This window comes from Oceanihabitans sediminis (assembly GCF_003337215.1).
Classification (GTDB): domain Bacteria; phylum Bacteroidota; class Bacteroidia; order Flavobacteriales; family Flavobacteriaceae; genus Oceanihabitans; species Oceanihabitans sediminis.
In genome coordinates this window covers 461371-519041 of sequence record NZ_QPIG01000001.1, presented here as the reverse complement: position 1 = coordinate 519041, position 57671 = coordinate 461371, and the positions used below count along the sequence as shown (strand labels likewise).

Annotated in this window: 57 protein-coding genes and 1 riboswitch (2 of these 58 only partly in view); of the genes, 10 read left to right on the top strand and 47 right to left on the bottom strand. The window is 33.1% G+C overall.

From position 1 onward, the window contains the following. From DU428_RS02300 to DU428_RS02285, 4 genes are all read right to left on the bottom strand, one after another. On the bottom strand, window positions 1-247 hold the 5' portion of the coding sequence (locus DU428_RS02300) for a DUF6557 family protein (protein WP_113965713.1). Its footprint begins 161 nt before the window's first position; the window shows 247 of its 408 coding nt (coding positions 1-247); it begins with the start codon at window positions 245-247; the stop codon falls past the left edge of the window. 20 nt (window positions 248-267) lie between these two features. After that, window positions 268-708 carry a hypothetical protein gene (locus DU428_RS02295; RefSeq protein WP_113965712.1) on the bottom strand — a complete coding sequence of 147 codons (441 nt, stop codon included), beginning with the start codon at window positions 706-708 and terminating at the stop codon, window positions 268-270. 27 nt (window positions 709-735) lie between these two features. Beyond that, on the bottom strand, window positions 736-1449 hold the full coding sequence (locus DU428_RS13505) for a 5' nucleotidase, NT5C type (protein ID WP_243633435.1): 714 nt from the start codon (window positions 1447-1449) through the stop codon (window positions 736-738). Between the two features lie 234 nt (window positions 1450-1683). Continuing rightward, window positions 1684-2034, bottom strand: coding sequence for a hypothetical protein (locus DU428_RS02285; RefSeq protein WP_113965711.1), 351 nt, complete (start codon window positions 2032-2034; stop codon window positions 1684-1686). Between the two features lie 209 nt (window positions 2035-2243). Beyond that, a riboswitch (SAM-I-IV-variant riboswitch) is annotated at window positions 2244-2341 on the bottom strand. A 200-nt stretch (window positions 2342-2541) separates the two neighbouring features. On the opposite strand from DU428_RS02285, the gene DU428_RS02280 reads away from it, so the two are divergent. Beyond that, window positions 2542-3477 carry a metallophosphoesterase gene (locus DU428_RS02280; protein WP_113965710.1) on the top strand — a complete coding sequence of 312 codons (936 nt, stop codon included), beginning with the start codon at window positions 2542-2544 and terminating at the stop codon, window positions 3475-3477. Between the two features lie 121 nt (window positions 3478-3598). Here the strand turns inward: DU428_RS02280 and DU428_RS02275 are convergent, their stop codons facing one another. Further along, complete coding sequence (locus tag DU428_RS02275) at window positions 3599-5638, bottom strand: response regulator (protein WP_113965709.1); 2040 nt, start codon at window positions 5636-5638, stop codon at window positions 3599-3601. A gap of 229 nt (window positions 5639-5867) precedes the next feature. On the opposite strand from DU428_RS02275, the gene DU428_RS02270 reads away from it, so the two are divergent. Then, entirely contained in the window at window positions 5868-6209 is a 342-nt protein-coding gene (locus DU428_RS02270; protein WP_113965708.1) for a cupin domain-containing protein, read from the top strand. A 78-nt stretch (window positions 6210-6287) separates the two neighbouring features. Here the strand turns inward: DU428_RS02270 and DU428_RS02265 are convergent, their stop codons facing one another. Then, entirely contained in the window at window positions 6288-7883 is a 1596-nt protein-coding gene (locus DU428_RS02265; RefSeq protein ID WP_072348037.1) for an FMN-binding glutamate synthase family protein, read from the bottom strand. Between the two features lie 496 nt (window positions 7884-8379). On the opposite strand from DU428_RS02265, the gene DU428_RS02260 reads away from it, so the two are divergent. Continuing rightward, entirely contained in the window at window positions 8380-9834 is a 1455-nt protein-coding gene (locus DU428_RS02260) for a sodium:solute symporter family protein (RefSeq protein ID WP_072348039.1), read from the top strand. Window positions 9835-9965: 131 nt separating this feature from the next. Here DU428_RS02260 and DU428_RS02255 read toward each other — a convergent pair whose 3' ends face one another. From DU428_RS02255 to DU428_RS02100, 32 genes are all read right to left on the bottom strand, one after another. Then, window positions 9966-11255 (bottom strand): phenylacetate--CoA ligase family protein, encoded by a 1290-nt coding sequence (locus DU428_RS02255; RefSeq protein WP_113965707.1) that lies wholly within the window; start codon window positions 11253-11255, stop codon window positions 9966-9968. Continuing rightward, on the bottom strand, window positions 11252-12931 hold the full coding sequence (locus tag DU428_RS02250) for a C45 family autoproteolytic acyltransferase/hydolase (protein WP_072348042.1): 1680 nt from the start codon (window positions 12929-12931) through the stop codon (window positions 11252-11254). Before DU428_RS02250 ends, DU428_RS02255 begins: the two co-directional genes overlap by 4 nt. Next, complete coding sequence (locus tag DU428_RS02245) at window positions 12932-13807, bottom strand: cupin-like domain-containing protein (RefSeq protein WP_113965706.1); 876 nt, start codon at window positions 13805-13807, stop codon at window positions 12932-12934. A gap of 14 nt (window positions 13808-13821) precedes the next feature. Further along, window positions 13822-15360, bottom strand: a complete 1539-nt coding sequence (locus DU428_RS02240; protein ID WP_113965705.1) for a phytoene desaturase family protein — start codon at window positions 15358-15360, stop codon at window positions 13822-13824. A 4-nt stretch (window positions 15361-15364) separates the two neighbouring features. Continuing rightward, the gene (locus tag DU428_RS02235) at window positions 15365-19042 is read right to left on the bottom strand and encodes an MMPL family transporter (RefSeq protein ID WP_113965894.1); all 3678 of its coding nucleotides are present in this window, start codon (window positions 19040-19042) and stop codon (window positions 15365-15367) included. Further along, window positions 19035-20231: a DUF2062 domain-containing protein gene (locus tag DU428_RS02230; RefSeq protein WP_072348048.1), complete on the bottom strand. Its 1197-nt coding sequence runs from the start codon at window positions 20229-20231 to the stop codon at window positions 19035-19037. The genes DU428_RS02235 and DU428_RS02230 overlap by 8 nt, the downstream gene beginning before the upstream one ends. 18 nt (window positions 20232-20249) lie before the next feature. After that, window positions 20250-20747, bottom strand: a complete 498-nt coding sequence (locus DU428_RS02225) for a hypothetical protein (RefSeq protein ID WP_072348050.1) — start codon at window positions 20745-20747, stop codon at window positions 20250-20252. Between the two features lie 7 nt (window positions 20748-20754). Next, window positions 20755-21120 carry a hotdog family protein gene (locus DU428_RS02220; RefSeq protein ID WP_072348052.1) on the bottom strand — a complete coding sequence of 122 codons (366 nt, stop codon included), beginning with the start codon at window positions 21118-21120 and terminating at the stop codon, window positions 20755-20757. Window positions 21121-21123: 3 nt separating this feature from the next. Next, on the bottom strand, window positions 21124-21744 hold the full coding sequence (locus tag DU428_RS02215) for a porin family protein (protein WP_072348054.1): 621 nt from the start codon (window positions 21742-21744) through the stop codon (window positions 21124-21126). Further along, entirely contained in the window at window positions 21741-22346 is a 606-nt protein-coding gene (locus tag DU428_RS02210; RefSeq protein ID WP_072348056.1) for a hypothetical protein, read from the bottom strand. The genes DU428_RS02215 and DU428_RS02210 overlap by 4 nt, the downstream gene beginning before the upstream one ends. Further along, window positions 22327-22944 carry a LolA family protein gene (locus DU428_RS02205; RefSeq protein ID WP_072348058.1) on the bottom strand — a complete coding sequence of 206 codons (618 nt, stop codon included), beginning with the start codon at window positions 22942-22944 and terminating at the stop codon, window positions 22327-22329. Before DU428_RS02205 ends, DU428_RS02210 begins: the two co-directional genes overlap by 20 nt. Then, a complete protein-coding gene (locus DU428_RS02200; RefSeq protein WP_072348060.1) occupies window positions 22937-23713 on the bottom strand; it encodes a polysaccharide deacetylase family protein in 777 nt (258 codons plus the stop codon). The genes DU428_RS02205 and DU428_RS02200 overlap by 8 nt, the downstream gene beginning before the upstream one ends. Beyond that, on the bottom strand, window positions 23707-24768 hold the full coding sequence (locus DU428_RS02195) for a beta-ketoacyl synthase N-terminal-like domain-containing protein (RefSeq protein ID WP_113965892.1): 1062 nt from the start codon (window positions 24766-24768) through the stop codon (window positions 23707-23709). Before DU428_RS02195 ends, DU428_RS02200 begins: the two co-directional genes overlap by 7 nt. Window positions 24769-24770: 2 nt before the next feature. Beyond that, window positions 24771-25973, bottom strand: coding sequence for a beta-ketoacyl-[acyl-carrier-protein] synthase family protein (locus tag DU428_RS02190; protein WP_113965704.1), 1203 nt, complete (start codon window positions 25971-25973; stop codon window positions 24771-24773). A gap of 28 nt (window positions 25974-26001) precedes the next feature. Continuing rightward, on the bottom strand, window positions 26002-26259 hold the full coding sequence (locus DU428_RS02185) for a phosphopantetheine-binding protein (RefSeq protein WP_072348066.1): 258 nt from the start codon (window positions 26257-26259) through the stop codon (window positions 26002-26004). 1 nt (window position 26260) lies between these two features. After that, window positions 26261-26881: a 3-oxoacyl-ACP synthase gene (locus tag DU428_RS02180; RefSeq protein ID WP_113965703.1), complete on the bottom strand. Its 621-nt coding sequence runs from the start codon at window positions 26879-26881 to the stop codon at window positions 26261-26263. Between the two features lie 3 nt (window positions 26882-26884). After that, window positions 26885-27946 (bottom strand): methyltransferase, encoded by a 1062-nt coding sequence (locus DU428_RS02175; RefSeq protein WP_113965702.1) that lies wholly within the window; start codon window positions 27944-27946, stop codon window positions 26885-26887. Window positions 27947-27949: 3 nt separating this feature from the next. After that, window positions 27950-29095 (bottom strand): beta-ketoacyl-[acyl-carrier-protein] synthase family protein, encoded by a 1146-nt coding sequence (locus DU428_RS02170; protein WP_113965701.1) that lies wholly within the window; start codon window positions 29093-29095, stop codon window positions 27950-27952. Beyond that, on the bottom strand, window positions 29088-29540 hold the full coding sequence (locus tag DU428_RS02165; protein WP_113965700.1) for an acyl-CoA thioesterase: 453 nt from the start codon (window positions 29538-29540) through the stop codon (window positions 29088-29090). Before DU428_RS02165 ends, DU428_RS02170 begins: the two co-directional genes overlap by 8 nt. Beyond that, window positions 29518-30783, bottom strand: a complete 1266-nt coding sequence (locus DU428_RS02160) for an ABC transporter permease (RefSeq protein WP_072348073.1) — start codon at window positions 30781-30783, stop codon at window positions 29518-29520. Before DU428_RS02160 ends, DU428_RS02165 begins: the two co-directional genes overlap by 23 nt. Further along, entirely contained in the window at window positions 30776-31519 is a 744-nt protein-coding gene (locus DU428_RS02155) for an ABC transporter ATP-binding protein (RefSeq protein WP_072348075.1), read from the bottom strand. The genes DU428_RS02160 and DU428_RS02155 overlap by 8 nt, the downstream gene beginning before the upstream one ends. A 2-nt stretch (window positions 31520-31521) precedes the next feature. After that, entirely contained in the window at window positions 31522-32517 is a 996-nt protein-coding gene (locus tag DU428_RS02150; RefSeq protein WP_072348077.1) for a BtrH N-terminal domain-containing protein, read from the bottom strand. Then, window positions 32507-32914 carry a hypothetical protein gene (locus DU428_RS02145; protein WP_072348079.1) on the bottom strand — a complete coding sequence of 136 codons (408 nt, stop codon included), beginning with the start codon at window positions 32912-32914 and terminating at the stop codon, window positions 32507-32509. The genes DU428_RS02150 and DU428_RS02145 overlap by 11 nt, the downstream gene beginning before the upstream one ends. A gap of 8 nt (window positions 32915-32922) precedes the next feature. After that, window positions 32923-33384: an ABC transporter permease gene (locus DU428_RS02140; protein ID WP_072348081.1), complete on the bottom strand. Its 462-nt coding sequence runs from the start codon at window positions 33382-33384 to the stop codon at window positions 32923-32925. Further along, a complete protein-coding gene (locus DU428_RS02135; protein ID WP_072348083.1) occupies window positions 33384-33806 on the bottom strand; it encodes a hypothetical protein in 423 nt (140 codons plus the stop codon). The genes DU428_RS02140 and DU428_RS02135 overlap by 1 nt, the downstream gene beginning before the upstream one ends. Then, window positions 33807-34940 carry a beta-ketoacyl-ACP synthase III gene (locus DU428_RS02130; protein ID WP_072348085.1) on the bottom strand — a complete coding sequence of 378 codons (1134 nt, stop codon included), beginning with the start codon at window positions 34938-34940 and terminating at the stop codon, window positions 33807-33809. A gap of 9 nt (window positions 34941-34949) precedes the next feature. Beyond that, a complete protein-coding gene (locus DU428_RS02125; RefSeq protein ID WP_072348087.1) occupies window positions 34950-35873 on the bottom strand; it encodes an NADPH-dependent FMN reductase family protein in 924 nt (307 codons plus the stop codon). Window positions 35874-35973: 100 nt separating this feature from the next. Further along, window positions 35974-36870, bottom strand: a complete 897-nt coding sequence (locus tag DU428_RS02120; RefSeq protein WP_113965699.1) for an LpxL/LpxP family acyltransferase — start codon at window positions 36868-36870, stop codon at window positions 35974-35976. Window positions 36871-36891: 21 nt separating this feature from the next. After that, window positions 36892-37134, bottom strand: coding sequence for an acyl carrier protein (locus DU428_RS02115; protein WP_072348091.1), 243 nt, complete (start codon window positions 37132-37134; stop codon window positions 36892-36894). 6 nt (window positions 37135-37140) lie between these two features. Further along, window positions 37141-38358 (bottom strand): beta-ketoacyl-[acyl-carrier-protein] synthase family protein, encoded by a 1218-nt coding sequence (locus DU428_RS02110; RefSeq protein WP_113965698.1) that lies wholly within the window; start codon window positions 38356-38358, stop codon window positions 37141-37143. 18 nt (window positions 38359-38376) lie between these two features. Then, on the bottom strand, window positions 38377-39108 hold the full coding sequence (fabG, locus tag DU428_RS02105) for a 3-oxoacyl-ACP reductase FabG (RefSeq protein WP_113965697.1): 732 nt from the start codon (window positions 39106-39108) through the stop codon (window positions 38377-38379). Between the two features lie 84 nt (window positions 39109-39192). Further along, entirely contained in the window at window positions 39193-40728 is a 1536-nt protein-coding gene (locus DU428_RS02100) for an HAL/PAL/TAL family ammonia-lyase (protein WP_113965696.1), read from the bottom strand. Window positions 40729-40839: 111 nt separating this feature from the next. Here DU428_RS02100 and DU428_RS02095 point away from each other — a divergent pair, with 111 nt between their 5' ends. Further along, entirely contained in the window at window positions 40840-42090 is a 1251-nt protein-coding gene (locus tag DU428_RS02095) for an NAD(P)/FAD-dependent oxidoreductase (RefSeq protein ID WP_113965695.1), read from the top strand. Window positions 42091-42119: 29 nt separating this feature from the next. Here the strand turns inward: DU428_RS02095 and DU428_RS02090 are convergent, their stop codons facing one another. Both DU428_RS02090 and DU428_RS02085 read right to left on the bottom strand, forming a co-directional pair. Next, complete coding sequence (locus DU428_RS02090) at window positions 42120-42725, bottom strand: hypothetical protein (RefSeq protein WP_072348100.1); 606 nt, start codon at window positions 42723-42725, stop codon at window positions 42120-42122. A 52-nt stretch (window positions 42726-42777) separates the two neighbouring features. After that, window positions 42778-43728, bottom strand: coding sequence for an NAD-dependent epimerase/dehydratase family protein (locus DU428_RS02085; RefSeq protein WP_113965694.1), 951 nt, complete (start codon window positions 43726-43728; stop codon window positions 42778-42780). A 145-nt stretch (window positions 43729-43873) separates the two neighbouring features. Here DU428_RS02085 and DU428_RS02080 point away from each other — a divergent pair, with 145 nt between their 5' ends. From DU428_RS02080 to DU428_RS02065, 4 genes are all read left to right on the top strand, one after another. Continuing rightward, entirely contained in the window at window positions 43874-44386 is a 513-nt protein-coding gene (locus DU428_RS02080; protein WP_072348104.1) for a hypothetical protein, read from the top strand. A 4-nt stretch (window positions 44387-44390) separates the two neighbouring features. Further along, window positions 44391-44924 carry a nuclear transport factor 2 family protein gene (locus DU428_RS02075; RefSeq protein ID WP_072348886.1) on the top strand — a complete coding sequence of 178 codons (534 nt, stop codon included), beginning with the start codon at window positions 44391-44393 and terminating at the stop codon, window positions 44922-44924. 115 nt (window positions 44925-45039) lie between these two features. Further along, entirely contained in the window at window positions 45040-47133 is a 2094-nt protein-coding gene (locus DU428_RS02070) for a M13 family metallopeptidase (RefSeq protein ID WP_113965693.1), read from the top strand. Window positions 47134-47487: 354 nt separating this feature from the next. Further along, on the top strand, window positions 47488-49122 hold the full coding sequence (locus DU428_RS02065) for a GEVED domain-containing protein (protein ID WP_165839138.1): 1635 nt from the start codon (window positions 47488-47490) through the stop codon (window positions 49120-49122). Between the two features lie 66 nt (window positions 49123-49188). Here the strand turns inward: DU428_RS02065 and DU428_RS02060 are convergent, their stop codons facing one another. Both DU428_RS02060 and DU428_RS02055 read right to left on the bottom strand, forming a co-directional pair. Next, the gene (locus tag DU428_RS02060; RefSeq protein WP_072348110.1) at window positions 49189-49893 is read right to left on the bottom strand and encodes a hypothetical protein; all 705 of its coding nucleotides are present in this window, start codon (window positions 49891-49893) and stop codon (window positions 49189-49191) included. Window positions 49894-49954: 61 nt separating this feature from the next. After that, complete coding sequence (locus tag DU428_RS02055) at window positions 49955-52267, bottom strand: M28 family peptidase (protein WP_113965691.1); 2313 nt, start codon at window positions 52265-52267, stop codon at window positions 49955-49957. Window positions 52268-52378: 111 nt separating this feature from the next. Between DU428_RS02055 and DU428_RS02050 the strand changes: the two genes are divergently transcribed. Next, window positions 52379-52843: a CBS domain-containing protein gene (locus tag DU428_RS02050; RefSeq protein WP_072348888.1), complete on the top strand. Its 465-nt coding sequence runs from the start codon at window positions 52379-52381 to the stop codon at window positions 52841-52843. Window positions 52844-53035: 192 nt separating this feature from the next. On the opposite strand, the gene DU428_RS02045 is transcribed toward DU428_RS02050, so the two are convergent. Genes DU428_RS02045 through DU428_RS02035 form a run of 3 tightly spaced genes read right to left on the bottom strand, consistent with a single transcriptional unit; the run spans window position 53036 to window position 55033 of the window. After that, the gene (locus DU428_RS02045; RefSeq protein WP_072348115.1) at window positions 53036-54151 is read right to left on the bottom strand and encodes a DUF2891 domain-containing protein; all 1116 of its coding nucleotides are present in this window, start codon (window positions 54149-54151) and stop codon (window positions 53036-53038) included. Between the two features lie 2 nt (window positions 54152-54153). Beyond that, the gene (locus DU428_RS02040) at window positions 54154-54501 is read right to left on the bottom strand and encodes a hypothetical protein (RefSeq protein ID WP_072348117.1); all 348 of its coding nucleotides are present in this window, start codon (window positions 54499-54501) and stop codon (window positions 54154-54156) included. Continuing rightward, window positions 54470-55033, bottom strand: coding sequence for a GNAT family N-acetyltransferase (locus tag DU428_RS02035; RefSeq protein ID WP_113965690.1), 564 nt, complete (start codon window positions 55031-55033; stop codon window positions 54470-54472). The genes DU428_RS02040 and DU428_RS02035 overlap by 32 nt, the downstream gene beginning before the upstream one ends. 151 nt (window positions 55034-55184) lie before the next feature. Here DU428_RS02035 and DU428_RS02030 point away from each other — a divergent pair, with 151 nt between their 5' ends. Beyond that, window positions 55185-55517: a single-stranded DNA-binding protein gene (locus tag DU428_RS02030; RefSeq protein ID WP_113965689.1), complete on the top strand. Its 333-nt coding sequence runs from the start codon at window positions 55185-55187 to the stop codon at window positions 55515-55517. 224 nt (window positions 55518-55741) lie between these two features. Here DU428_RS02030 and DU428_RS02025 read toward each other — a convergent pair whose 3' ends face one another. Continuing rightward, on the bottom strand, window positions 55742-56653 hold the full coding sequence (locus DU428_RS02025) for a DMT family transporter (RefSeq protein ID WP_072348123.1): 912 nt from the start codon (window positions 56651-56653) through the stop codon (window positions 55742-55744). Between the two features lie 104 nt (window positions 56654-56757). Continuing rightward, window positions 56758-57671: the final stretch of a Tex family protein gene (locus DU428_RS02020; protein WP_113965688.1), read on the bottom strand. It continues 1204 nt past the right edge of the window; only the last 914 of its 2118 coding nucleotides appear in the window; the start codon falls outside the window, past its right edge — the gene reads right to left on this strand; its stop codon occupies window positions 56758-56760.

Below are 57671 nucleotides of genomic sequence, written 5' to 3'. Positions count from 1 at the left end.
GCGGATAAGTTTCTTCTTTGGTTTTTGGATGTTTATGCAGACCGGAAACCTCAAAGTAGTCATCATCTTCATCCGTTTCTTTTGTAATTATAATGGCGAAATTAGTTTCTTCAGGCTGCATCTTTTTTAATCTTTCAAAAACCATTTCATAGCCTTTTATATTTTCTTCGGCTTCAGGATAGATTTCTAAAAACTTAGCAGATACTTTTTTCCATGTATGGTTTTGTACGAGTTCTTTTAAGGTCATAGTTTCTTGGGTTTTAATGATTAATTTATAAGTATCAATAATTCCTCAGGCTTTTGTAAATAATAGTCTATAGGCATAAGTGTTTTTGTTTTGCTTTTAAGGCGAATGAGCTCTGTGATAAATGCATTTTCATCAGACAATGAGGTGCAGGTCAAATAGCTTATAGAGTTCATGCCATTTTCCTTGAAATGAGCTATATGGGAATTATTTTTATTGATTTTATGAATGAAGTAGTCTATACTGTTTTCATTAAATAAACTTCGGATTTCTTTATAGCGATCTAGTAAGGATTCTAGTTTTCTATTTGTCGATTCTTGAGCTTGCTTAAAATACCAAGATTGACTATCTGCGTTTGCAAGTTTTCGATTTAAGGTGGCATATTCCATTAGTATAGATGCAAGTGTTGATTCGCTTTTCTTCTTTAGAATGATATTTTCAATATTTTTAAGGCTTACTTTCATATTTTATTTTGAATTCTTTAAAGTGAACTAGTGAGCTAGGTTTTTCATATAAGAAATTACAGCTTTCCAGTCGAGGAAACCTTTTCCTTCTGCAGCGAAGTGAATATGTTTACCTGTAAAGTTACCGGCTCCATTTGCTGTTCTGTCATCTATAAGGAAATCTCCTTTTGCTAAGTTTTTATGATGTGAAAGTATTAACCTTTTGTAAGCCGCGTCAGGTAAATGTTTTTTCACCCAATAAAGCTTATCTGTCCAAGCCGTTGGATTGTCCCAAGGCGCAGTAGATAAGATATAGGTGTCAAAGTGCTCACATAACCACCTATATCCCTCAATAGCGCCTTCATTGGGCTCCATTAAAGAGAAGATTCCAGGAACGTCGTCCAAATGCCCTTCATATTTCACTTTGTCTTCTTCTGAAATTCTATCAATACCCGATTGAAAATTCACCAACACGTTATCCATGTCAACAAATACAGTTTGTTTTGCATTTCTACGCTTTAATTCTAAGAGTTCTTGGTAGTTTTTACTCTGTCTAACTACTTCTTCACAGAATTCAAAAGAAGTGTTGTCTTGTGCGTATCCTGAATTTCCTAAAGGATTAACCCCAAAAGCTTCCCTCTTTTTATTAACTCTCGTGGTGTAATCTTGATTCATTGGGTTTTTTCCCCTTGCTCTATCTTTATGATCTGAAATAGAGTCTAACATAAAGTCTGTTTCTTCATCAAATAAAATTCTATGCAATTCCTTGACTTGGGTTTTGAAATCTGTAGGACTTTGTTGAAATTTTCGTAATTTTTCAATTTCCCTATCAGTTAAGAATTCTTAATAATTGTGGATGATTTTTCCGATGGTTAGTATTTTCATAGTTAGTGGGTTTAAAGGTTTGTTGGTCTTATTTTAATTGTAAGCTCCTGGATAGGATATACCTCCATCTACGAAATAGGAGTTTTTAAAATCTGAATAAATGAAATCAAATTAAAGATCACTATGCTTAGGTGAATTTCTTATTATCGCTTCACAGAATTTTTTTGAACTGTCACCTGTGCTATAGCCATTTTTTGTTAGCGGACTAACACCTAAAGCTATACGTTTCTTATTCATTTCGTCGGTATATTCTTGATTCATTGGGTTTTTCCCTTTTGCTCTTTCAGACTTGTCCCAACTAGAGTCGTACATCCAATCGGTTTCTTCTCCAAATAATAATTCTTGAAGTTTTGAAGCATTTGTACGACCACTTACATAAAAGTCAAATACTTTTACATAAGTAGAATCTCGCAGTAAGTGTCTGTGTTCATTTAATAAATCGTTGAAAGTTAAATTAGTCATAGTTATGTAGGTTTAAATTAATTCATGGTTTATGCGTATGCGATATAGCTAGACCACAAGGGATCTATACAAGCACAGGCTTCATTTGAGAGCGTTTCACAACAGAAAGCTAGCTGTTCTTGTTAGAACTTAGGGTTTCTGAACATACGGCTCATTATGTTTATTAGTTTATAATAAACACGTTGTAATAAAATCAGTAAGAAATTGGGATGTTGACATACTTTTCCTAAAAGTTAGGCTCATTGTTTTTAGCACCTTCGCCTGCTAGGGCAGGTTGCTATCACCTCTGTGATTCTTAATGAGAGTTCTCAATATAAGAAATAAATTTTAAAAGTCCTACTTTTTTGTAAGAAAATTCGTTTTAAATGTGTTTTTTAGGGATGCTTTATGCCGATTTGTTTAGAACTTATAAATATTGAAATCAAAGAGTAAGTTCCTTTGTAATTTTTCTACTGGATGTTTATATTCATCCTTTATAAACGAAAACTAACAACCTAAAAATAAAAAATGATTGATTTAATTGGAGATATTCATGGCCATGCAGATGAGCTAGAAATGTTACTTAAAAAGTTAGGATATACTAAGGAATACAAGTTTTATTCCCACCCAAATCCTGATAGGAAAGTATTATTTGTGGGCGATTATATTGATAGGGGACCAAAAAACAGAGAAACTTTAGAAATTGTAAAGCAAATGGTAGATAATGGAACTGCCATAGCCCTAATGGGTAACCATGAATATAACGCGCTTTGTTTTCATTTGAAAGATGCCAACGGAGAGTATTTAAGAGAACATTCAGAAAAAAACATCCAACAACATATCAAAACAATAGAACATTTTAAAGACAGGCCAAAGGAATTTAAAATGTATTTAGAGTGGTTTAAAACCTTGCCTTTGTTTTATGAAACAGAAACTTTTAGAGCCGTTCATGCTTGTTGGGATTATAATAGTATTGATTATCTCAAAAAGAATCTCGAAAACAACAAGCTTACAGATGCTTTTATTCGTGAATCGGAAACTGAAAAAGGAGCATTGTACAGAGCGATTGAAAATACCTTAAAAGGAAAAGAAATTACAATTCGAGGTGAGGGATTCTTAGATAAGTACAAGCATCGTCGGAATGAAATGCGATTTAAATGGTGGGAAGACTTAAAGAATAAGACCTATAAGGAAATGAGTGTTCAGGAAATTAAAAATCTTCCAAACATAAAAATTGATTCAACATCCATAAAAGATAATAACTATTACAAAAAGGATGATAAGATGGTCTTTTTTGGTCACTATTGGTTGGAATTCAAAGATGGTGAAGAGCCAGCTGTATTTAGGGATAATATTTGTTGTTTAGATTATAGTGTGGCTAAAGAAGGGCATTTAGTAGCTTATACTTTTGATGACGAATTAACTTTAGATAATAAAAATTTTACTTATGTAAAGAATACTTAATAACTTAAGTGAATATGGAGCTCTGCTTCCTCTAATAGGAGTGGAGCGTTTTTTAAATTAAGGTTGCTTTTAAAGAACCTAACTGTTTTCTAATCTTCTTATATTAGACTTTATTCTTAACTCAATCCAATTTTTCAGAAAAGTATTTTGTTAATACCTGGTGTAGTTTATCTTTAGATAGAGGTTTGGTTAAATAGTCATTCATTCCTATTTCTAGAGATCTGCTAATTGCATTTTTTGTAACATCTGCAGATAAACCTAGTATTAAAACTTCTTTATTTTCCTTTCTAATTATTTGGGTAGCTTCAAAACCATCCATAATAGGCATATGAATGTCCATTAATATTAAGTGGTAGCTATTGTTTTTTACTTGCTCAATGGCTTCGACACCATTTAAAGCTTTATCAGATTTAACTCCAAGTTGTTTTAACATTTCTGCTAAAACTAAAATATTCACCTTGTTGTCATCTACGATTAAAACGTTCAGGTTGTTAAAATAAATATCTTTATGCTCTAAGGTTTTATTTACTTCAGATTTAGAAAGTGTAAAAGGTATTTCAACAATAAACTCTGCTCCTTGATGTAGTTTACTTTCTACAGAAATAGTTCCGCCCATAAGCTGCACAAGTTGATTACTTATAGAAAGTCCTAATCCACTACCTTTATGTTTTTTCTTTAAGCCTACATCTATTTGTGTAAACCTTTCAAAAATGCTTGTTAAATTAGCTTTATGAATACCTAGGCCAGTATCTTTGATTCTAATTTTAACGTATAATTTATCGTTAAAGACTCTTTCTTCATATTTAATTTTAGCACCTCCCCTATTTGTAAATTTTAAGGCGTTTTTAATGAGGTTTATAAGCACTTGGTTGTATTTTCCTTCATCACCTACAACCATATTGTTAGACTTGCTTATGAACTCTAAGTCTAAGTCTAGGTTCTTTTGCTTGAATTTGTTTTCGTATTGGCTAACGGTAGAAGCTATTTCTTCTGAAGGGTTAAATACTTGATTAAACAGCTGGATTTTTCCAGATTCAATTTCATCTATTTCTAATACATTGTTTACTAGTGATAATAAGTTTTTTGATGACCTATCCATTAATTTTAAATATGTTTTGTTAATCTCTACGTCTTTAGAGTTTTTTAGAATTTGAATGAATCCAAGTATAGCGTTTAATGGTGTGCGTATCTCATGACTCATATTGGCTAAAAAAACTGTTTTTGCCTCGGAAGCTTTTTCGGCTTTTTTTCTTTCTTTAGTCAGTTTCTTATTGGATTTCTTTAACCTTCTTAATACTTTAATAACTCTAAGGCTTTCCGTTTTTGCTTTTAAATAAAAATAGATTAAGAGGCTTAATAAAGTTGACAAAGAAACACCAAATATGAGCATATTTATTATAGACTCATCATTGTTTTTGGCAAAGGATGCTGGTGTTGGACTTATTTTTAATGTCCATTGTTGTTTGTCTAATTTATCAATTGTAAAGTTTTTCGAGAATGAAGATTCATTATCTAGTACATCATGTAAACTTGCGTTATGGCTATAAAATAAAGTGCCATTTTCATCTTTAATCTCAATAGTATAATCAACCAAGTTTTTGGTGATTTCATCAAGATTGTTTTTAAAGTCCATTCCAGCGGTAATTGTACCTTGAAATCGATTATTATAATATACAGGGACATCAACTAAAAAAGCATTCCCACCTTGTGTGAGTGCTGCCCATGGAGTAATATTTGTAGAACCCTCCTCTTTATGTTTTAACCATTCCCCAATCCGATAATCAAACTTAGAAATGTCAAGACCTATTGCAGCTTCATTTCCTTTTATTGGATTGACTCTTCTTATGATCATAGTGCTATCAATCCACTCAATAAACTTAAAAGATTTATCCTGTTTTAGAATGATCTTTGCTTCGTGATCCCAGTACTCAAAGTTTCTTCCATCACTTACTTCTAAACGATATTTTAAGTTTTCTAAAACTTGAATATCGTATTTAATTATGCCATTAATTTCTTGAATTAAATTTCGTGCAGAATCTTCTATTTGGTTAGTTAATTCAAATCTACGTTCATGGTTATATCTATTCCAAATAAATAGAACAATTAGATTGAGAAAAATAAATGCACCAAGGGCAATAAAAAACTCCTTTCTTTTAATCATTAGGGATGCAAGGGTTTGTATAATCCTTTTAAAAACTCTAAAAAAGATTGTATTACCCTAAGTTAACATTTTTTTATTTAATGAAGAATAGATTTAAAATATCTTTTAAAGAATTTAAGTTGTATATTTTATAGTATCAACTTTATCTTCTCGAAAAACTAATGGATTCTATTTGAGAATTTCTTATTTTAGGTAATTAACAAAAGAAAATTAACTTAAAACATATATTATGAAAGTAGCATCACTAGTAACTAGTTTAGAGTATAATGAAACAAGGCCTGCTGTGCAGGTTTTAATGGAAACAGATAGTAGTAAAGAGATTCGAATTGCCTTTAAAAAAGGACAGATTATGAAAGAACATAAAACACCTTTTCCTATTGTGGTTGAAATTTTTGAGGGTGCTATAGATTTTGGTGTGCATGATACTATTTACAATCTGAAGAAAGGAGATTTAGTTGCTCTAGATGGTAATGTGCCTCACAACTTAAAGGCTATTGATAATAGTATAGTTCGCTTAAGTCTTTATACACTAGATTCTGTAAAACGCGTGGAAGGTGTTGCAAAACAATAATAAACGAGTATAATTTAAAAAGCCTGCTTCTTAATTTTAAAGAAGCAGGCTTTTTTATATCCTTTAATCAAGAATAGATTATGGGTGTATTCCCCAGCGTGTTTTATCTGCGTATGCGAAGTCTAATTTATACTTTTCAGGGATATCTCCTTTTAACATTGCTCCATCTTTAATAGATGGGAAAAGTTCTTCGTAAGTAATCATATCGTTTAAAGAAACACGTCTGTAAATATGAGAACGAGTTAAGTTTCTTGTTTCATCTACACCAGTAGCACCTAGAAGCTCTACAAAGTTCTTAATTGTTTTTTCGTGGTAGTTTGCTACACGAGTTTTCTTATCCTCAGGAACCAATCCAACAGTTAATTTAGGATCTTGCGTTGTAATTCCTACAGGACATTTGTTTGTGTTACAAAGTAAAGCTTGTATACAACCTATAGCCATTTTCATTCCACGTGCTTGATAACATCCGTCAGCTCCTAATGCAATAGCACGAGCAATATGGAATGCCGAAGTAATTTTACCAGAAGCAATTAATTTAATGTGCTTTCGTATTCCCATTCCGTTAAGAATGTTATGCACAAAGTCTAATCCGTCAATTAACGGAGCACCAACGTAGTTGCTAAACTCTGGTGGTGCAGCTCCAGTTCCTCCTTCACCACCATCTACAGCGATAAAGTCAGGGTAAATATCTAATTCAACCATTGCTTGGCAAATAGAAATGAACTCACTCTTATAACCAATACAAAGTTTAAAACCAACTGGTTTTCCTCCAGATAAGTCTCTTAATTTCTGAATAAACTTCACCATTTCTAATGGTGTGTTAAAAGCTGAATGATATGGAGGTGAAACAACTTTTACGTGTGGTTTTATATGTCTGATTTTTGCAATTTCTTCAGAGTTTTTCTCTGCAGGAAGAATTCCTCCGTGTCCAGGTTTAGCTCCTTGAGAAATTTTAAGCTCAATCATTTTAACATTAGGATGCTGCGCTTTTTCAGCAAAAAGCTCCTGGTTAAATTCCCCTTCTTCTGTACGACATCCAAAGTAACCTGTTCCAATTTGCCAGATTAAATCCCCGCCATGTTTTAAATGATAGTGACTTAAACCACCTTCTCCTGTATTGTGAGCAAAGTTTCCAATTTTAGCACCTGCGTTTAAAGCTTCTACAGCGTTAGAACTTAATGCTCCAAAACTCATTGCAGAAATATTTAAAATACTCGCAGAATAAGGTTGTTTACAATCCTTATTACCAATCATTATACGTGGATCGTTATTGAGTGTATTGAAAGCTTTAGGTGCTATAGAATGGCAAATCCACTCGTAGCCTTCCGCATATAAATCTAATTGTGTTCCAAAAGGAATAGTATCACGAACGCCTTTTGCTCTTTGGTAAACAGTTGAGCGGTCAACACGATTAAATGGACGACCATCAATATCAGACTCAATAAAATACTGGTATAATTTAGGGCGAAGTTCTTCCAATACATAACGTAAACGACCTACCACAGGGTAGTTACGCATGATGGTGTGTCGCGTTTGGGTTACATCGTAATATCCAACTATTGTTAAAAATAATACGATTGCAAAAATCACATACCAAAAAGGACTTAAGTAAAATCCTAATGCAAATGTTATCAAGAGTGCAATCGTTGATATAATATAAAAGTTAGTTCTCATAATCGAATTTTAATGATTCAAAGTTATATTTCAAAATTAGAATTATAGCTATCTTATAAATTAGTATTGATTTTAGAATATCTGCAAAATTAGTAAATATAAAAATGAAATTGACAAATTTTAACCTTGCTTTATTGAGAATTTCATTTTATTCACTATATGTGTTATTTAATAAAGAAACTTGTTCTAAATAGTGGCTTTGTGTCGAATATTTTTTGAAAACAAAGCTTTTTATAAACAAACTCATAATAAGGATTTTGCTTTAGAAATATAATATATTTAAAATGCTTAATACATGATAATAAGACTATTATGTGTGTGTTTCTTATGAGGGTATTGTTGTTGAAATAACATTTTCTTGTTGAAAAAGTATAGTGAAAGATATATTTGAATACAATTTGAAAAGTCTTAACTTTTTGAAGGATTTTTAAAAAAGGAGGGATGTATTAAGAAAATCTTAGATTTGTAATTCTTAATCCAGATCGAAACACTATCTATGCACAGAACTACTCTAACCATTAGCTTATTGGCAATTTATGTTATTGCTATTATTGCAATTGGCTTATGGAATAGCAAAAACGATAATAGCGAAGATTATTTTTTAGCTTCTAGAAAGTTACCCGCTTGGTTATTGGCAATTACCTTTATAGCATCTTGGTGGGGTGGAGGTTCTGCAATTGATTTGGTAGATCATGCTCATAAAAACGGATTGAGTTCCTTTTGGATTTATGGTGTTCCTGTTTTGATTGCCACTGCCTTAATGTATATGTTTTCTAAAGGTATCCGGAATATTGGAACCATTTCACAGCCAGAATTAATGCGGGAGAGATATAATAATACAGTAGCTTTATTACTTACTGTCTTCATCATCATTTTTATGGTAATTGCTTCGGCAGTACAGGTTATTGTTATTGGTAGGTTCTTTCATGCTTATTTTGATATAGGTTATGCGAATGCTGCCATTTTAGGAACCCTAATTGTATTAGCTTATTCTATGTTTGGTGGTTTCAAGGGAGTCGTTCTAACAGATTTACTGCAATTTGTGTTTTTCCTATTTACAGGAATTTTCTTGTTTTATCTGAGCTATTCGCAGTCTGGCGGTATGGAGTTTGTAAAAATAAATGCAATAGAAAATGGTAAAGAAGGCTACTCTTCTTTCTTTTCAAATGTAGCGGATAATTTAGCCTATGTTATAACTTTTGGAACTTCTTGGATGATACAGGCTAATATTTGGCAACGTATTTCGGCAGCAAAAAAAGGATCGGATGCTAAAAAAATGATGCTCATTAGTTTTCTTGCGTTTATACCATTGTACTTTATGGTAACTTATACAGGAATGTTTTCTTCTGTACTTTACGAAACGGTTCCAGAAACAGGAATTATACCAGATATGGTAAGTAAATTAAGCAGTCCTATTTTAAGTGCTATTCTTTTTGTTGGGCTATGTTCCGCAATTATGTCTACTATGGATTCACTAATAAACACAGGGGCTATGTCTTTAACGGTAGATGTGTTTCAGAAATATATAAAACCAAATGCCAAACCAAAAGTGGGTGTTTTTGTAGCTAGAGTTTCAACTGTTGTTATGGCTGCCATTGCACTTTTTATAGCTTTAAGAATTCAATCGGTGCTTACTATTTCTTGGATAGCTTCCGACTTTCTTACTAGTGGTGCTTTTGTTCCGTTGGTAATGGGTTTTCTTTGGGCTCGAGGTACTTCAAAAGCTGCAACGGTTTCCATGTTGTTCGGTTTGCTGTTTGCAAGTTATAATCTTAATGTAGCTTTGGGTGCAGATCTTCCTGTTGCTTGGGAAATCGCTTCCGCCAAACAGGCTATCATTGGTATTGCTATTTCTTTTATTCTTTATGTATCGGTTAGCTTCCTAACCCCAATAGATACAGAGAAAAGCCGAAAGTTTATTCGTAAGGCTAATGTTTTTGGGAAATATTAATTCTCTAGCGTTGTACTCGCCATCTACAATAATGGTTTTAATCATTTTTTTAATCTATGAAGTATAAAATTAAGGTTATCTATTGAGTTATTTATAGGGAGGTATTTAAATTAAACGTTGCGATCTTAGAATTATACGCGCTTATCTATTACAAGAATAGGTTTTCGGCTCATTTTAGGAAATTGTAACTTTTGAATTTCCTTTTTATCATGAAATTCTATTTTTGGAGCTACACGAAGTTTCGCTCTAAAGTGATCTTTTATATTTTGTAACAACTTTTCGGAAGTAGCTTTAGCAGCTATTTTTATTAAAATTTCGTCTGTACCAATTTCGTTATGTGAAATTTCAATAATATAACTATCCACTTCATTAAAGTCGTTTAAGATATTATTCATTGCAGGAGGATACAAAGTCGTTCCTTTGTATTTTATCATCTGCTTTTTTCTTCCAACTACAGGACCTAGTCTTAGCGTGTTTCTGCCACAAGAACAAGCTTCTTTATGTGCAGAAACCATATCGCCAGTTTTAAAGCGAAGCAAAGGCATTCCTTCAACACCAAGGGTGCTAATGGTTAGCTCGCCAACTTCACCAGGAGCAACCGGATTGTCTTTTTCATCAAGTATTTCAACAATAATTAATTCTGGATGATGATGCCCTCCTTGTTGCTGTTCGCATTCTGTAAAGGCGGTGTTCATTTCGGTGGAAGCGTAAGTAGAATATAATTCTATATTCCATTTTGCTTTTATTTTTTGCGATAAGCTGTTTAAAGAGAAATCCTGTTCTCGTAAAGGTTCGCCTATACAAATAGCTCCTTTTACACCCGAATTATTTAAGTCGATATCATGCTGTTCTGCATGTTCTATTAGTTTTAATAAGAATGAAGGAACTGCAATTAAGTAACTTGGTTTGAATTTTAAAATAGAATCCCATTGCAACTCCGGAATTCCAGCGCCAACACGAATAATTCCTGCACCTAGTTTTCTTACTCCAAGAAAATAAGCCAAACCAGCCATAAAACGTCTGTCTATGGTGGTCATAAGTTGTAAAACATCTTCTTTGTTAACGCCAGCACAAGCAAATGAAATAGCTTCATTATAAGCTAAACGTTCTAAGTCGTTATCTGTTAAAGCAAAAGTAACAGGGTCTCCTAAAGTTCCAGAAGTAGTTACATAATCTATAATTTTACTTTTTGGAACACATAAAAAATCATCGTTGTATTGTTGTAACTGATCTTTTGTTGTGGTTGGAATCTTCGTTAAATCCTCCAACGTTTTAATAGAATGAACGTCAATATTATTTTCTGAAAAGACAGTTTTGTAATACGCAGAATTTTCGTTTAAATACGCTAATAATTCTACTAACTTTCCTTCTTGAAAAGCTTTTATTTCTAGGGTGGATGCTTGCTCTATTTTAGGAATCATATATTTAATTTCCTTCTTAATTTCTTGATATACTTTTCCAGGTTTTCTTGGTCTGGAATAGTTGTGACTTCTTTTGTTATGGCTGTTTCAAACGCTTTTAAAGCTGCTGTGTAATAGCCTTTTTCGTAATAATATTTTCCAACAAGATAATATACTTTCCAGTATTCTGGATTTAATTTTTGTATTTCAGAAAGTTTTTTGGGACTAAGATGTTGGTCTTTTCTTGTTGCCTCTTGAAGCTTTTTGCTTAGGACTCGGTATTGTTCGTAGTTTTTATAAACTTCCGTAAACTGAAAATCATCTGCTTCAATGGTTAATTCTGGTTTGTAAAGTTTTTTATCGGAAGAAGGTGTTTCATTGAAAATTTCTTCTAAATCATAAGCAACAAAAGCTCCTAATTGATACGGATTGGAAGATACCCAAACTAGAAGTTCTTCTGGTTTAAAAACCACTCCGTGATGTGCTAAAAGTTGGTTTAAAGCTTTTTCGTTTCCGTAACCAATAGCTTTGTCTTGCAAGCCTTCTTTGTTTCTTAAAATCTCTACAGCTCCTTTAACCGTTAATTTTTCAGAAGTATTTAGAAGCTCCTCCATGCGCTCATAACGGTATTGCGAATGGCTTTCTGCTTTGTGTTTTATATTGTTTTTGTCTTCCGCGTAAGCGTCGCTTTGAAAATGATTAGAGCATACAAGTTGGTTAGAATTAGCAACTTCATAAACACCAAAGTTTTTCGGCGAAACCTCAATCGTGATTGCTTTTTTGTCTTTTGCACTTCCAACAAAAATAGATTCGGATACAAAAACCTGTCGCTTTTTTGCAATGGCAATAGCCTCGTCAATTGTTGAAGCGTACTGCAAAATTTCGCGGGTAAGAACAGAGATGGGCGTTTTGGCAATCCACGGAATTTTAGATTTCCCTGCATTGATTGTAACGGTTAATCCGTGCTCATTCATTCCAGAAACTACCCCAATCATTCCTGCCCAAGTAACCGACATAAATTTATGTCCTTGTGTGGGGTTTACAAAGGATATAATTTTATTCTTAGCAAAAGCATCTCCTGCATAAAAGTCAAAATTCCTACCGATAATTAGTTGTCCGTCTTCAGTTTTATCACCCCAAGCAGCAAATGAGGAACAGCCTACCAACATTAGGTCTTGCATGGCGTGACCAATATCATGCGCGCCATGTAAATACAAAACCCTCAAATAGTTTTCTGCTATATGATCGTATTTGTTAGAGGCGTATTTTGAAAGTCCTAAAATTTCTGCTTTGTATTCTTCAGGAACATGTAGGTACATTTTTCTGTTGTAAAAGGCTAGAAACTTTCGGAGGATATATTGCTTGAATTTAGAAGGAACTAATTCATTCACTTTCCCTAATAAAGCATGTTCTTGTATTTTGAATAAATCTTGTGTTAGTAGTCCAGCATTTAATCCCAATTGGTATGGATCTCCTTCCAAATACAACTCGTAAGTACCGAATTTGTTTTTAGTAAAATAGTTGTTTTTGGTTGTAAAAGTAGAGTCGTTAATCTGTATTTTTTCTGAAACGGAAGCATCGTAAATACTTACATCTGGAAAATCTTTAATTGATTTTGATACACCACAGGAACTTAGTGCTTGAAGTAGCGCAAGGGAATAAAATATTTTTTTAAATACAGAAAAAGAAAGCTTCATTTATTTTAGTTTCTCAAGGTTTTTGTGAGTGTTTTTAATAGCTTTTCGGTTTTTATAATCTAACCATTTCTGACCTCTAAGTTTACGCATCAGGTTTTCAAAATGACGCATAAAAAATACATTATACATCATGTTTAAAGCTGTTTTAGGGTTTTTGCTAAAAGCTCTTAATGTCATAGAAAAACCCCCGTCAAGATATTCTACAAAATGCCAATATCCACTCGGCATATACAGTGCGTCGCCATGTTTCATTTCTACTTGAATTCCTTCGGCATATTTCAGGGCTGGGAATTTTTTGAAATCTGGATTTGCCATATCTATTTCTTCTAAATTGTGCACGGTAAAAGGAATTCTGTATAAATATTTTGTTTGTTCGGGTGAAAATAAAGTGATTCGTTTTGTTCCGTGAAAATGAAAATGTACCAGGTCTGCTAAATCCATATCATAGTGGGCTAAAACCTGAGAACCTTTGCTTCCGAAGAATAAAACAGGTAATCGTTTAAAGAATTTTAAACCAATATTTGGGTATTTGAAATCCTGACTTAAAACTGGCATTTTCTTCATGATGTCATAAAAGAAAATTCGTAAATCTGTTGGTTGGGTTTTTAATATTTCGATATAATCATACAGCTTCATTTCTGTAGCTGGTTCGGCAGATTTTTGTTTGCCTTTGGTTGCTTCGTTATTATATAAAGGCACTATTTGATCTCCTGCAAGCGATTGTATATAGTCTAGATTCCACTTTTCAAAAGCATCCCATTCTTTGGTTAGATTTTCTATTAGCACAGGTCGCTGGGGCTTATAATAGTTATTTATAAAATCCTCTTTGCTGATATCTTTTACACGTTCAATATTTGATAACTTAAATTGTCCCATAGCTTACGGTTTTGCTAAACTTCGTGTTTATTAGACTCTAAAATTTTATCTAGTAAATAATCTTTTCCAAGAATTTCTGAACAGGTATTTATAGCACTTATGGTTACTCCTAAAATACCGTGCATATTTAAACTTTGACCCGTAAGAAATAAATTTTTGATTTTAGTTCTTGGGGAAAGTAGCGAATGTAAAGGCTTGTTTACATCTTTTACATAAGCGTACATTGCCCCTCTATCGCTTCCTATATAATCTCTGTAGGATAATGGCGTTGAGGTGTAGTAAGCTTCGATGCAATCTCTTATGTTTGGGAATTTTTTTTCTATTTCGTCAATAAGAATTTCTGCCTTTTCTTTTTTGAATTGCTCGTAGGTTTGTCCTCGTTCATTTTTATTTACGATGGTGTTATGCGTGTCTTCCCATGGCAGTAACTCGTCGTAATTCATGTAGGTCATTACAGAAATGGTTTCACCATATTCCGCTGTATTATCTTTTATTCCCATTGAAAGCATATAGCCTTCTGGCCAGCTTTCTTGCGAGTAATGGAGAGAATCCCAAATTTTAGTTTCATCTTTAAAATGGTAAAAGTTTTTGTTTTGATATTTGAAACTGTTCGGTTTTAAAACAATATAAAGGCTGAAGGCCGCAATGGTGCTTTCAATTTTTTCAATTCTGTTGGTATAAGATTTTTTGAATTTATCTTCTCCAACCATTTTGATGGTAAGCTTCGGTTCGATATTAGAAATGAATAAATCTCCTTTAACTTCTACGCCGTTTGTGGTACTTACCGAAGTGATTTTACCATCTTCATAATTAAATTTCGAAACTTCATGACGTTTAAAAGCGTCTCCGCCATGTTCTCTCACTCTTTTAAGGAGTGTTTTAGTTAACTGACTCCCTCCATTTACAACTCGGTAGGCGCTTTGTATATAAGAGTTGGTGGATAAAGCATGAACATAAAAAGGAGTTCGGTTTTTATCACCTGCATATAAATAATTGGTTCCTGCTAATACCGCTTGTAGTTTTTTGTTGTTGGTAAAAGAGTTTATATAATCTTTTGCTGGAAGCTCAAAAATCTCTGCATCATCGTAATATGGCTTTCCTTTTTCAAGAGAATATAATGGGAATTTTTTACAGGTTTCCTGAAGTTGTTTGCTGTACATTTTGATGCCCTTCTCTTCTTCAGGAAAATCTTCTAAAAGGTTTTCTACAAAATTATCATGTCCTTGGGCATGTCTGTATTCTTTTGGGTCTCCATCAAACGAAATGATATCAAAACCATCTTCATCCATTTTATGTAGTTTGATTCCTTGAAGAATATCTAGGTATTTAAAGTATTGATGCAGATTTTGCCCTTCGCTTAGTCCGCCAATATAATGCACACCGGTATCAAAAATTGTTTTATTACGAACAAAGGTTTGTAAGTTTCCGCCAAATTGATTGTTTTTTTCAAGCACACAAACCTGCATACCTTCTTTAGCAAGAATGATTGCAGAAACCAAGCCGGCAAGACCACTACCTACTATTACCACATCGTAATGTTCTTTGTACTTCAAGGTTTTATTTTTTTAAGATGATACTTGATTTATTTTCTGCTGAAATATTAAAACCTAAATTCCTCAAGGTTTCTGAATATAAATTTCGGCTTTCTTTTAATAATACAAAAAGATTTGCTGTTTTTGCTAAGTCTTCTAATTGATTTTGTTTTATTTCATGGCTATTAATAATTACAACCGAAGCATTGTTTTCTAAACTTTCTTCTAAAGAATTAAGGATTGAAATTTTATAATTTGTATTTGTAATATAGCTGTTACGAACAATTATTCTGATGTTTTGATCTTCAATAAAAGAATGTATTTTTCTGTCAGGTCCATCTAAAGCTAATAAGAAATCTAGCTGTCCTGCATCTTTAGAAATATGTAAAATGCTAGCTTTTTTATCAATAGTATCCAGTATTTGTTTATAGTCAGAAGCATTATTTTTTAAGTCTTGTTTCACCTGTTGGTATAAATCGTCTCCTTTGTATCTATAATCTTCTAAAACAATTCTATGGAAGTAGGTGGCGTCTTCTATTTCCTGACGTAGCACTTCAAATTTCTTTTTAAAGTGCGCACTTATAGCTTTGGTTTTTTCTCTAGAAGTTGTTCCGAAAGCAGTGTCTTCAGAGGAAATTCTATCTAATATTTTTACAGTGATGCTTCCGTTTTTAATAATAAAACTTCCTTTTGGTAGCACTTCAGAATTTCCATGAATAAGAACAGGAATAATATCAAGTTGTAGTTTTTCTGCTAAATAAAAAGCGCCTTTATGGAAACGCTTTATTTTATTGGTGTACGAGCGAGTTCCCTCTGGGAAGGCTATTAAAGAATATCCTTGATCTACCTTGGTTTGCAAGTGAGAAACACCATTGTCAATGCCATTAGAAACAGGGTAAAAGCCAGCAAGTTTTACTGCTTTTCCAAAAATAGGGGAGTTATACACCCAATCGTTAACCAGAAAAATAATTTTAGGATGCAGCATGCCAATTGCAAGTATATCTAAAAAGGAAGTATGGTTTGCAATAATAATCCCTTGCTTTTCGAAGTTTTCTTTCGGGAGATTGATGATTCGTTTTTTAACAAAGGGATTGGTGTATAATACAGATTTCATAAACGTAGAAAGTACTTTATGAAATCCTAACATTTTCCTTTTTTTTGAAATAGGAAGAATGGGAATTAAAACCACACTTAGTAAAGACATTATAAAACCGCCGATGCCGTAATACCCAAAGGACAAAACAGAATGTAATAACAAACGAAGGCTAATAGGTCTTTTTGTTTTGCTGCCAATAAATAAATTAAAAAGTAAAGGCTGAATACTAAACGATATAAATAAAGCAGAAAAGATCCCGATGATAGAAACCAATGAAATAGAATGCAAAGCAGGATGCTTGGCAAAAATTAAAACTCCAACGCCTAAAATAGTTGTAATAACTGAAAGAATGATAGAAGTTTTGTGCGTAGGAAGTGCTTTTTCTCCCGTTCTATATTCCTGCAATAAACCGTTGGTTATAAAGATGCAGTAATCAATACCCAATCCGAAAATAAATGTAGAGATTATGATATTGAAAATATTAAACGGAATACCCAATAAGCCCATAGTACCAATGGTTAAAAACCAGGTAAGCGCAATCGGAATGGCTGTAACTAAGGTTAAAGAGAGACTTTTGTAAAAAAGTAATAGGAGTATTAAAACAACTACAGACGAGTATAAAACCAAACGATTAAAGTCTGTTTTTAGGTTTCCTAAAAAGGTTTCGTTCATGTGTTTTCTATCTACAATAATGGTTTGTTTTTCCTCTTTAAATGCATTTACTAAATCTTCGGTGTTTTCATCTTGGACTTTCACCAAGGTAGTAATTGTAGAAAAAGCATCTTTTGTTGTGATATAATCTGCTGTTGAAACAATTTTTAATTCCTCAAAATCACTAATGGTTAGTGGTTTAAAATCACTTTCTAATAAAGAATAAAAATGATGGAAAGTAGAAGGTTTAAATCCTAGAGTATTTCCGCTTTCTATGAAGTTTTGTTGGGTGTTTTGTATGGTTTCTGAAGTCCAAAAATGCTTCCAGCTATTTATTTTATTTGTTTGAAGTTCTTTAGACTGAACCAAAGAGCCAATGGAACTAAATTCGATGACTTTATTTTCTTTTTGAAGCTTTTGTAGTTTTGATAAAATAGCATCGTTTACTTTAAGTGCTTCGTTTTCTGAATTTCCGTAAGCAGCTATATACACCGATTTTGAAGAAATATTTGTAAGTGCATCTAGTCTTTCTTGGGCTTGCATTAAAGCTTTTGGTTCAAAATTCAGCTTGGCTAAATCCTTATTGAAAGTTACTTTGTTGTAAGTAAATGTACTAATGGTTAAAAGTACTCCTAGCAAGATTAAAGCCCATTTGTTTTTGTGTAATGCATAGGCTGCAATTCGATCTATGATGTTTTTTTTACTGCTAAGTTCTACTTTAGTATGGTACACCTGCGGAATAAAAATAAGAGCAAATACCGAAGAACTTAAGACGCTTATTGCTGCAAAGATTCCTAAGTCTTGTAACGCTTGTGACTCTATAAAAAGCAGACATAAAAAGGCTAATGCCGTAGTTAAGCTACTCATTAAAATAGGTTTGGTAATTTCTTTATACAGCATTTTTACATTGTTATTACTGCGAATATGCGTGAGAATATGCAAAGCATAATCTAGGGTGACACCTAAAAGAACCGAGCCTATTCCTAAAGAAATTGCAGAAATTTTTCCACGTATTAAAACCAATAAAGCAACTGCTAAAAGTGCTGCTAAAACAGTGGGAGTGAATAAAATTAATGGAACAATTAGCTTTTTGTAGAATAAAATAAGAATCAATAATAAAACCGTAACAGCAATACCTACGGTTAGCTGAATATCTTTTTTTATTTGCTTGGCATTTGCAACAGCAATAAGTGTTCCGCCAAAATATTCTACTTCTACTTTCCTGTTAAATTTTGTGTTAAGTAGCTCTTGTAATGCGTATAAATTAGCTGCGAAATATGCGTTTTTATCTGTTTCGCTTGAGGCGTACTTCGGACTAATAAAAAGCAAGACATTGTTTTTATCTTTACTAATCAAAAAACCATTTTGAAGTGTAAAGTCGTCCCCAAAACTTAGCCCTTGTAATTTCTTTAAAGCTATGAATGATAAGCCTAAAGGATCTTTTAAAATGGTTACTTTTGCAACAAAACCAGAAGGAGATATCAAGGTTTTGTAATTGGCGTTTGTAATGGCCTGAATGCTATCTTTATTTAACTTGTTCTGTATTTTTTGATAATCAGATGCATCTAAAAACAACGGTAAATTATTATAAACAAAGTTCAAGGTGTTCATGACATCCTCGTCTGCAACTTGCCCTTGAATATGCTTTATATATGCTTCGGAAGTTGAAGAAATACTATCTAAAAATTCTGAAGCAAATTCTGTTAAATCCTCGGTGCTTCCGTTTTCTTTTCGCTGAATATTTACAATGATTTTATCGGCAAAATTAACTTGTTTTAGTACTTTTTGTACTTCGGAAGATTTTTCGCTTTGCGGAATAAGTTTTGTAATATCTTCCTCAAATTCCATTTTAGAAGCAAGGAAAAACAAAGCTGTTATAGCTGCTATAGCAACAGCAATACTTATTCGTTTTTTGGAAGCTATGCCTTGGTATATTTTAAAAAACAGCCTATCCATTTTGAAGAGATATTTTCTTTTTATCAAAAATACTGAAGAATATAAAGCTAATAAACCCAAGTACAATAGCAGAAACAAGGGCTAGTGTGAAACTTCCTATAATATATGTTTTTAGGTGATCTGTAATTTCAAATCCGCTTTTAAACATATCTAAAGTATAGTTATAATCTACTCCTAAAATCATTTGCCCGACTTTAGAACTGGCATACAAAACAAGCGGAATAAAAGGAGGTAGGCTTACATTTGAAAACGCAAATGCAATTACTTTGTTTAAACGCAATAGTATAGCTAACGAAATTACTAACAAGGTGTGGAATCCCCACAAAGGTGAAAGCCCAATAAAAACTCCTAGAGAAAGGGAAAGTGCTTTTTTTGTTGCAGAATCGTTGCTACCTAAAAAGTCTTCAATAAAGAATCTCTTAATTCCTTTTTTTTTTAATTTTCTATAAAGGTCTCTCGGCTTTATATAGAACGCAAGTATGATAACTAAAACAGTATTTAAAATGCTAATTCTTGTAAAATCCTTGAAAGGCCTAAAATGAGAAACACGTTCACTTTCATCATACAATACTTGGATTGGAACGTTTTTAACCTCAACATCATTCCATGCAGCCCTTACAATTGCTTCAATTTCAAACTCAAATTTCTTGGTGTAAAAGTTTAGTTTTTCTAAAGGTTTTAAAGGGTATAATCTAAATCCAGATTGCGTGTCTGTGAGTTTAATTCCGGTTTCAAACCAAAACCAAAAATTAGAAAACTTATTACCAAAACTACTTTTCCCAGGAACCGATTCATGGCTCATGTTTCTTGCTCCTATAAGCAATAGGTTTTTGTTTTTAGCTTGTTCTAAAGCTTCTATAAAAACAGGAATATCCTCTGGAAAATGTTGTCCGTCAGAATCTATTGTAATGGCATAATCATAAGCTAAAGATCTAGCTTTTTTAAATCCTAGCCGTAAAGCGTTTCCTTTTCCGGTGTTTTTTTCAATAGGAATATGTGTAAGATGCGGGTAGTTTTCTAGGATTTTAGAGGTGCTATCTGTAGAGCCATCATTAATAATAATAATGTTTTCAGTGAACTGTAAAACACCATCAACCACACGTTTTAGGGTGCGTTCGTTATTGTATGTTGGTATTAACACACAAATTTTTAAGGCGTTTATTTTGTTGACTAATAGCTCGTTATTCACTTAAAAAGTGTTTTCTATTTATGAGCCTAAAACTAATGATTTTTCTTCATCTGTAAAGGCTTTAGACTGTAAAATATAGTCTTTTATATGATTTCTTAAGGATGAAGGTTGTATGTTTTTAAAATGCTCTAAAATAAAAAGCTTGTCCTCGGTAATATTACTTTTGTATTTTAAAATCTTAGGTGTGTTTTCTTGAATTCCTAAACGAATAAAACGTGCTTCAATATTGTTTGGGTCTTTTTCTATGGCATACTCTAACAAGGTAACTCCTTCAATAAAACCTTCTTTTTTAGATTTTAAAGTCTTTGTGTGCTTGGCAGCTAGAGCTATAACTGCACCTTTGTATGCAATAAACTCTGTTTTATCTTCTTTGTTTATTTTTTCTAAAGAAGCGTGAAGAGCTTCGGTTTTAGTTTTGTCTTGTACCGCTTCTTTGTAAGCAATTCTTAAACTGTTCAAATCTAAAGATTGAATAGTAATAAAAAAAGCAGCAATAAGCACAAAAATAGATTTCATAAGTATTTTATTTTTCTATAAAATTACTTGTCAATTTTAATGCCACAGTTTCGTTGAAAGTGGTAGTGTTTTTGACTTTATAACCTGTTTCGGTTTCTCTTATATCTAGAGTTAATACTAAGTCTGGCGTTTTCTCAGGATTTATAATTGCCATAAATTTAATATTGCTAGATGTCTGCATCATTAATTTTTTATCAACAATCTGTTCTGTCAACTCTTTAATAATTTGCATCATACAAACTCCGGGAGTCACAGGGTTTCCTGGGAAATGCCCCTTAAAAATATCGTGCTCTTTGTTTATAGTAATATTAGCAGTAGCCAAGTTTTTGTCTACCTCTAGATTGTTTATTTTGTAAAAGTCTTTTAACTGCATGGTTTATTTTCTAAAGTCGAATTTATAAGCCACTCCAAGTTGAAGTACACCATTTAAATAGTTTTTATCGTATTCGGTATTTTCGCTTCCAAAGGTAGTTAAGCCATCATCTAAATCGATAATCCCTTGTTTGTATCTTGCTTCGATAGCCAGTCCGAATGGAAATTCATAACCAACACCTCCAAAAAAGGAGAAGTCTATTGGAGTAGAGTCTCCAAAATCATCCTTTAAAAGGATATCAATGGTTGGTCCTACAATAAAGTGGACCCCTAAATCTTTTACAATAAAGAATTTATTTGCAATACCGATAGATAGATAATCTAAGTTTAAATCGGAAGTGCCATTTTCGTTTATAATTACATCTCCTTGGTAATTATCTAAACTGTAGTTTTTTACTTTAGCTCCTTGGTTGGAGTAGGTGGTTTCTACCTGAAGTTCATAAAAACTAGCTAGGTCTAAATTAACAAACAGTCCTGCATGAAAGCCTGTTTTAGAAGAAGTTCCTTCCATATCACTAATATTAGACTTATTTATACCTGCTTTTATTCCCGGGCTCACGGTTACCTGAGCAATTGCAATGCTACTTGTTACCAATAAGGCTAAACTTAATAGGGCTTTTTTCATTCTGTTATGGATTTAAGATTGATTTTCAACTTAATATTAGTGTGTACAATCTCTATGTGTTCTGCAATATTATCATTTATTTCTGTAAACAGAAACCTTACTTTTTCTTTTCTACTATTAGCTCTTATAACTTTGGTTAGTTTCGGAGTTTCAAAATAGTAATAGTTTTTATTAGCAAGAGTTGTTTTTTTTACTGTTTGGTTGTTGGAAGTAAAAGCTTCTTGTGTTTTTAAGTTTTTGGTAACTAAAACTTGAAAATCTTTTTTTAGAACTTGGATCAGTATTTTTCTGTCAAGTTCCTCCAGGATGTAGTTTACTTTGAAGTTGTCTTTTTCAAAAAGAAAATCAAATAATTTGTTTCCCATTTCTGTAGTGAAAACAATTCTATGTTTCTGTTCGCCAGTTTTTTTAATAATTAGCAAACCACCGAAGCTATTGTTGTATACTTCTATATTCGCTTTATAAACGTAATCCTTATTTGTGTTAGAAAAATACGGATTGTTTATATCACCTGTTATAGCAGTATTTTGAAAGTTGTTTTTTTTAGGGAATGAAGCACAGCTTACTACCAAAAAACAAATGCTAATTAGTAAATACCGCATTGTCTATTGTTTGGTTTAGAACTTTGTTTGTGAAAACAATCTTGGTGTAATCTTGTGAGGGTTCTATCATTTTTACTTCCACCACGTCTCCTTTTTCATTGAAAAGGATATGGAATGCTTCTATGTATTTAGAAAATTTTTTCTCTTTTGGAAAGAAATAAACCAAGCTGTTTGCTTCTTTTTTGAAGTATTCTATTCGGAATTCTGTTTCATCAAACATATCGCCTTTTACGCTATTGATGATAAGTTCGTTTAACTGTTTAAACATCTTGTTACTACCAATATCTACATTGCTTTTGTTTCCTTCGTCATTAATAAACAGTGTTTGATCTTTAAATAAAACCGAATATTTAAAAGGCTTTACATATTCCCATTTTAATAAGTTAGGAGATTTAAAGGCGAGTTTTCCCGAAGTCTCAATAGCATTATCTAAAAAATCCAGGTGTTTATATTGTATAAAATCACTAGAAATGGTTTGTGTTGCAGAAGCTAAAGCTTTCACCTTTGTTTTTAAAGCATCTGCTTCCGTACTACTCATTTTTGTTTGTGCTTGCGTAGCGAAAACCATGAAAAATAATAGGTAAAATATCTTAGGCATATGCTTTTATATTAAATAGAGAATCGATTGTTACCGATTCTAATTTTTCTTCTTGTAAAAATAACAATAACTGTTCCAAAACAGCAATGCTTTTGTCGCTAGTATCGTGCAGTAAAATAATATCCCCTTTTTTTAAGTTTTTAGTTACTCGTTTAAAAACGGTTTCTTCTTTTAGCTTTGTGGTGTCTAAGGAGCGTTTATTCCACCCTACCGATTGAAGTCCAGTGATTTTTAAAGCACGATTAATATTTGGATTTGTTACTCCGAATGCCGGACGATAAAGCTTAACTTCTAATCCGCTGTGTTTTTTTATTATTTGGTTAGTTTGCTCTAATTCTGAAGTAACTTTTTTTGTAGAAAAGAAACCAAAACTATTGCTATGGGAGTAGGTGTGATTTGCAACGGTATGTCCTTCTGCAATAATGCTTTTGAAAATTTCCGGATGCATTTCTATATGTTTGCCAATACAAAAAAAGGTAGCCTTGGCATGGTGTTTTTTTAAAAGAGCTAAAACTTTTGGAGTGTATTCCGGGTTCGGACCATCATCAAAGGTAATTGCAATGTAGTTTTTATTTGTCTTAGGATTAAAATTTAATGAGTTGAAATGATAATTCCAACCAATAAATGCTGAGCCAGCCATTGTGATTAGAAGCCAACCAACAGCTAAGAATATCAACCATAAAACCGAAAAACTAAAAATGTTATAAGTAAATAGCAAACCTAATAGAATAAGGCCTGAAATAATATTTACAGATTTAAAATTTAGCATTTTTTAAGTAAAGTGAAACTGTGATTTTCTCCACGATACTGGTTGTATAATAGAACTGTTTTGTAAGTAGCTATCGTTTTTTGGTTAAGCTTTGCAACCTCTGGCAAAGATTGTATTTTTAAAACTTTTGAAGCTAACCAAAAGGCAAACGAAGATGCGGTATGAAACTCCCCACACAAATGTTTATAATAAGCTTGTTGCGTATTGTTGAACTCTTTTGAAAGATTATTGTAATACCCGTCAAATTCTATATCGCCATTATTACCAAGCACTAAAAGGTCTATATCCTCGACTTTTAAATTATTTTCCTTTAGAAATAGCTTGAATTCTTGTAGAACTTCTTCTTCGGCTAAAGTATTAAACATTTTTACTGAAGCGAGTTCTGCATAACAAGTATCTTTCTTTTCATTAGAAAGCACAAAGAAATTTGCTCCTTCACCATAAACAGCACCAGTTGTATTAGATACTAATAATTCTGAAGATTTTACAGCTTCCGCTTTAATGTGATTGATTAGTTTGTTGATTTTTGTGGTATGATCTCCTAATTCATCCACTCCGCCAATTAGTATGTTTTTTTCTTCGTTTAATTCTAACTGAAGCTTTGCATCAAACAGAGCAGATTCAAACGAATTACTAGCATGTACATAGGTGAAGTTATAGCCTTTACATTGTAATTCTAATGCAATCTGTCCTCCAACGGTATTGTGGGTGGATTGAATGAATGAAGTAGGGGTTAAGTATTGTTCGTCGTTATCTATGATAGCACTTACAAACTTTTCAGAATCGCGTACACATCCCATTCCTGTTCCAGTAATAACGGCATCTACGCTTTCTAGTCCTGCGTCATGTAAAGCAATTTTTGATGCTACAACACCCATTTTTATTCCTTTTGCCATACGTCTTGCAGCAGCAGGTGGGATATAGTCTTTGTAAACTGGATTGATAACGTTGATTACATTAGCTTCATAATCTTCAATTTCTTCTAAAAAGTAATCTTTTTCAAATGTTTTTTGAGCAGAAATAGAAGCAACACTTTGTATATAAACTTTCTTCATCATTATTGTTCTTTTGAAAATATAACAGTGGAACAATTTCCTCCAAAACCAAAGGAATTAGACATAACAGTTTGTAATGCTTTTTCTTTAAGTTCTAGTTGTGGCTTGATACGGAACTCCTTCATTGGAGTTTTAAAATTTAGATTCGGGTAAATAACATTGTTTTGTAATGCTAATACAGAATAGACAGCTTCAATAGCACCAGCGGCCGCTAATGTGTGTCCGGTATAGGCTTTTGTTGAACTGAAATCCGGAACTTCTTCTCCAAATATTCTTATGATAGCTCTTCCTTCTGAAAGATCATTGTTTCCGGTAGCAGTTCCGTGTGCATTAATATAATCTATGTCTTTTGGCGTGTAATTGGCAACATCTAAAGCTTTTTGCATGGCAAGTGTTGCTCCATCTCCATTTTCGGAAGAAGCGGTTTGGTGGTATGCATCGTTGGCATTTCCATAGCCTTTTACATAAGCGAGTACTTTTTTGTTTTCAGCTTGAACCACTTTATCCGATTCTAAAACTAGAAAGGCAGCTGCTTCTCCTAAGTTTAGTCCTTTTCGATTTTCGTCAAAGGGAGTGTTGTAGGTATCAGATAAAATCATCAAGGTTTTAAATCCGTTGATGGTAAACTTTGAAAGACAATCTGCTCCTCCTACAACTACACGGTCTAGCTTTCCCGCTTTTATTAAACGAGCTCCAAGCATAATGGCATTTGCAGCCGAAGAGCATGCGGTACTTATGGTTGTAACTAAACTTTTTTCAATACCTAATTGACTTGCAATTTTTTGAGTAGAATCTCCTGCGTGATGCCCTTTAATATATTTTCTAGTAGCTTCATTTTCTAGGTACTCATAGTAGTAACGCTCTGTCATGTCCATTCCACCAACACTTGTTGCGGAGATTAAACCGGTTTTGTAAGCGTTAATATCTGTGATTTTTGCATCTGCAATTGTTTGCTTTGCGGCAATAACACCTAGCAAAGCTGTTCTAGAATAGTTATTATCTGAAGATAAGCCAAGTTGTTGCTCTAATGCTTCGTTTGTAAAATCAATTTCGCCAACCATAATATCATTTACATGATTGGTTTTAATTTTAGAAACGCGAGTAATTCCTTTCTCGCCTTTTATTAGCGACTGGTAGTTTTCTGCAACATTGTTTCCAATGGCAGATATTATTCCCATTCCTGTTATAGCAACTCCTTTGTTCATTCTCAAATTCTAACTAACAATAGCGTTTTTACTTTGTTCTGTGTTCAGTAATATAAGCAGCCATTGTATTGATAGATTCAAAAATAGCACGACCTTCTTTTGGGTCTGTTAACTTAATACCATAGCTTTTATCTAACATTACAATTAGTTCTAAAGCATCAATGGAGTCTAAACCTAATCCGTCACCAAAAAGCATATCATCATTTGCTATGTCTTCTGTAGTCATATCTTCAAGGTTTAATTGCTCTATGATATTTTCTTTTAATTCTTGTTTTAATGCGTCCATATTACGTATTATATATTTTAAGTATGTTTTGTTTATTGTGTTCTAGTGTACCTTTTGGAGATACTAAATATAAAAATGCTTCGTAGTTATCTTCTGTATCAAATTCTACCCAACCACAAAGAACTTGTTCTGCTTTGCCGCTTGATAATAAACTATTTGTGTAAGTAGTTAAATGCGCTGCGTTAAAGTTCTCAAAGATAAAAAAACTATTCTCAGAATACAGTTTATGTTTTATACTTATCTCTCCAATACAAATGTTTGGTAAAGTATAAACAAATACAGCAGGGCTAGGGTAGTAGCTCTCTTTGTTCTGTATAGATTCTTGGTGTTTTCTATCGGTATCTAAACTTGATGTTTTATTAGAAAAAACAATGGCAATATCCTTGTCTTTTTCTTGATCTAAGTTTTCGTTTTTCAAAAGAATATCTGCAGCTAAAAAAGCAAGCTTGCTTAGCTTATCCATTTTAAAAAACTTAGGATATTTTGTTTCTTGGTCTTTATAGGCTGCTTTTATAAATTCTGAAAATGCAGCTTCCTCTTTTTGGTATACCACAGAGCCATTTAAAGAAACTTGATTGTTCTTTATACTAGAATAGGATTTTATATAATAATTTGTATTCATGTATTATGCTTTACTAAAGGTAAACATGGTATGGTATTCACCAATGGCGATATCTTCTTTTAGTTTTAAACCAGCTTCTGAAGCTATTTCTTGAAATTCTGTAGCTTTATACATTTTAGAGTTTCCGTTTGCAATTACAGTAAAGTAAAGCGAAGTGGCTTCTAAAATAAATTTAGCATTGTCAAATTTTTGCCTGTCTGTAAAGGTTTCTACGATGATTAATTCCGCATTTTCATCCATAGAATTTACACAGGTTTTAAGGACTTTTAAAATTTCGGCTTTAGAAAAACAATCTAGAAACTGACATAACCAAAATGTGTCTGCTCCTGTTGGTATTGTTGGATTTTCTGAAAGCCAATCTATTTCATGCCCCTTTACTCGCTTGTCAAAACCAGCTTTTTTAACATTGGCTAATGCTTTTTTTAACTGACCAGGAAGATCAATCATGGTCATGTTTACTTGCTCGCTGTGAGTACAACATTGTATGGTGAATTTACCTGTATTAGCGCCAATATCAAATATATGTTTTCTTTCTTTTTTAAATAGAAGTTTTAAAGCATCGCTAAAAATATCATCGGAATAATGATGATCAAATTCAAGCCATGATTTTTGTTGTAAAGGTGTGAGTTGTGATAAGCCTTGGTAAACCGTACTCCAATTTCCTAGTTCTTTTAACCCGGAAGGTTTGCCAGTTTTTATTGCTTCGTCTAAATGAAACAAGCCTTTGTAGCATACTTCATTTGTGAAGTTTATATTTACATTAACCGTTTCGTTATATGCTAAAAAGTAACCAATGGTTGTAAGTTCGTAATGTTCTGTTTCGTTTTTAGAAACTATATTAGAGCTTTCTGTAATTTCTAATAATACGCCAACACCATAGCTACTTAAAAGTAATTGTTCTGCAATTTCCTCAACTGTAATGCCTCCTTTTTTTCTTCTTTCAAAAATTAGGTCAAAAATCCCTAGTTTCCTTAAAGAAACGGTAGCTTGAAATACAAAAGGAGCAAATGCAATTTTATGTGCTTCTTGAATCGCATCTATTGCTTTTATAGATTGAGTTGACATATTTTATTTGGTTTTTTCAAATAAGACTGCTGTATTACAACCTCCAAATCCGGAAGCTGTTTTTAAGAATCTATTTATATGTTTATTGGTGGTTTTTGTAATTACATGTAAAGGTTGAGTAACTCCTAAGTTTTCAAAACCTAAGGATTTGTAAAGTGTATTGTTTTTTAAGGAATGCATGCCTACAATAGTTTCTACCAATCCGGAAGCACCTAAACTATGTCCAAAATAGCCTTTTAAACTATTTAGCGGAGTGGTTCCTAATTGCAATCTATTAAAAGCAATAGCTTCCATTTCGTCATTAAACATGGTGGCTGTTCCGTGAGCAGAAATAAAATCTACTTCTTCAGCAGTAATACCAGCTTGTTTAAAGGCAGACTGCATGCTTCTGTAGAGTCCTTCTCCTGTTCTGGATGGTCCGGATATATGGTTAGCATCGTTACAAGAGCCTTCCCCTAATATACTAACTGCTTCAGCGGCTAAATTGTTAGCGTCTTTAGTTACTAAAACGCTTGCAGCAACTTCGCCAATATTAATTCCTTTTCGGTTTGCATCATAAGGTTTACAAGGCTCACTACTTAAAGCTTGAAAAGAATTAAATCCGGAAAGGATAAATTCTGTTATTACATCTCCACTAGTAATAAATACGTGGTCGTATTCGCCTTGTTCAATATATCTTTTTGCTACTGCTACAGCAAGTATTCCAGAAACACAAGCGTTGGAAACTACAATAGCATCGTTTTTGAAATGAAAAAAATCTTTTATTTGATTTCCTAATTCGCTTAAATAAGCTCTGTCTTTATGAAACGGATTGTTTTCGTCTAGTGTATCAATATTTCCTTTGGTTGTGGAAATAATCAATCCGACTCTGTCATTCAATTCTATATTAGAAGCTTCTATAACCTTATGTAAGGAAGAAATCATCATTTGCTCTAAGCGAGTATAATCTCCTTTAGGATTTAGTTTTTTGAAGGTTTCTTGTAGTTTTTCTGTGGGAATTAAAGAAGTATAAAAAGGTTCTGGCAGAATAGATTTGTCATCTATTCGTTGTAATCCAGAAACTTCGTTGTGAATGTTTTCTACAACAGTTTCTGTGTTAAAACCTAAGGACGAAATAATATTAGTATGTGAAACGTAAACTTTAGTCATTTAATAAGCCAACATTTTTTTTCCATTCCATAAAGAACTCTGGAATAGTTAAAGATAAGTCACCTTCCCCAATTTTATCAACAAAAACCTGAACGGTTTCTCCTGTGCAAACTAATTGATTGTTTTGGTTATATATTTCATAGCGAAAAACCATTTTTGCTGCAGGACTATCTACATAAATGGTTTTAATTGTTGCAATATCTCCATAACGCAAAGGAAGCTTGTGGTCTGTGCTAGATTTTACTATTGGTGTTGCATAGCCGTGTTCCTTTTGGTCTAAGTAGGAGATTCCATGTTCTCTTCCAAAAGATTCTCTGCCATCTTCAAAGTATTGTATGTAGTTTCCGTGCCAAACAATTCCTAAGGGATCTGTTTCCACAAAACGCACACGTACCTGACTAGTATGTTCAATTAATTTGGATTTAGACGGCGTTTTTCTTTTCATTATATACAATTGCAATTAATGTGGTGATTATAAAAAATAAGAATAGTAAACTTATTTCTGGTAAAATCTCTAGAAGTCCTGTGTTTCGTAAAAATACATCGTAAAATGCATTTAAGCCCCAATTCATTGGAGAAATATTAGACAAAGTTTGCATAAACTTAGGCATAATAAACACCGGAACCCAAACTCCACCAAGAGCAGCTAAAATAACTACAAATGTTGCTCCGAAAGGTGCCGATTGTTCTTGCGTTTTTGCAATAGTTCCTAGTAATAAGCCTAAGCCTATTGCTGCTAAACCAGAAAATATAGCTACAAGGAAAAGTAATGGTAATCTTCCTGAAACATCTAATGTTGGTAACCCCATAATTGGAAATAAATATACACCAACTGCCAGCATTAATATAAACTGAATGATACAAACACATAGGTAAATAAGTGTTTTTCCTCCTAAAACCGTTGCGTAAGAAACAGGATTGGTACGTAAACGAACAAAGGTCCCTTGGCTTTTCTCTTTCACAATATTGATGGATAAAGGAACAATAATAAAAAAGATGGCAAATAAAGTCCAAGCAGGTACATTGTGCTGTACCGAATTTGGTTTAATTTCCTCGTCATCTACTATAGGTAAAATTTCTTTAAAACTTATAAAGCTTTCTGTTTCGAAGATAGCTTCGGAAGGATCGTCTGAAATTTGTTTCTGAAAGGCTTTGTAGATAGACTGCGTTTCAATTTTTGATATCATTTTATCAATTCCGTTTTTAACGGAAGATTTAAACGAAACCTGAGTGGCGGGATCAAAATATAATTTTACTTCTTTCTTCGGAATAGTAGTTTTTTTTGATTTATCTTCATCTTCCAAGCCAAATTGAGCAATAATACCTTCTACATTTTGGTTTACCTTTTTCTCTAAATCGGATGAAAGATCTTCTGGGATGATAATAGCGAGTTGGTATTTTCCTGAGAAAACTAAATCTCTAGCAATTGTTTCGTTTTCTTTTACAATGATTTGAAAAGTGTTTGAATTTGCTAAACCGTCTTGAATAGTTTGTGCCACCGTTCCGTGGTCATTATCTACAATTAATATTGGGATTGTAGTGTCGCTAATAGTTTTGAAGGTACTATCTTGAATAATCGTTATCGTGATAATAAGCACCAGTGGCATGATAAATAATACCACAAGTCCTCCAAAGTCTTTTATGAGTAATAAATACTCTTTATATGCCGAAGCCCAAAGTTTACGCATGGTCTCTTAGTGCTTTACCTGTTAATCTTAAAAACACATCTTCTAGATTATGCGCTCCTTCGTGATTGCTAATTAAATCTGCTGGTTTTCCTTTTGTGATAAGTTTTCCGTGGTCTATAATAGCCACTCTAGTACAAAATGTTTCTGCTTCGTTTAAGTGATGCGAAGTGTAAATTATAGTTGTTCCTTTTTTATTTAAGTTTTGAAGAAACTCTATAATTACATTTTTAGACTGAACATCTACACCAACGGTTGGTTCGTCTAAAAACAAAACTTTTGGTTCGTGTAAAATGCTTGCTATAAGGTTTATTCTTCGTTTCATTCCGCCAGAAAAAGTATCTATTTTTTTATTGGCAAATTGCGATAATCCTAATATTTCTAAATACTGGTTTATTCTGTTTTTTAATGTTTTACCATGTAAGCCATACATGCTTCCAAAGTATTTTAAGTTTTCAAAAGCAGTTAGGGTAGGGTATAAAGCGTATTCTTGAGGAACAATCCCTATAAGTTGTTTTAGTTCGTTTTTATTTTGCTGGTAGTTAAGTCCGTTAATACTAAATGTACCTGAGGTTGGTTTTACTAGCGAGCAAAGTATAGAAATCAAAGTGGTCTTTCCCGCTCCGTTAGGTCCAAGGAGTCCGAAGATTTCATTTTCGCTAATGTTCAGGTCTAGATTAGAAACTGAAAAAACATCTGCAGTTTTATATTTTTTAGAAATTTTATCAATTTGAATCATAACTATATAGCCTTTTTTAAAGCTTTAAAGAAAACTTCTTCTTTGTCTGCTATAGTTTCTAATTGTTTGGCAACATCATTATATCCATCTGCTTTAGCGCCTCTGTTTTTGTAAATTCTGGAGGCATCTACCGCAAAATCACGCCATAAATCACCAATTTGTGTCATTTCTTTAGAAAGCTCCGCTAGTTTAGGGTTGTTTAGAACCTTGCTTGATTCTTGTAAAAATGCAGCGAAAATATATCGAAATCCGCCTCCTCCAGTACCAATTTCTTCTTGCATTCTTACTATTTGCCCTAAGTAATGATTTGCTTTTTTTGTGCCTAATTTTATAGGCCATTTTCTTATTTGCTTGGCTGTGTATCTAATTCCTTTTACGCCAATAATAGGAATAGGAGCCAGCATATCTTTACAGGTATGTTTAATTCCTTTTACGATTGCTCTTTCTAAATCTAATTCTTTCGGGAAATCCGTTGGGTAGTAAATGTGCCCTTTAGGTGGTAATGCACCTTTTGCAAAACGAACCTTTTCTAGTTGATTTTCTGTTAAGGTGGTTACAGTTTCCATTACCGGGTCGCTAATCAGGTATTTGTCTTCCTCTTTTCCATATACCACCAAGTTGTGTGCATTAAAATGAAAACGATATTCATCTGGAAAATACACTAAATTGTAAACTCCAACTTGTAAGCCTACAGGATTGTTTTTTTGTAAATTTTCGTCTAATCTAGCTTTCGCTTTCTTAGGGTCTTTAAATTTCTCTCGTTCAATTTTTATGCCTACTCGTTTAGCAAAACGTTTAAATATAAAACCGGGCATTGCTCGGTATGAAATTGCCGGAGCATGATTGACTTTTAGAAACGGAATGTAGCAAAATAGTAAGCCAGAGCCAATGCCAAAAACCATTGGTTCGCTTACGTTAAAACCATGATGTTTCATCAGGTTTGAAACCACACCATTTTCGCAATGTGCTGATTGATGGTGTGTAAAGTTAATTTGCATGCTCTATGTTTTTTAATTGGTCAATGCTTATTTCAAAAACGTCAGCATATTTTTGAAGTAGCTTGTTTGATAATTTATTAAATACTTTAGGTTTGAAATGTCTTTTTACTCGCCACTTCCATAAACCGACATAACTCGCCAAAATAGGAAGGTCCATTTTATGGAGTTCCATATAATACTCAATCGGGCTTGTTTGGTAATTTAGCACTCTGTTTTTAGCCTCTTCTACACGTTGGTTTATTTCTTCAATAGCATTGTTTAGCGCTATAGTTTTTGGGTCCCAACCAGTGGTGTGAGCTGTAGTATATTCGCCATTTTCATCTACTGCATAGCATAGCTCCCTTAAATTGGCAGACTCTAAATTGCTTTTGTCTTGAGGTACTTCGCTCTTTTTCATTGGTGAAATTACTTATTAACTTCTTGTATAAACAGATTTAGTTCACAAGATAATAATTCTTTGTTGGAAGTAGCAATCGTGCATTCTAATGTGCAAATGCTATATTGTTCTGTATCGAATCTAGATTTTAATTTAGCTTTAGAAATAATTGTGTCTCCTATTTTAGGAACTCCAAAAATGGTGGCTTTTTTAATTGCTGAAATAAAGCCAATAAGTTGATTGCCTTCTCCAGATAAATCATCTTCTTCAAAATAACTTTTACCAACAATTGAAGAGCAGGTTTGTGCTGCATTTTCAATTAATCCAACTTCATTAAACTGTTTGTTTTCGTCTATGAAAATGCCATCTTCTTTGATTTCAAAGGAAGTTTGTACATGTTCATCGTCAATAGATATTAGTTTGTCTACCATTAAAAATGGCGGACGATGAGGTAAAAATTTCGAAATATCTAGTGACTGAAACTTATTCATTAGCTGGCTATAACTGTTTTCATTTCTGCTGAAGCAATTTCCTCCTTATTTTGATTGAAGGCTTTTACTTCTACCATAGTTACCCCCATAAATTCATGAAGTATGGTTGCTTCTGTAGTAATGGTTTCGTTTAATGTAGGAAGTTTTAAAATAGCTACTTTTTTTATCGACCCTATATATCCTACTGGAGCTTCTTCATTTTTTAAAAAATAATTGTATCCGGTATGCAGAGCAACGGTTTGTGCCATATTTTCTATTAGTCCGGATTCTAAAAAAGTCGCATTTTCTACAAAAAGATTACTGTCTAAAATCGTAAAACTAGAAGTTACTTTTTCGGCAGTGAAATCCACTAAAGTATCCACCATAACAAATGGTGTTTTTTGTGGAATTAAATGCGAGATATTATTTATTGGTAAGGCCATTTAGCAAACAGTTAAAAGTGCATAAGCGTAAGAAAAACGTGCGCTTTCTGGTACTGAAAGTAATATTTTCTCTCCTTTTTTTAGTTTCCCTGAACTAGCAAGTTCTTCTAACATAATATAAATAGAACCTGCACCTATATTTCCAACCTTATCTAAGTTCATAAACCAGTTTTCCCATGGGATTTCAACTTCTTGCTCTATCATTTCTTTATATAAACTTTCTTTGAAATAATAAGAGGAAACATGCGGTAGATAATAGTCTATATCTTCTGGTTTAATATGGTGTTTTTTCATAGCTGTTTTAAGACTGTCCACTCCTTTTACTAGAATATTTTCACCAAGCAGTTTAACGTCTTGTTTCATGGCAAAGAGCGATTTCTTGCTCCATTGGTCTGAAGGATATTCGCTCCATGGTTTTAAGAATCCGTTTTCTAATTTATCTGCTCCTGCATACATGCATGTTTCAATTTCATGAGCGTAGGAGTAGCCTTCTATCCATTCAATTTTTAATGGGTTTTTCCCTTTAGGTTCGCTTTCTAATAAAAAAGCCCCAGCCCCGTCTGAAAGCATCCAACGTAAAAAGTCTTTATTAAAAGCAAGTATCGGATTGTCTTCTAGGGTTTCAAGGTGTTTTATTTCTTCTTCAAAAGTATCAGACAGCATCCAAGAGGAAGTTCTTTCAGATCCTGTGCAAACGGCATTTTTGGTTAGTCCTGCTAAAACCGACATATAGCCGTATTTAAGAGCGTTCATTCCAGAAACACAAGCTCCTGAAGGGGAGTTTATTTCTAGATTTCTATTTTTTAAAAATCCGTGAACCATAGCAGCATGCGATGGTAATATTTGGTCTGGACTAGAGGTTCCGCAAGAAAGCAACTCAATATCTTCAAGTTTAAAATCATCGTCACACAATGCAACTATAGCCTCTTTAGTTAGTTGCGCGTTATTATGCGTGATATTGCCATTATCATCTATGGCGTAATATCTAGTTTTAATTTTATTGTTTCGTAAAACAATACGCCTTCCTTTAGAAGTTTTACCGTTTATTGTACCTAGCTTTTCTTCCATTTCATCGTTGGAAATGGGACGGTTTGGTAAATATTTCGAAATTTTGTTGATGTAAACTTCCTTCATTTTTTTGATTTACTCTATATATTTTACTGACGAATAATATACTTTATCTTTTTTTATTTTATGCATTGAAAATACGTAAGTTATTAAAAATAATATAAAAACTATAGGAGCAATAAACCAGATGGCAAATAACAAGTAATAACTAAAAAACTTTACCCAAAAAGTTCTTTTCGGACTGTTTTTATCGCCTTTAGATTGTATTAATTTAGACCATTTTGAAAAGATAATGTTTGCACGCTTATCTGTAGTTACTAAGAATGGTTTAATTTTTATTGCTTCTTCTTTTAATAGTGCGTCTTGTAAATTGTTGAAATTATTTTCTTGTAAGTGTTTTAATATTATTGGTCCGAATTTTACGGCTTCGTCAATGTCTTTTTGTGATACTCCTGGCTTTGGGAAAATACCTAGATAACTTTCTTTTTTTCCAGAGAACATCCATTTTGCAATAGTTATAACGCTAATATGGTTTAAATGTCTGTCAATTAAAGCTATATTTCCTACCAAGTTAGCTTGTAAGTCTAAAAGTTTCTTCTTCATTTTTTCTTGCGCCATAATCCACATATTTCTACAGCCAATAACCGTTATTACTGGTGTGTTTTTTAGTAGTTTTTCAGCATCTGAAGTTTGTAAAAAAGAATTAATAGGGATTGATGGTGTTAAGTACCAAACCTGATAGCCTAATATTATAAGATCGTATTTTTTGTTTAATATTTCTGCTGAAACCGGTTTTACAGCTTCTGGTACTTGCTGAAAAGTTTCAGGGAAAGCGCCATAAAAATCCTCTTCTTTCCATGGAAATGGAAAAGGTTTTTCCATTTTTATTTCATGGTAGTCTATTTGTATATCATTATCTGATAAAGGGGAAACAATGTTGTTTACAATTTCTGTAAGTTGTCCAGATTGCGAATAATGTATAACTAAAACGTTTTTCAAAAGGATAAGTTTTTGGTAATTTCTGAATTTAACTCTAAATATAGAAACAACTTCAATATTAAATAATATAAAAGTTGAAACTTTTCTGAAAAGGAAAGGTTTATTTAGCTTCTTTTTCTTCTAGCGAATTCCAAAAATCAAAATAATTAAACCACTGCAATGGGTATTTGCTTAGCATCCAAGAAACACTTTGTGTGTATTCCTCTAATAGGGCTTGAGCATCTCTGTGTTTTGCTTGAGCTTTTCTTGTATAAAGATGGTAATGTTTCTTGCTTTCTTTCATTACATACACGAAAAGTACAGGAACTTTTAAGCGCGAGGCTATCATGAAAGGACCTGCAGGAAATTTTGCGGGTTCCCCTAATAAATCTTGTGTTAAATACTTAGAACCTTTTATATATCGGTCACCAGTTATTACCACCAATTCGTTTCTAGCTAATGCTGCATTTATTTCAAATATATGACTTAGATCTTCTTGAATTAAAATGAGTTTTACTTTCGGTTTTTCGGTGATGCTTTCTAAGTATTCTTTAATGGCAGAGTGTTCGGCATCTGTAGTTAAAATGCTAATAGAAGCGCTTTCTTCTAAGTCTCCAAAAAAATGTTCGGCAATTTCAAAATTACCAACATGGGCGCTTATAAGTATTCCGCCTTTTTTTTGTTTTAGGGCTTCATTTAGGAGTTCTACACCGTCAAAATCATATGTGAATTTATCTCTTAATCCTGAAGAGATTGCTACTTTATCAATAATGGTTTGTCCAAAAACATAGTAGCTTTTATAAACACTAATATAACTTTTTAGTAGGGAGTAGTTTCGTTTTTTTCGGAAGTAGTAATAACTTGCTCTTGTGCTGTCTGAAGAAAATAAACAGAAGTAAAAAGCTACAAAATAGAGGATGAAATAAGCAGAGCTAATTCCGAAGGTTTTCATACTGAAAACAAATATTTTGTATCCAAGAACGGTGCCTCGGGATTTTCCTTGCCACTCAGTAGCCATAAATTTTAAAGGTAAAGTTGTTTAACCTAATTTGTTTTCAATTAGATCGTAGAAATCTTGAAGTGACTTTACGTTAACAAAATCTTCTCCAACTAATTTTACGCCAAAGTTAGACTCTACTGCAACTACAAGGTCTACAAAGTCTAAACTATCTAGTTCTAGAGTGTCTTTTAAGTTAGCTTCAGGTGCAATATCATCTGCTTCTACTTCAAATTCGTCTATAAGAAAGTCGTTTATTTTATCAATAATAACTTCTTTAGTCATATTGTGTTATAATTTTTTTATTATTAAGGCTGAATTTGTTCCCCCAAATCCAAAAGAATTGGACAAAAATACATCAAATTTTTTATCTATCGTTTTACTTACTAGATTTAATTTTTTAGCATCTTCATCAGGTTCTTCAAGGTTGATATTAGGTGCAATAAAGTTATTTTGCATCATTAGCATGGAGTAAATAACTTCACTAGCTCCTGCCATCCAGCATTCATGACCAGTCATAGATTTTGTAGAGCTAACATAGGGGCCATTTTCGCCAAAAACTTTAACAATAGCTTTAGCTTCGTTGGCATCTCCTACAAGGGTTGAGGTTGCATGAGCATTTACGTACTCTATATCTGAAGCTTTTAAGTTAGATTGCGCTATTGCTTTGCTCATTGCTTTTGAAGGGCCGTCTACATTAGGGGTGGAGATATGTTCTCCGTTAGAAGAAAATCCATAACCTATAATTTCGGCTAAAATTGGGGCTCCACGTTTTACGGCAGATTCGTAGCTTTCTACAATTAAAGTAGCCGCTCCTCCACTAGGTACTAGACCATCTCGGTTTTTGTCAAATGGTCTGGAAGCTTTTTCAGGGTTTTCAAGGTTCATGGCAAATACTCCAAGACCATCAAAACTACCCATTGCATATTTGTTTATTTCTTGTGCTCCACCACAAATAATACAATCTTGTAATCCACTTTTTATAAGTTGGTAAGCCATACCAATTGCATGGGACCCACTAGCACAGGCAGCACTAATTGTAAAGTTGACTCCGGTAAGTTTGAAAAGAGTAGAAAGATTCATGGTAACGGTAGAGTTCATTGCTTGAAAAATAGCCCCTGAGCCAACAAGTGTTGTGTCTTTTTTCTCCTTAATTTTATCTACAGAATCTACAACAGCTTTTGCAGTACTATCGTTTCCGTAAAGGATGCCTACTTCATTTTTGTTTATATAATCCTGCGTCAGTTTAGCATTTTCTAAGGCTTCTATAGTAGCTACATAAGCATAAGCTCCTTCGTCCCCCAAACTAATTCGTTCTCTTCTTGTAAGTTGTTTTTTAAGATTAGGAGTTTCTACCATTCCTGTTAACGGGGAGCGATAACCAAAATCTTTACGTTCTTGATCGTAAATAATTCCTGATTTTCCTTGGTATAAGGAGTTTTTAACCTCCTCTAAATTTTTTCCTATACAGGAATAAATTCCCATTCCTGTTATAACAACTCGTTTCATCTTTATAATAAGATTGTGTTAAGAGTAAATCCCTCCGTTAATATTTATTACTTCTCCAGTAATATAAGAAGACTTTTTTGAAACCAAAAAGGAAACTAAATCTGCCACTTCTTGCGCTTCACCAAAGCGATTTGCTGGAATTAATTTTTTAAGTTCTTTTTCGTCTAAGTCTGCTGTCATATCCGATTTTATAAAACCAGGAGCCACAGCGTTTACGGTAATATTTCTTTTAGCAACTTCCTGCGATAAGGCTTTTGTTGCTGCTATAATTGCTCCTTTTGCTGCAGAATAATTAGTTTGTCCTGCAGTTCCTTTTACACCAGAAACCGAAGCTATATTTACAATACGACCAAAGCGGTTTCTAAGCATTTTTTGAATAGCATAATTGGTGACGTTAAAGAATCCGTTTAAGGAAGTGTTGATAACGTTTTGCCAATCTTCTTGGGGCATCCACATAAACAAACCGTCTTTTGTAATACCGGCATTATTAACAATCACTTCTATTAATGCATCCGGATTTGCTTCTTGCCAAGCATCTAATTTAGATTTCACCTGTTCTGCATCTGCTACGTTAAATGCCATAATTTCACCTGTACTTCCAGCTTCTTGAACAGCTTTTAATGTGTCTATTGCAGCAGCTTCGTTGCTGTTGTAATTAATTAATATGTGGTAGTCTGTATCTTTTGCAAGTTGTATACAAATTGATTTTCCGATGCCTCTAGAGCCTCCTGTTATTAAAGCGCACTTCATTTGTTTATATTCTTTTTTCAATTCTTTTTCGAAGAGATTTTTATAATTTTTAGCTTCCGAAAACTAAGGATTTAGTTATTGGAATTAGGCGTTACATGGTGTGTTCATAATATATTCTTTCACCTTATTTACATGCGGATACATGACCACGTCTTTAGTAAATATAGGGACAATTTCTCTAATCTCATCATACAGTTTTTTTGTTTTTGAAGAGACCTTGTTTTGTGCTTTTAAGTATTCGATGGCCTGAACAACCGTGATTAATTCAATAGCCATTACTTCAAAAGCATTTTCAATCACTTTTTTAGTGATTAGAGCAGCGTTGGTTCCCATGCTAACAATATCTTGGTTGTCATTATTGTTAGGAATAGAATGTACGTACATTGGGTTTGATAGCATTTGGTTTTCTGCAGTTGTTGAGGTTGCAGTAAATTGCACGCCCTGCATACCAAAATTTAAACCTAATTGGCCAAGGTTAACAAACGCCGGAAGCATATTGTTTAAGCTTGGGTTTAGTAAGTAGTTTAGTTGTCTTTCAGCAAGCATACTCATTTTTGTAACCACTATTTTTAGCTTGTCCATCTCTAAAGAAACATAGTCGCCATGAAAGTTTCCGCCGTGGTATACATGCTTCTTTTTAACGTTTACTATTGGGTTGTCGTTAGCAGAATTAACTTCTTCAATTAAAATCTGCTCCACGTTATTTAGCGTGTCTAAAACAGGTCCTAGTACCTGTGGGACACAACGTAAAGAGTAATACTCCTGAACCTTATCTTGAAAAACGGAAACCTCATCATTATTTACATCATATAAGTGGTGTTCTCTTTTTCTTGTAAGCTTACTATCTTTTAAGTGTTCACGCATGCTTTTGGCAATTTCGCGTTGTCCTTTATGTTTTTTAGAATTATTTAATTCTTCAGATAAATGATCATCGTAAGCTTTTACAATTTCATTAATTGCTGCAGAACAAGAAATCATCCAGTTTAATAATCTTCTTGTGTACATTGTGTTTACTAGACCAATTCCAGTCATAACCGATGTACCATTCATTAGTGCTAAACCTTCACGAAGTTCAACCGATATTGGTTGTAGGTTTTCTTTTTCAAAAACCTCCTTGGTAGCTAACCTTTCTCCTTTATAAAATACTTCACCCTCTCCAATTAGCACTAAAGCTAAGTGAGCAAGTTGTACTAAATCTCCACTTGCACCAACACCACCATGCTGATAAATTAATGGCGTAATATCTCTATTTAATAGCTCGGTCATTAGTTCGATAACAGATTTATGAACTCCTGAGTTTCCTAAAGAAAGTGTATTCAATCGTGCAAGCATTGCCGCTTTTACATATTGTGGTGCAATAGGTTCTCCGGTTCCAGATGCGTGGCTACGAATTAAATTATATTGTAATTGAATACGTTCTGAATCTTTAATTTTATACTGTGCCATTGGCCCAAAACCAGTATTTACACCATAAATAACTTTGTTTTTGGAGAATTCTTTTAGAAAATTAAAACTGTCTTCTACAGTTTTAAAAACGGAATCTTCAACTTTAATTTTATTGTTTTCAATAATTATTTTATAAAAGTCTTCTATTCCAAGTTTTCCGTTAAATGTTAGCATCTATATATATTATTCTGACTATTTTAGTAATAATTTTAAATTACTAATAGTAAAGTGGTTATTTTTGTGTGTACAAATCTAATGTAATTCGGCTTAAATATAATAATGATTATGAATGAAATACGTATTGATGTTTTAATTATTGGAGCTGGGCCTTCCGGGTGTGTATCTGCATCTTATTTGCATAAGCAAGGAAAAAAAATAAAAGTAGTTGAAAAAAGTAAGTTTCCTAGATTTGTAATTGGCGAGAGTTTATTGCCTAGATGCATGGAACATTTTGAAGAAGTTGGATTGCTAGATGCGCTAAAAGATTTTGGCTTTGAAAAAAAACACGGAGCGAGATTTTTAAGAGGAGATATTGTATGTAACTTCGACTTTAGTAAAAAACACACTGAAGGTTGGGATTGGACTTGGCAAGCTCCAAGAGCCGATTTCGACAATGTTCTTGCAACAGAACTGGTAAATAGAGGCGTAGATATTGCGTTTCAACATGAAGTAGTAGATGTGGTTTTTAATGAAGATGGAACTTCTGTTACCAGTATAAAAGACGAGAATAATTCTGTTTATAAGATCCACGCAAAACACATTATAGATTCTAGTGGTTACGGAAGAGTATTACCAAGATTGCTAGACTTAGATAAACCATCAACTATTCCGGAGCATTCTTCTATTTTTACACATGTAAAAGATACCAATAGACCAGAAGGTGAGGAGGGAACCATTATTACCTTTGATGTATTGGATTTGGATACCTGGTTTTGGGTGATTCCCTTTTCTAATGGAGATACAAGTATTGGTTTTGTTGGAAAAACAGCCTTTCTAGATTCTTTTAAAGGAAGCACTACAGAAAAAATGCAACAACTTCTGAAGCATTCTAAATATTATTACAAACGTTTTGAAGGCTTAGATTTTAAATTCCCACCTGTGCATATTAAAAACTATTCTAAGTCTGTTAAACAGTTATACGGAAAAGGCTATGCTTTAACAGGTAATAGTGCAGAGTTTTTAGATCCTGTTTTTTCATCAGGGGTAACTTTTGCAACAGAATCTGCTATACTTGCAGCAAAACTTATCACTAAAGAACTTAATGGAGAAACGGTTGATTGGGAAACAGATTATACTGGTTATATAATGAAAGGAGTAAATGTTTTTTCTACTTATGTTAAAGAGTGGTACACAGGAAATTTACAAACCTTATTTTTTCATAGACCAGAAAACCAAGATGTGAAGAGGCAAATTTGTGCTGTCCTTGCAGGATATGTATGGGATGAAACCAATCCGTTTGTTAAAAAGCACGATAAAATAGTGAAGAATCTAGCTTATTTAATAGATATGGGAAAAAAAGAAAAAGCGAACCAATAGGTCCGCTTTTTTATAAAACTAAGAAATTTTTATTTTGTTTTTTTCTTCAAATTAGCAGCAAATGTTTTAGCTAATTTAGCATAAGCTTCAGAAATTCTATAACCAGAATCAAAGTCGTTACCAAATGCACCTTTACCTTCAGCTTTGGTGTATTTAATTTCAAATAACACTTTGTCTGGAGCATCATTTTTATACACTGTTAAAATAGCGTCTACTTTAGAGTTTTGTCGCATAACACCAACGTTATATCCTGCGTACAAAAAGGTAGTGTGGATTTTAATAGTGTGTTCTGCTTCGTCAAAATCTCTATCAACTACTATCTCATTTTCTTTCCAACGCTTGTTAAAAGACTCAATAAATTTAGGTTCGTATCTGTTTTCTCTGTCTGCAAACCACGATTCTTTAAATCTTTCTCCTGCTCCTGCTTCCTTATCTTCTCGTTTTTTCATTTTATCTTTTAAAAACTCCTCTTCGTTGTCGTATTTAGGAATTTCAAGATTAGAATAGTCAAAAACCAAGTTGTATTTAGTAATGCCTTTTAAGTTTTTCCAGTCGCCTTCCTGTATTTTTCCTTTTTGAGCAACCATAAAGGTGGTACAGAATAAAATTAAGATAATAGATAATTGATTTTTCATTTTTATGAGTTTAGGTTACGCTAATCTACCTAAAAATGAATTAAAAATCACATTATCCATTGTTTTTTCCTAACTGCGTAAGCATTTCTTTAGTGATATCTTGTAAAGAAAATTCATGTTTCCAATTCCAATCTTCTCTAGCTGGAGTATCATTAATGCTTTTTGGCCAAGAATCAGCAATGTCTTGTCTGTAGTCTGGTTTGTAGCTTATTGTAAATTCAGGAATCACTTTTTGAATAGAAGCTGCAATTTCCTTAGGAGTAAAGCTTATTGCAGATAAGTTATAAGACGATCTAATTTTAATAGCGTCTGTGTCTGCCTGCATAATATCTACGGTTGCTTTAATGGCATCGTCCATAAACATCATTGGTAACTCTGTTTCTTCACTTAAAAAACATTCGTATGTTTTGTTTTTTAAAGCTTCGTGATAAATTTCAACAGCATAATCAGTTGTTCCCCCTCCAGGTAATGTCTTCCAACTAATAATTCCTGGGTAGCGGATGCTTCTTACATCAACACCGTATTTTTCGTGGTAATATTGACACCAACGCTCACCAACTTGTTTCGTGATTCCGTAAACGGTTGAAGGCTCCATGATAGTGCGTTGTTCTGTGTTTTCTTTTGGAGTTGTAGGTCCGAAAACAGCAATACTTGATGGCCAGAATATTTTATCAATTATTTTTGTTTTCGCTAAGTTTAAAACATGGAAAAGCGAATTCATGTTTAAATCCCAAGCTTCCATTGGGTATTTTTCACCTGTAGCACTAAGTAGAGCAGCCATTAAATAAACTGTTTTTACGTTGTTGTTAATACAACAGTCTTTAATAGCGTTGAAATTTTTAGCATCTAGAATTACAAAGGGACCCGAATTTACTAGTTCTAAATTTCTAGTATTAATATCGCTAGCAATAACATTATCAACACCGTAAATGTCTCTTAGTTTGTGTGTAAGCTCAGAACCTATTTGTCCGCAAGCACCAATTATTAAAATTTTTGAAGTCATAAATTTCTATATTTAAGGGGTGTCAAAAATATAAAGAATTCTAGAGACAAGGTGATAAATTTAACTTAAAATAAGAACCGAAAGGCGTAATTAACAATAAAAGCAAAGAATACAATATATTTGTAAACACAATAGCTTAACATACATGAAAGTATTTTTATACATAGCACTCGTTTTTTGTGTTTTTTCCTGCAAAGACGCAGCTAAAACTCCAGTAATAGAAACCGAAACAGAAGAAACTGCTTCGCAAATAACAAAAGAGGATATTTCTGCCTTAAAATATGACCAATTTATTTTAGATAGAAAGAGACAGAATTCAGATAAATTTTGGCAGAAGTATACAGAGCTAGATGAAATAGTTTTACAAGTACAACAAGCAGATTTTTCTTTTTTTAAAGGGAATAACGAAATTCTAAATGCCTTTATTAAAGATTTAAAGGAATCCTTGCCAAGCGAATTTGATACACCACATATTCAAGCAAGATTAGTAGCTTTAGAAACTAAAATGTTGAAATTAGAAGGAGTAATGAATCTTTCTAATCCAAAGAAAAAAGAAGTGCTTTTGGTGCTTAGAGATTTTTTATCTGCATTTTCAAACTTAAATCTTCAAATGAATAAAAAGATTGAAAGAGAATCACAAAACATTCAAAAGCCATAAAAAGATGAAGCAAGTTTTAGGATTATTGTTTGTCATTTTACTATCAGCCTGTATAGGTGCAGATGTAAAACCGAAGATTTCTTCTTCTCCTACAGAAATAAAAGCAGAAATCCATAATAATTTAGACGCTTGGCATGATGCGGCTTCCAAAGCAGATTTTAATGCGTATTTTCATTTAATGACTAAGGATGCCGTTTTTATTGGTACAGATGCTTCTGAAAACTGGCAAGTAGAAGAATTTAAAAGCTACTCTAAACCACATTTTGATAAGGGACGTGCTTGGAGTTTTTCAGCTTTAGAAAGAAATATTTATCTTTCAGAAGATACTAAAATAGCTTGGTTTGACGAGTTATTAGATACCCAAATGGAATTGTGTAGAGGCTCCGGAGTTATGAAATTAGAAAACAATACCTGGAAAGTTGCACATTATGTCTTGTCTATTGCAATTCCTAACGAAAAGGTTTCAGAAGTAATAGCTCTAAAAAAAGAATCTGATAGTCTGTACATGAAACAGTTATTAGAAAAAGTTAAAAATTAATATTTCATAATCAACTTGCTTTTATTTATTAATATTTTGTTAAGATGTAGCAAAACAAGTGCTTAACAAGCTATTATATGGTAAATTGTGGCCAAAATTAAACACTTAAATAAAAATGAAAACTAACCTTAAACAACTATCACTACTTGGTGCATTTGCTTTTGTTGGACTTGTTGCTTGTAAGCAAGAGGAGAAAAAAGAAGTAGCTCAAGTAGTTGAACAAATTCCTGGAATCAATTTAGATTACATGGATACTAACGTAAAACCTAGTGAGGACTTCTTTAAACATGTTAACGGAAAATGGCTAGAAAATAACTCAATTCCAGACGATAGAACTCGTTGGGGAAGTTTTGATGAGCTTCGTCAAAAAACAGATGAAGATGCTTTAGCAATTTTAAAAGCTGCTATGGCAGATGATAAAGATTTAAATAGCATTGAAGTATTGCCAGGTTCAGATCAAGAAAAAGCAGTTTTTCTTTTTAAAACTATCTTAGATACAGAATCTAGAGATAAGCAAGGAATTGAACCTCTTAAACCACTTCTAGAAAAGATTGCATCTATCAATAATATAGAAGACTTACAAGGCTATTTAATAGAAATGGAGCCTCAAGGAGGTGGTAATTTCTTTGGTTTTGGAGTGAGTGCAGATCCTAAAGATAGTAATATGAATGTTGGTTACTTAGGAACTAGCAGACTAGGTTTACCTGATAGAGATTACTATGTGAAAGATGATGCAGACTCAAAAGAAGTAAGAAAAAAATATGTAGCTCATATTACTAGAATGCTACAATACTTAGGAGATACTAAAGAAGAAGCAAAAGCACAAGCTGAGCAAATTCTTGCTTTTGAAACTCGTTTAGCGGAACCAAAAATGGATAAGGTAGATCGTCGTGATCCTCTTAAACGTTATAACCCAACGGCAATTACCGATTTACAAAAAATGGTTCCTGTAATAAACTGGGAGACTTATTTTAAAGGTATTGGTGTAGAGTCATTAGATACTGTAATTGTAAGTGATGTTAACTATATGAAGGCTTTACAGTCTGTTCTTGCAGAAAACAATGTGTCTGACTGGAAAACCTTTTTACGTTGGTCTACATTAAATAGATCTGCAGGAAGATTAAGTACAGAATTAGAAAATGCAAACTGGGAATTCTATAGTAAAGAATTAAGAGGACAAAAAGTACAAAGACCAATAGAAGAGCGTGCTTTACAAACCCTAAATAGGTCTGTTGGTGAAGCTTTAGGTAAATTATATGTAGATCAAAAATTCCCGCCAGAAGCTAAAGAGCGTGCAGAAAAAATGATTGCAAATGTAATTACAGCTTTTGAAAATAGAATTTCTGTTCTTCCTTGGATGAGTGAAGAAACTAAGAAAAAAGCAATTGAAAAATTACGTGCTACAAGCGTAAAAGTTGCTTATCCAGATAAGTGGAAAGACTATTCTGCTATGGAAATTAAAAGTGTTGAAGAAGGAGGTAGCTATTTAGAAAATATGCGTAATGTATCTGCTTATAACTATCAAGAAAACATAGACAAATTAGGTAAGCCAGTAGATAAAAGCGAATGGTTTATGGCACCACAAGTGGTGAATGCATATTTCAACCCAGCTTATAACGAAATCGTATTCCCTGCGGCTATCTTACAACCACCATTCTTTAACTTTACTGCAGATGATGCTGTAAATTATGGTGGAATTGGAGCTGTAATTGGTCACGAAATTTCTCATAGTTTTGATGATTCAGGAGCAAAGTATGACAAAGATGGAAACCTTAATAACTGGTGGACAGATGCAGATTTAAAAGAATTCCAAAACTTAGGAAAAGCTTTAGCAGACCAATATAGTGCTATTGAAGTTTTACCAGAAACGAATATTAATGGTGCTTTTACTTTAGGGGAAAACATTGGAGATCTAGGAGGAGTTCTTGCAGCTTACGACGCTTTACAACTAAGTTTTGATGGTAATAAACCAGCAGATATTGATGGTTTTACAGCAGAGCAACGTTTCTTTATGTCTTGGGCAACTGTTTGGAGAACTTTATATAGAGATGAAGCTTTAAAGAATCAAATTAAAACAGATCCACATTCTCCAGGAATGAATAGAGCAGTACAACCATTATTAAATATTGATGCTTTCTATGAAGCTTTTGATATTAATGAAGGAGATAATATGTACATAGCTCCAGAAGAAAGAGTAAGAATTTGGTAGTATAATATTAGAATACTTATAAAAAAAGCCAGCATGTAATGCTGGCTTTTTTGTTTTTAGGAAACAAATTATTTTAGAAAATTAATAGAATTTTTTATTAAAAATATGCTTCAATAATATTGGGAATTTCTTGTGAGTACAATGTTTATTATTGTTAAGTGTTTTGTTTTTAGCGCTGTATAGATGCTGAGAATATTGGTAGTTAGTCGAAGAATTTTGGAATATCAATAAACATTTTCTATTTTCATTAATTAATCTTCAAAACATATTAAAAAGATATCTGTTCTAATATGGGTGCTTTTTTATATAGGGATGAGGTTTTTTATTAATCAATATTATTTAAAGTATTTTATTATGAAAAAAATTACAATGTTATTTTTTGTAGGTATAATTTCTATGCTTACGTGGACTTCCAGTTTTGCGCAATCCACACCTTGCTCCCAAGAAACCCTAGCTGGAGCAGAAGTAGAGAATGGTTTTGGAAGCCTACATAGTCTTATTTTTGCCAACGATCTAGTTGTGGATGCTAATAGTACATACACGCTGAATACTGTTCAGTTTAATGTATTGGTGGAACCAGGTGTACCTATAGATGGTGTTAAGTTACATTTTTATAAAGATTCTGACTCTGGAACAGGGCCAGGAGTCGAGTTAAGTTCTACTACTATGCAGGTTCCAACTTCCTCTACATATTTATCAAATGCTTTCGGGTTTGATCTTATGGAAGTTAGTTTAGATTTAGCTAGTCCTTTTACTTTTATAGCAGGTAGTACAGAGACTGTTTTTTGGATTGGTGTAACTATTGATTATAGTGGCGCAAGTTCTTATATGGAAGTTGTCGCTGCAATGAATACTCCTAATGTTATCTATTTCTTGTCTGATGGGACTTGGATAGCTAGTTCAGATCCAGAGCCAGTTGGGTTTGGTGAGGCAGCCGATGGAGTTGTTTCCTTTTTTGGAGATTGTGATGTAATTACAGCTTGTACTGGTGTACCAGATGCAGGAACAGCAATAGTTGATCCAACATCTGGAAATCCAGGTTCAGCTTATACGGTTTCTGCTCAAGGATATTCGGCTACTTCAGGAATGTCTTTTCAATGGCAATCTAATACAAATAGTCAAGGTTGGGTTGATGAAGGAACAGCTTCTAATGAGATCCTAGCGTATAATGCAGCAGCTCCTAGTGTGCTTGGAGATGTAGTAGAATGGAGATTGGTTTCTACTTGTACAGCATCGGGAGAGACAGTGTATTCTTCTACTGCTACATTCACTACGACAATACAGTATTGTGATGGTTCGGCTAATAATACCGATTATGAAAATATTACTAATGTTACCTATGCAGGTATTAATAACTCCTCAACTTCTCACTTAGGATATAATGATTTTACAAGTCAAGTAGCTACTGTTGGTTTAGAAGAAACAAGTCAATTATCGGTGCAGATAACTGCAGATGGAAGTGATTATGTGTTTGCTTTTATTGATTGGAATCAAAATGGTGTTTTAGATGATGCTGGAGAAGTTTATACTTTAGCTTCGGGTACAAGTGTATCTGGTCCGCACACCATGGATATTACGGTTCCTGCAGATGCTGCCTTAGGAAATACTCGTATGCGTGTAAAAGTTGTTTGGGATGATGCTAATCCAGACCCTTGTGGTGTATTTGCTTATGGAGAGGTTGAGGATTATACTGTTTTAGTAGAAGATCCAACAGCTAGTATTGATGATAATAGCATGTTAGTAGGTAGTCGTTTGTATCCAAACCCATTAAATGATACTACATTTTATATTCATGCTCCAGGATTAAACGGTGCGACTTTAGATGTAAGTATTGTTGATATGACAGGAAGACAAGTTTATAAAAATACACTTGTTTGCTCTAATAATCAAGTTGCTGTTTCAACAAATGAAGCTATGACTTCTGGAGTTTATATAGTAACTCTGAAGCATGCTAGTCAAACAAAATCATTCCGATTAGTAAGACAGTAATTAAACTTATATATAAATAAAAACCGCATCTATTTGATGCGGTTTTTTGTTTTTTGAAAGAATAAATTAATCCTTTGTTTCTTCTTCAGGTTGTTCTTTTTGACTTAGTAAAGCGGTTCTGCTTACATAGGCTAAATTAAAATTAGGAGCTACCGTTAATGCTTGCTCTAAATATGAAATAGCCCTGTCGATATTTTCTTCTTTATTTTCGTTGAAAGTGATGAGTCCTTTTAAATATAAGAATCCAGCTTTTAAAGGTACCTGATAAGGTTGTTGTGTTTCGTAGTAAACCCTTTTCATGTCCTCTCTAACGTGTAGTAAACCGAAAGAAACATGCTTAGCAGCATCTTCTAAATTTTGAGTTTGTAAATAAATTTCCGCTAATTCATAGGCAAACCTCGCGTTTTGAGTTCTTTTAAATAATTCTTCAAACTGTTTTGCAGCTAATTTAGGTTGCTTTAAAGACTTTAGGGAAACTGCTTTAATCTCTACAGCTAAATTAGAATCTGTAGCGTAAAGATCTGCACCAATAGTATTTAAAGCTTGCATGAATTTTCCTTCATTCATATATAAAAAAGCCAGAGTATCTTGCTTTGCTGCTTCAGGAGCTAAAACGTTTAAATGTGTTAAACCATTAATCATACCTTGTACATCTCCTTGCACTTTCATTTGGTTATAATAGGCTTCGTAGTGTTTTAAAAGCTCTTGGTTGTTTTGTGCATGTAGGCTAAAACTCAAAGTGATACATGCTAATAGAAGAAATTTTTTCATTGAAAATTATTTTTTGAGGTCAAATCTATAAAAATTCACTAGTTAATATCTTAAAAAGATGCTAATTGTTTGACTTATATGAATCTAAGACAATGGACTTCTTTATTACTATAGCATCATTTAAAACGAAAGGTTTTGGTATCATGTTTTCTGCTCTATCAGGAACATTAAAAGCTTCGTTTTTTAATAAATCATAGCTTGCTTCATAGAATTGTAAATCTAATTTTTGTGAAGCTGGGAAACTTAGTATAATGTCTAATGATTCCTTGTCTGTAGCATAATAACTAAATAAACGAGTGCTTAGTTTATTAGTAGAAAAATCTCCAACGGAATCATTTTTCTCAACGCCATTTACTTTGATAGAGTGAAATTGCATTTTACCGTATGAAAACACTTCAAAACGATTTGCTTCTCGCTGCGATGTTATACAAATAGCGACTTTTCTTTTTCCGTTAATAATGGTATCGTGTGAAATTTCTACTTTCGGCTCTGCAATATCTTTCAAAGGTGCTTTTTTAGTATACGTAAAGTTGGACTTGTATTTACTTCCTATGGTGTGTTTTGCGAGTGCACCCGCTTGATCTGGATCATCGCTTAGAAATTCTTTATTCCAATCATCTAAGATTTCATCATAAGTTGCCCATACAGCGGTGTTTTCATCTGCGTCTAAAACATATAAAAGACTATTAGGCTTCGGGGTATCTTTTGTGTACTTGGTATTAGAATGTGCAGAAATAAGACTTCCAATTCCTAGGATTAAGAATAAATACGACCATCGTTTTTTATGGTTTATAAATCCGAAGACAGGAGTAAGTAGTCCGAAGAGGAGTACCACAATAATAGCAGAAACAAATAAGATTTTTAAACCTAAACCAACTGGAAACATTTTTATAAATGGAGACATTATAAAGAGCAGTGGAACTGCTAATAAAGCAAGTAAGATGAGGTTTGGTTTTTCTTGTCTGATGAGTAAAAACAGGCTTAATAATCCAAAATATACTGGGATAATAAAAAAACTCGCCCCTTGCAATTGGAAAGCTACAAGAGCACAAATAATTATCCAGAAAAATAAAGGAGCTATTAATAAATTAGCTGTCTTAATAGAGCTTTTAAATAAGTGGTAACTATAAAAGCAAATAGCTAAAGCCAAACAAACAAATGCAATAATGTAGGTGTGACCGTTATACGTAAACCCGTGTAGCATTTCTTGGTATTGTGGGTATGATTTTTTTAAAATTTCCCAACCAAAATAACCAACAAGACCACTTGCGATGAGGCTTATAAGAAAAGGAGCAAAGCCTTTTAGAATTTCTTTTCCTTGTAAAGTTTTTCTTTTAAAACCATAAATCAATAAACCAATAAAAGCCATTACTGCTATAAGCAGCATTGGTGATATCCATGAAAAAGGATAGATTACGGTTTTAAATATTGGAACAGTAAAATAAATATAATCTTCGGTGTTTTTAAGGTTGTTCAGGTTTGCGTTGCTAAAGTGATGTAGCAATGGCATTAAATAGGAACCTTGATGCTCTAGAGTGTTTCGGTCTAAGCGTTCGTATGTATCTAGTGCCGTATGGTAATCGAAATGATCATCAATAAACGCGAAATTGAATCCGTCAATATTCCCATCTTCTCTAAAACGAGTTAAATCTGTATCGTTTGGAAGCATTTTATAAATACTATAAGCAAGGGAGTTTGCAACTGGGTATTCTGGATTTGCTTTTACAAATTCCTTCATTAAATTGGCATTTCCTTGATTGGTTTCAATAAGCATGTAGCTTGGTCCGCCACTCCCGCGAGCTTCAAAATTTAATACTAAACCAACATCTTTTGCCCAAGGGTGCTTATTAACAAAAACATCAGCACCATTTAATCCTAGCTCTTCGGCATCGGTTATTAAGATGATGATATCATTTTTTGGGGTTTTGTTTTCGCTTAAAAAAGCACGAATTCCTTCAAGAATTGTTACTACCCCAGAACCAGCATCACTAGCCCCAAATGAGGAGTGTGGCTGACTATCATAATGTGTTAATAAAAGTAGTGCCTTGCTAGTATCGCTTCCTTTTATTCTAGCTAAAATATTTTTCGGTTTGGAAACATTTCCCCATTTGCTAAATGAAAATTCTTCTTGAATTTGGGTTTCTAAGCCTAGTTTTTCTAGTTCGCTTACTATATAGTTTCTAACTTGATTATGAGCTTCGTTACCAAGAAAATGAGGTTCCTTAGTTATTTCTTTTAGTTGTACTAATGCTCTATGTGTTGAAAAGCTATTTTCAGGAGCATCAATAGTTGAAATTTTATTCGGTAATAATGCATCGAAACTCCAATACACAGCCAAACAAAGAATAAGAATAGCAAGCGTTTTTTTGAACATAATTATAGGGAATTGTTAGAGCTTAAAATTAAGAAATATAAATTTAGCACAATCATCTTGTGTAACTCGATGATAATAAGTATATTAAATAGAATTAAATACAAAAATAAAATGGGAATAAAGAGTTTTCAAGGTGCTAGAAAGCATCAAAATGAAGTAGAAGAGAAAGCATTAAGAGTAAGTGATTTTATGACTAGAAATCTAATCACTTTTAAACCAGAACAGTTAATTGAATCTGTAATTGAAACACTTGTTGAAAACAATATTTCAGGTGGTCCAGTTGTAAATGAGAACAATGAATTGGTTGGAATTATTAGTGAAGGAGATTGCCTAAAACAGATTAGCGATAGTAAATATTATAATATGCCAATGGCTCAAGATAATGTTGAAAAACGAATGATTAAAGATGTTGAAACCATAGATGGTAATATGAATATTTTTGACGCAGCCAATAAGTTTTTAGAGTCAAAACGTAGACGTTTTCCTATAATTGAAGAAGGAAAACTGATTGGGCAAATTAGTCAGAAAGATATACTTAAAGCGGCGCTTCAGTTTAAAGGTCAGAATTGGAGGTAAATATTTACTGTGCTTCAACTAGAAGATTTAAAATCTTATTTTAGCTTTTAAATCTTCAGGGGTATCTGTGATTCGTATTTTGGTTTTTTCTTTGACAAATAAAGATACGATACGCTAATAGCGGTAACCGACTACGGATGTTTCTCTCTTTATCCTCTTACTATTTGTTTACTAATTAAAAATATGGATGTATTAATGGTTGGTTTTTAAGGCATATAATGCAAATGAAGCAAGCCAATGCGAACCTGCGTATTCGCCAGAATCTATTTTATCATAACTCGCATTAAAATGGGTGTTGGCAAGATGTATCATTTTTTGATTATCTAAAATTTCTCCCATTTCATATAAGCACCAAGCTCTACTGAAATTCAATCCGTCTAAGTGTGCCATTTTTCCATCCGATTTATCTACTACTTCTACTGTTTGCATAAATGGAGAAGGGTTTTCTCTAAATTCTGGTAAGAACTTATCTAGCCATTTTATGTATTCTTTTTTCGGAAGCACCTTAGCCATTAAAGAAGCTTCTTTTAGGCAAGGGGATAGAAAATCAAATCCACCAGGTTCCCAAGTTAGCGGACAATCTTCATCTTCAAAATAAAATTCCTTCGCCTTGGTTTTAATAACTTTTGCTAGTTCCGGGTTGTATTTAGCGGCATAATCTAAAGCAAAACTCATCCCGAATGCTGTGTTAGGGTGTTCGCCCACTCGAATAGGATAGTTTAGTTTATTAAAAAACTCGATGCACTTATCTTCTATAAGATTGGTTAATGGTTCTAGGTTTTTAGCAAATTCTTTTCCTTCAGGAGTATGCCACTCTTTTAAGCTTTCAGAAAGTTTTAATAACCAAGCCCAACCATAGGTTCGCTGAAAGGTTTTGTTGTGCTCGTCATCAAAATAAGCAACTTCTTTTAAAATGTTTTCTTTGGTAAGGGTTGCTTTTAGTTTCTTTAAAATAGCATCTCTTTCTTGAAATTCTGGATAGGACTTTAGGATGTTTACTAGTGTCCAATGTCCGTGAACCGAACTATGCCAATCAAAACAGCCATAAAAAGCGGGGTGAAGCTCTTTTGGGGTTTTTAAGTAAGAGGCATCCCCAAGTACTTGTCCTAGTTTGTTTGGATATTCTTGATCCATGCAATTAAATGCAAAATGATATAAATAGTTTGCTTTCTTTTTATCTAACAAAATTGCTTGCGCGTCGCTATCTGTTATGGCTTTTTCGGAAGTATTTGTTTCGCTTACATTTTTCTCTGTTTTCGTATTGCAACTGAAGCAGATGAATGCTAAAATTAGATATAAGTTTTTCATTGTTATTCGCGTTTTACAAGTGCATAATAATCACCTTCTAAAGGTAAATAACCTTGATCATAAACAAAATAATAAACAGTACCAGCTTTGGTAGTGTAAATACTTGTGATATAATTAAAGTCAAAGCCTTTTTCAATAAGCTTGGCTCTAGAGGTTTTCGATTTTTTATTAGGGTTAAGAGCTTCTAAAATTCTATAATTTTTACGTAGCCTATTATTCGTATTCCGAATTAGGTTTTTGCTGTCTTTGTTAATTCTATTGTTATAACTATTTCTACAGCCATCACTACAGAATTTCTTGTCTATCCTGCCAACAATCTTATCTCCGCATTCCGGACATTTTTTTTGCATAATCTTTATTATTTAGTGTATACCAATGTAGCATTACGTCTTTGTAAGCAAATGTTTCTGAATACTGTAACCCAATTTTTTTCAATATTTTATTTGAAGCTATATTTTCGGTTTCTGCAGTTCCAACAATAGTTTCAAGCTTTAATTCATTAAATGCAAAAGCTAGTGCTGCTTCAGCAGATTCTCTAGCGTATCCTTTTCTCCAGAAATTTTCTATAAGTCTATAGCCTATATCATAAAAATCTTTTTTGTCACCTATGCTTTCTTTTTCTCCTGTATTAAATTTGATTCCAGACCAGCCTACAAAAGTTCCTGTAGCCTTTTCAATAATAGCAAACCTTCCAATTCCGCGTTCTATATATTGAGATTTGATACTCTTAATATAGCTTGCTGCTTGTTCTTTTGTTGTAATTGGTTTGTTTCCTAAATATTTGTGCACTTTCGGGTTAGAATCTAATTCATACATGCCTTCTAAGTCACCATCCCTTATTTCTCTTAATACTAGCCTTTCTGTTTCTATATGAAATTTCATATAACAATATACAAATTATTCGTTTACAAATGACTACAAACATTTACAATCGACATTAAGCGAGTAAATACCGAGTAATTTTAGCATGCTGTTTCATATTTGCAGTGTTGAATGGAACAAATGAAATTCAATATAATTAAAACCTTATCTTATGAATACGTTAAGAAACAAAGTACAGTTAATTGGTAATCTTGGTAACGATCCAGAAATCATCCAATTAGAATCGGGAAAAAAGCTAGCAAAATTTTCTATAGCTACTAATGAGAATTATAGAAATGCGAAAGGCGAAAAAGTTACAAACACGCAATGGCATAATGTTGTTGCATGGGGGAAAACAGCAGATATTGTTGAAAAGTATGTAGCTAAAGGCAAAGAAGTTGCAGTAGAAGGGAGGTTAACTACACGCTCTTGGGATGATAAAGATGGTGTAAAACGTTATACAACGGAAGTTGTTTGTAATGAACTACTCTTACTAGGGAAATAGAAAAACATATAAATTTCTAATTAAAAGCGACTTAGGTCGCTTTTTTTATTTGCTTTTAAAATAGAAACTCTCTCAACTTAATGAATGTCATTTAATAATTTAAAACATTTTTTTTGCCAAAAACAGAAGCATCTCTTGTAAGGCTTCAGAAAAATTATTCTAAAGCTGTAGTTGGTATCTATAGTAGCGAAATTAGAGCTATTCTTGAAAAAAATCTTTAATGTTTAGGCTCCTTTTAAAGTTGGTTTTTTAAGGGAGCTTTTTCTATTACGAAAAGCAGAAAATATTGGTTTCTCGTAGAAGGTAATTCGTATTCCAAAAAGTAAAACGAATCCGCCAAAAACCATTTGTAACGAAATAGCTTCGTCTATGAATAACCAAGCTAGAACGGATGCCAAAATACCCTGACCTAATAAACTTACCGAAACTCTAGTAGCGCGCATATGTTGTGTAGCAAAGCTAATTAATAACCAGGCTGCCAACTGGCAAACTGCAGCTTGAATAAATAGTACGAACCAAGCAGTATTAGAGAAACCAGAAAACGGTTCGTTTAAAGCATAGCTTACGCCACCTAAATAAATAGAGGAGGAGAATAAAGTAATGGTCATAAAACTAATTACATTCATTGTTTTTAAAACCTCTTTACTTATTAGCATATAAAACGAATATAAAACACCAGAAAGTATTCCGAAACTAAAGCCTAAATCAAAATCCAGATTTTTAAATACTGTAAAACCTACTAGCAAAATCATTCCTACTATGGCAATCATGGTGCCAATCCAAAAGTTTATTTTTGGTTTGTCTTTTAAAAAGAATAAAGCTAAAACACCTACCCATACAGGAGATAAATTTGTTAATAGTGAAGCTTGTGTTGCAGTAGATTCTTGAATGGCAATATTCCAAACAGCTACATCACTACCAAAAACAACCCCACATAAAACCGCTAAAAGTCCAGCTTTTAAACTTGGGAGCTTAAATTGTTTTGAAATCAAAACATAAGGCAACAATAACAATAAAGAAAACAGCATCCTGTAAAATGCCGAAATAACTCCAGGAGTTAGGTTTAACTTCACCAAGATTGGGAATATGGAAATACAAAAGATTCCAATTACTAGAGCGATTCTTGCCTTTTTCATCCGAATAAAATTAGCTTCTTAAAATTTGAAGCGGTAAATGTACAAACTCTTTATGGATTAGAAACTAATTAATTAGCTATTAAAATCATAAAATTTACTAAAGCTTATTTATGAAGTTTTAGTTGAATTCTTTTTCTAGCAACATCTACTTCTAACACTTTCACAATTACTTGTTGGTGCAGGTGAACGTGTTCGTTGACATCGCTCACAAAACTATCGGAAAGATTAGAAACATGAATCAAACCACTTTCTTTAATTCCCACATCAACAAAGGCTCCAAAATTGGTAATATTGTTTACAATTCCAGGTAGTAATTGTCCTTCCTGTAAATCGTTTATAGTTTTAATATTCTGATTAAAAGTAAAAACCTTGGCCTGCTCTCTAATATCTAAACCGGGTTTTTCTAGCTCTTTAATAATATCTTGAAGGGTTGGTAAACCTACAGAATCTGTGCAATATTGTTTTAAATCTATTTTCTGAAGTAAGGCCGAATTACCAATCAACTCAGTAATAGGTTTCCCTAAATCCTTAGCCATTTTTTCTACAATGGCATAACTTTCTGGATGTACCGCCGAATCATCTAAGGGATTTTTAGCATCCTTAATCCTTAAAAAAGCGGCTCCTTGTTCAAAGGCCTTGTCTCCTAAACGTGGGACTTTCTTTATGGCATTCCTTGATGTAAAAACACCGTGTTCCGTTCTATAGTTGAAAATATTTTCAGCTAATTTCGGACCAATTCCAGACACATAACTCAATAAGGGAACACTGGCTGTGTTGATGTTTACACCAACGGCATTGACACAGCTTTCCACCACCGTATCTAATTCGTTTTTAAGTTTACTTTGGTCCACATCGTGTTGATACTGTCCCACACCAATAGACTTGGCATCAATCTTTACCAATTCAGCTAAAGGATCTTGCAATCGTCTTCCAATGGAAACCGAACCACGTACAGTAACATCATAATTTGGAAACTCCTCTCTAGCAATTTTAGATGCCGAATAAATACTGGCTCCGG

Excerpts from the sequence above, each read along its gene's own strand:
- DU428_RS02150 (WP_072348077.1), bottom strand. The coding sequence starts at position 32,517 with ATGCAAATTAACTTTACACACCATCAATCAGCACATTGCGAAAATGGT.
- DU428_RS02275 (WP_113965709.1), bottom strand. The coding sequence starts at position 5,638 with ATGATTAAAAGAAAGGAGTTTTTTATTGCCCTTGGTGCATTTATTTTT.
- DU428_RS02255 (WP_113965707.1), bottom strand. The coding sequence starts at position 11,255 with ATGATTCCTAAAATAGAGCAAGCATCCACCCTAGAAATAAAAGCTTTT.
- DU428_RS02135 (WP_072348083.1), bottom strand. The coding sequence starts at position 33,806 with ATGGCCTTACCAATAAATAATATCTCGCATTTAATTCCACAAAAAACA.
- DU428_RS02210 (WP_072348056.1), bottom strand. The coding sequence starts at position 22,346 with ATGCGGTATTTACTAATTAGCATTTGTTTTTTGGTAGTAAGCTGTGCT.
- DU428_RS02085 (WP_113965694.1), bottom strand. The coding sequence starts at position 43,728 with ATGACTTCAAAAATTTTAATAATTGGTGCTTGCGGACAAATAGGTTCT.
- DU428_RS02055 (WP_113965691.1), bottom strand. The coding sequence starts at position 52,267 with ATGTTCAAAAAAACGCTTGCTATTCTTATTCTTTGTTTGGCTGTGTAT.
- DU428_RS02205 (WP_072348058.1), bottom strand. The coding sequence starts at position 22,944 with ATGCCTAAGATATTTTACCTATTATTTTTCATGGTTTTCGCTACGCAA.
- DU428_RS02295 (WP_113965712.1), bottom strand. The coding sequence starts at position 708 with ATGAAAGTAAGCCTTAAAAATATTGAAAATATCATTCTAAAGAAGAAA.
- DU428_RS02155 (WP_072348075.1), bottom strand. The coding sequence starts at position 31,519 with ATGATTCAAATTGATAAAATTTCTAAAAAATATAAAACTGCAGATGTT.
- DU428_RS02045 (WP_072348115.1), bottom strand. The coding sequence starts at position 54,151 with ATGAAAAACTTATATCTAATTTTAGCATTCATCTGCTTCAGTTGCAAT.
- DU428_RS02165 (WP_113965700.1), bottom strand. The coding sequence starts at position 29,540 with ATGAAAAGAAAAACGCCGTCTAAATCCAAATTAATTGAACATACTAGT.
- DU428_RS02175 (WP_113965702.1), bottom strand. The coding sequence starts at position 27,946 with ATGTCAACTCAATCTATAAAAGCAATAGATGCGATTCAAGAAGCACAT.
- DU428_RS02130 (WP_072348085.1), bottom strand. The coding sequence starts at position 34,940 with ATGAAGGAAGTTTACATCAACAAAATTTCGAAATATTTACCAAACCGT.
- DU428_RS02140 (WP_072348081.1), bottom strand. The coding sequence starts at position 33,384 with ATGAATAAGTTTCAGTCACTAGATATTTCGAAATTTTTACCTCATCGT.
- DU428_RS02030 (WP_113965689.1), top strand. The coding sequence starts at position 55,185 with ATGAATACGTTAAGAAACAAAGTACAGTTAATTGGTAATCTTGGTAAC.
- DU428_RS02235 (WP_113965894.1), bottom strand. The coding sequence starts at position 19,042 with ATGGATAGGCTGTTTTTTAAAATATACCAAGGCATAGCTTCCAAAAAA.
- DU428_RS02270 (WP_113965708.1), top strand. The coding sequence starts at position 5,868 with ATGAAAGTAGCATCACTAGTAACTAGTTTAGAGTATAATGAAACAAGG.
- DU428_RS02160 (WP_072348073.1), bottom strand. The coding sequence starts at position 30,783 with ATGCGTAAACTTTGGGCTTCGGCATATAAAGAGTATTTATTACTCATA.
- DU428_RS02225 (WP_072348050.1), bottom strand. The coding sequence starts at position 20,747 with ATGAAATCTATTTTTGTGCTTATTGCTGCTTTTTTTATTACTATTCAA.
- DU428_RS02075 (WP_072348886.1), top strand. The coding sequence starts at position 44,391 with ATGAAGCAAGTTTTAGGATTATTGTTTGTCATTTTACTATCAGCCTGT.
- DU428_RS02170 (WP_113965701.1), bottom strand. The coding sequence starts at position 29,095 with ATGACTAAAGTTTACGTTTCACATACTAATATTATTTCGTCCTTAGGT.
- DU428_RS02110 (WP_113965698.1), bottom strand. The coding sequence starts at position 38,358 with ATGAAACGAGTTGTTATAACAGGAATGGGAATTTATTCCTGTATAGGA.
- DU428_RS02280 (WP_113965710.1), top strand. The coding sequence starts at position 2,542 with ATGATTGATTTAATTGGAGATATTCATGGCCATGCAGATGAGCTAGAA.
- DU428_RS02260 (WP_072348039.1), top strand. The coding sequence starts at position 8,380 with ATGCACAGAACTACTCTAACCATTAGCTTATTGGCAATTTATGTTATT.
- DU428_RS02190 (WP_113965704.1), bottom strand. The coding sequence starts at position 25,973 with ATGAACAAAGGAGTTGCTATAACAGGAATGGGAATAATATCTGCCATT.
- DU428_RS02070 (WP_113965693.1), top strand. The coding sequence starts at position 45,040 with ATGAAAACTAACCTTAAACAACTATCACTACTTGGTGCATTTGCTTTT.
- DU428_RS02050 (WP_072348888.1), top strand. The coding sequence starts at position 52,379 with ATGGGAATAAAGAGTTTTCAAGGTGCTAGAAAGCATCAAAATGAAGTA.
- DU428_RS02025 (WP_072348123.1), bottom strand. The coding sequence starts at position 56,653 with ATGAAAAAGGCAAGAATCGCTCTAGTAATTGGAATCTTTTGTATTTCC.
- DU428_RS02180 (WP_113965703.1), bottom strand. The coding sequence starts at position 26,881 with ATGAATACAAATTATTATATAAAATCCTATTCTAGTATAAAGAACAAT.
- DU428_RS02285 (WP_113965711.1), bottom strand. The coding sequence starts at position 2,034 with ATGACTAATTTAACTTTCAACGATTTATTAAATGAACACAGACACTTA.
- DU428_RS02120 (WP_113965699.1), bottom strand. The coding sequence starts at position 36,870 with ATGGCTACTGAGTGGCAAGGAAAATCCCGAGGCACCGTTCTTGGATAC.
- DU428_RS02245 (WP_113965706.1), bottom strand. The coding sequence starts at position 13,807 with ATGGGACAATTTAAGTTATCAAATATTGAACGTGTAAAAGATATCAGC.
- DU428_RS02200 (WP_072348060.1), bottom strand. The coding sequence starts at position 23,713 with ATGCTAAATTTTAAATCTGTAAATATTATTTCAGGCCTTATTCTATTA.
- DU428_RS02265 (WP_072348037.1), bottom strand. The coding sequence starts at position 7,883 with ATGAGAACTAACTTTTATATTATATCAACGATTGCACTCTTGATAACA.
- fabG (WP_113965697.1), bottom strand. The coding sequence starts at position 39,108 with ATGAAGTGCGCTTTAATAACAGGAGGCTCTAGAGGCATCGGAAAATCA.
- DU428_RS02250 (WP_072348042.1), bottom strand. The coding sequence starts at position 12,931 with ATGAAGCTTTCTTTTTCTGTATTTAAAAAAATATTTTATTCCCTTGCG.
- DU428_RS02090 (WP_072348100.1), bottom strand. The coding sequence starts at position 42,725 with ATGAAAAATCAATTATCTATTATCTTAATTTTATTCTGTACCACCTTT.
- DU428_RS02195 (WP_113965892.1), bottom strand. The coding sequence starts at position 24,768 with ATGAAGAAAGTTTATATACAAAGTGTTGCTTCTATTTCTGCTCAAAAA.
- DU428_RS02080 (WP_072348104.1), top strand. The coding sequence starts at position 43,874 with ATGAAAGTATTTTTATACATAGCACTCGTTTTTTGTGTTTTTTCCTGC.
- DU428_RS02040 (WP_072348117.1), bottom strand. The coding sequence starts at position 54,501 with ATGCAAAAAAAATGTCCGGAATGCGGAGATAAGATTGTTGGCAGGATA.
- DU428_RS02060 (WP_072348110.1), bottom strand. The coding sequence starts at position 49,893 with ATGAAAAAATTTCTTCTATTAGCATGTATCACTTTGAGTTTTAGCCTA.
- DU428_RS02215 (WP_072348054.1), bottom strand. The coding sequence starts at position 21,744 with ATGAAAAAAGCCCTATTAAGTTTAGCCTTATTGGTAACAAGTAGCATT.
- DU428_RS02220 (WP_072348052.1), bottom strand. The coding sequence starts at position 21,120 with ATGCAGTTAAAAGACTTTTACAAAATAAACAATCTAGAGGTAGACAAA.
- DU428_RS02095 (WP_113965695.1), top strand. The coding sequence starts at position 40,840 with ATGAATGAAATACGTATTGATGTTTTAATTATTGGAGCTGGGCCTTCC.
- DU428_RS02115 (WP_072348091.1), bottom strand. The coding sequence starts at position 37,134 with ATGACTAAAGAAGTTATTATTGATAAAATAAACGACTTTCTTATAGAC.
- DU428_RS02185 (WP_072348066.1), bottom strand. The coding sequence starts at position 26,259 with ATGGACGCATTAAAACAAGAATTAAAAGAAAATATCATAGAGCAATTA.
- DU428_RS02065 (WP_165839138.1), top strand. The coding sequence starts at position 47,488 with ATGAAAAAAATTACAATGTTATTTTTTGTAGGTATAATTTCTATGCTT.
- DU428_RS02035 (WP_113965690.1), bottom strand. The coding sequence starts at position 55,033 with ATGAAATTTCATATAGAAACAGAAAGGCTAGTATTAAGAGAAATAAGG.
- DU428_RS02145 (WP_072348079.1), bottom strand. The coding sequence starts at position 32,914 with ATGAAAAAGAGCGAAGTACCTCAAGACAAAAGCAATTTAGAGTCTGCC.
- DU428_RS02100 (WP_113965696.1), bottom strand. The coding sequence starts at position 40,728 with ATGCTAACATTTAACGGAAAACTTGGAATAGAAGACTTTTATAAAATA.